Source organism: Aeromonas sp. s13, from assembly GCF_040907905.1.
GTDB classification, from domain to species: Bacteria; Pseudomonadota; Gammaproteobacteria; order Enterobacterales; family Aeromonadaceae; genus Aeromonas; species Aeromonas veronii.
In genome coordinates, this window is sequence record NZ_JBFOCS010000042.1 from 1 (window position 1) to 57,671 (window position 57,671).

Sequence of the window (57,671 nt, forward strand, 5' to 3'; positions counted from 1 at the left end):
TCAGCCCGGAATCAACCAGACCGCTTTCCTCGTTCGCCACCGCCGTCAACACCAGGCCGTAACTGACCGCACTCACGGTCGCAGTGTCCGCTCCTCCCTGCGTGCTGTCGAAGCTGAACACGCCGCTGAAGTCAGCCACCGCACTGCCGCCTGCATCCGAGGTCAGCAGTGCGCCTTTCACGCCCTCTGTGTCTGGCTGATTGGCAACGATGCTCGGGACATCATCCAAAATAGTGATATCAAGGGTATCACTAGCCGTGTCGCCATCGCTATCAGTCAAAACGACACTAAAGCTCTCGCTCAAGGAGGTGTCATTGGCAGGTCTTGTGTGGTTTTCATTGTCGCCAAGGGTATAGCTGTAGCTGACTTGTCCTGCACCAGTCACAGGGTTGTAGGTCACCGCTGTAATTGTCAGGACATTTCCTAACGGGCTAATAATTGACAGGGGAAAAGAGGTAGCAGATTGACCATTGGTGATGAGCGTAACGTTACCCAGAGCAAGACTTTGGACACCATCCGGGGCATTGAAGGTAAACACCCCACTTTGAGTTAACGCGGCTGCGTTAGGTGCCGAACCGTCGGCCAAGTTGGCATCACTGACCAACACCTCCTCCCCTTCCTGAGTAAGCCCATCAAGACTTACCTCCTCATCTACCGGAGTAATGGAGATAACGAGTGTTGAAGTCACTGTATCCTGGCCATCAGTTACCTGATAGTTCACCGGGGGAACAGCGCCATCATAGTTAGGAGCAGGAGTAAAGGTATAGCTCCCATCCGGATTGATGATCAGCGTGCCCACTCGGGTAATGGTGGCAGCAACACCGGCAGGGACTCCGATATTGATACCCCAGTCATATGAAACGATAGAGGCATCAGCAGGTCCATCTGGATTGGTACTATTGTCGAGCAAATTCCCACTGACCTGAGTGTCTTCCAGGGTCACGGCGGTTTCGCCCAAATCATCAAGCTGATTTTCAAGAATCAAATCTTCGGCCTGATTTTCATTGATGACAGCGGCCGTATCGTAGGTGGTATCAAACCCTGCAGCCGCTATCGTGGCATCGCCTGTTCGATCAATTGTTACGAAACCACCATTACCACTGGCCCCCGCAACCCCACCAATACCACCACCGGCCGCTGGTGCCCCACCAGCAGCAGAAGCCTCAAAGTTTTGCGTCGGGTCAACACCCTGCAGAATCGATTCTTGCAATGCTGCAATATCTGAAGGAGCGCCTTCCTGGCTGGCCGCCAGTTGCGGTTGAGCAGGTTCAGCGGACTCGGAACCTGCCGGAACATCCGATGCAGGAGTATCGTCATAAGGGGAAAGAGCCAGCTTGGCGTCATCAGCTATGGTCAATTTGGCTCCGGGTCGGAGAATTTCCCCTTTTTGCAGAGGGCGGCTGCTTCCATCAGCCAGCACAATCTCCACATTGCCTTCTATAGCTGAGACAACCACGGACTTGTCGATGATTTGGGTACGCATATCCATTGCTCCAAGGTGACAGATCTTGATGTCTACACCGTAGAAGGAGATAGCGCGCTGTTCCGTTGCAAAAAAGCGTACGTTCGAGAGGAATTCAACAAATGGACGGAAAAAAATCGAAGAGTTGGAATTTCTTAATACAAATCAGAACCCTAGATACAGCCCCATTCAAGACTGACCTTGAGTTGGTTATAGAAAAATGGCGAAAAGATAAGTGACTGGTATAAAAAAGGCCCCTATCGGGGCCATTTTCAGCATTTAATTCAAGACAATGGGAAGGCAGGATGAACGAATCCCTGGTAACCATCGATATGCAACTTGGAAAGCAGTTCCACTTGATGTTGATCCTCGACGCGGGTCGCAATGGTGGTCACACCGGCATTGTGTGCGGCGCGACACACAGCCGCCAGGAATGAGGTGTCTGCCCCCGGCTCCATGACCTGACTGGTATAACCGTGATCAACCTTGACATAAGCCGGCGACAGCTCCTCCAGATAGCCCAGAGACTGGAAGTGACGACCATAGTGGTCAACCCCCCACTGGAAACCATGAGCTTGCAAGGTGCCAACCAACGCAGCCACGTTGTCTTTATGTTTCATGATGGCAGCTTCAGGTATTTCAAATAACAACCGCTCTTTGAGCTCTGCATGCTCGGTCAGATAGCGCGTCAGCCAGGTTAAAAATTCATCCAAGCAGAGCGAACCAGCAGTGATGTTGATCGCCAGTACCAGATCAGACTGTTTTTGCAGTAATGGAACGCAAGCATCGAGCACCGCCTGGTCAAACTCGCCACCCAATTTGAACTGTTCAATCGCGGGCAAGAACTGACCGGCAAAATAATCTGTGCCATCGCGAGAGATAGAAGCAAACAGCTCGGCATGCAACCTTGCTCCATTATCAAACCGGCAAGCTGGTTGGGCTTTGAAGCGCCAAAGTTGTCGTGAAATGGCATCTTGTACCAGATCTCGCCAGGCCAAACGCCCCATCAAACCTTGCTCGGTACCCCCTTCCATCACCACAGCACCGCGGCGTTCATTGCGCGCCTTGCCAAGCGCATTATCGGCTTTGGTCAACAAGGCAGAGAGATCATCATTGCCATCACGACCGGCAATACCAATGACGGAGAGCGCATCCCCTTCGCCCATTGGATTCACCACCAGATCGGCAATGCGGCTATTAATCACTTCAGCCAGCTCTTTTAGCTGAGTCAGATCGTCAGTTGGACAGAGCAGCGCATATTCCGTCGCGGAGATCCGTGCCAAGGCTGCGCCATCCCACCCTTTTAATTGCTCTTTCAAAGCCTGAGCTATCGATTTGACCATGTTGTCACGGGCAGCAAAGCCTTCATCGCGATAGATATCATCCAGCATGTCGACCGCAACCAGCATGACGCCACCTTGGCCAGCTTCCGCTATCCATGCGTTTACCTGACCCACAAAATAGGCTCGGTTGCCAAGCCCCGACACGGCATCGACATAAACCCGCTCACGCAATTTCTCGGCCTCATCGGCTTGCTCTTTGAACTGCAACGCCAACTTGCTTGAGAGGGTGTTGATCGCCTGAACGACCTGCTTTAATTCATGGGTTTTAGGCTCCGGGATCGTATGACCGAAATGGTGCAGCTCGATCTCGACGGCTTGATCACAGATCTGTTTGAGTGGCTTGAGCAAGTAGTTGAGTGCTCTCATCAACAAAATTGTGGTGATCAAAAAGCCGACCAGAAACCAGCTCGCCAGCTCGCTCATCCCCCGCCACAACTCGTAATAAGCCTGGCCAGGGTGACCCACTACTTTTAATTTTCCAAGCTGCAACCAGCCAGACGTCAGAATTGACTCGTTGGATACCTCAGGAAACAGACCCAAATTCACAAACCACTGCGGCACCCCCTGAATATTGTTGGTATTTTCCTGCTCGATGACATCCTTTGATGCAAGCAGGTCAAGGCGAACCAGTCGATAATAGCCGCCATCAAAAATAGCCTGGATCACCGACTCGGCACCGACCTTGTCACCGTTTTCCAGATAGGGGGTGAGCGCAAGCCCCAGTGAGGTTGCCGTATTGATGACCGTTGTTTCCTGTTGCTGCGCCAGATAAGTGCGGGTTGAATTGAATTGCACCCAGTATGTGGCCGCAAATAACAATCCAAACAGCAGCAGCATGGTGGCTAATAACTGTCGATAGAGCGTCATAGGTTAATCATCCAAATTCACCACTGGCCGAGCCAATCGCCCCGAGGTCATGCGATTGCGTAAATCATTCCATAATCCCAAGCGGGATGATTGACCAGCCAGTTCCCCTTGGCCTCGTGCCTTCATCAACCACAAGTGACTACCGTTAAAACTGTAAATAGGCACCAGATCTCGCCGCTGTGTGGCAGGGCGAATCGAGCCTATCAAATTATCCAAAATAACCGGAACGGAAGAGGGTGTCTCATAATATGCCACCACCATGTGAAACTGGTTGTAATCAAGTGCCTTGACGTACACCATCCGCATTTTATCATCAGGGATCCCAAGCTCGAGCAGCGTAGAGTATTTGGCGATACTGAAATCTTCACAGTCTCCCCCGGCGGCTCCCAAAAATTCCAGCGGGGTTGCCCAATAATCTTTTTTGCGCCACAACTTGATATCGTCAATAAAACGCATCCGATTGAAAAAATTATTAACCCGCTCAAGCTTTTTTTCTTCGCTCAGGGCCCTGCCCTTCGTCTCCATGACCAACATACGCCAACTGGTTACACGCTTGCCGGCTCTGGCGCCATAGGTCTGCTCCGCCCGCTTGATCAAGTTGAGATCTTCCTGTGGCAGAGGCTGGCTGGCACAGAGCAGAAGTGAGAAGGGTAACAGCAGGATCCATAAGGAGTGGCGCAGAGCGCGTAGCGATCGGTATCTCCATTCATTGAGAAGATAACACCATCTGCTACCGGTACCACGCTGGAGTGTCACGTCATATTCCTGCTGCATTATTACTGCTGCACTCCTCAAAGCCCGTACAACAACCTGCGTTAGCCAAACATGGTGACTGCCAGCAGCAGTCACCATGTTGGCGTTCATGATCCCTACGGGATCATGAACAAACGGTTATTGCCTGGCCTGCCATTCAGCGGGTTGTTTGACGCTAAATGCATTGAGCAGGCTGCCTGTCGCGTTGAGAATGCGATAGTCCGCCAGCAGTGCATCATACTCGGCAGTGATATAGCTGCGACGCGCCTCAAACAGTTCGTTCTCGGTGTTCAATACGTCCAGCAATGTCCGTTGACCCAACCCAAACTGCTTCTTGTACGCCTGTACGGTGTCATAGCTGGCGTCAACATGCTCTTTCAGGAAGGTCTTTTGCTTGGCCAACGACTCTTTCGCGTTCCAGGCCAGACGAGTGCCTTCCTCCACTTGGCGGAACGCATTCAAATGAATGTCTTTCGCCTGAGAGTAGAGCGCCGATGTTGCATTGCTCTCTGCCACATCAGAACCGCCACGGAACAGGTTGTAACGCATCCGCACCATTGCGGTCAGATCATCGTTGCGCCCTTTTACCGCATCGATATCCTCATTCCAGTTCTGATCGACCTCGAATGTTACATTCGGGTAGAAACCGGATTTGGCGCCTTCATGTTGATACTTGGCCGCTTCGATATCCTGCAGGGAAGAGAGCAGGGTCGGGTGGACTTCGGTCGCCGTTTTCAGCGCACTATCGAGGCTGGTCGGGATAAGCTCGGTATTGGGAACCGGCTGTACCAGATCTTTGGGAACCTCGTTCACGACACGAATAAATTCACTCTCTGCGTCGCGATAGTTGTTTTCAGCAGCAGCCTGATTTGAATAGGCTCGGGCAACACGCCCCTCAATCTGGGTCTGATCCGCAGTAGAGCCAAGCCCTGAATCAGTCCGCTTGCTGATGTCGCTACGGATCTGTTCGTGGGTTTCCAGGTTCTGTTTGGAGAGTTCCAGGATCTCCTGCTGACGCAGCATATTGAGGTAGACCTCAGCCACCCGCAGCGCGGTATTTTCAGCTTCGGAGATCATCGCCAGACGCTGGGCATTGGCTTCAGCTTCAGTTCGGGAGACGTTGTTGCTGACATCAAAGCCATCAAACAACATTTGCCGCAGGCTGAGTCCAGCCTCTTTGCGAGTCATGGAATCATCAATATTGCTGTTGGCGCTGGCAGCGCGGGTAGAAGGGCTGTCAGTTTTTTCATAACCTACGCCGCCACGCAGATCGATCGTAGGATAATAGCCACCCTTGGCTCCATCATGCTGATAGAGTCGTGCCTGATACAGATCAAACGCTTCCTTTATCTTGGGATGCGTAGCAAGTGTCTGTGCCACCGACTCTTCCAGAGTCTGGGCCTGACCCAAACTCGGGATCAGGATGCAGCCACTGACCAGCATGGCAACAATCGTTTTTTTCATGTTATCTCCAGTCATGTTTTGTTTTTAGATTGTTGGCTTATCGTTCTCTCAGTGCCGACTGCTTTGCCCGTAAAATCGGCTTAAGCAAATAGTCTAGGACACTTTTTTTACCAGTAATGATATCAGCACTGGCTAACATACCGGGGATGATGGGAAGTGCGTTAAGCTCATCGCCCAAGTAACTCTTCTCTGTTCTAACCCGAACCAGATAAAAGGAGTTCCCCTCCTCATCCTGGATCGAATCCGCACTTATCTGTTCAACCTTGCCATGCAATCCTCCATAGATTGTAAAATCGTAGGCAGTAATTTTGACGATGGCATCCAGCCCCGGTCGCAGGAAGGCGATATCTTTCGGCGACACCTTGGCTTCTACCAGCAAGGTATCCTCCAACGGCACAATCTCCATCAAATCCATGCCGGGCTGAACCACGCCGCCAAGGGTGTTGATCTTGAGTTTCTTGATGGTGCCCTTGAGCGGAGCAATCACGCTGGTCCGGTCGACCCTGTCTCGCAAGCCAACCTGCCCTTCTGACAACTGGCCAAGCCGCCCCTGTTTCTCATTCAGTTCAGTCTGGGAGTCTGCTCTGAACTTCAGCGCAATATCATTACGCTTGGAGATGGTCTCACGCAGTACCGAATTGAGTTTTGGGATCAGCAGACGGTTGCTCTCCAACTCCCCCTGCATCTCGTTGACCTGCCGCTCCAGCTTGATTAGCTCCACTTGAGGCACTATACCCTCTTTCGCCAACGGACGGCTAATATTCAGTTCCTGTCTGGCCAAATCCACACTGCGATTCACGGTGCGAATTTTGGCATTAAGTTCAATCAGCTCCTGCTCTTTCTGTTCGATTTGCTGACCAAGAATATAGAGCTGGTTCTTCAGGTTATTGAGGCGATCCCGCTGTACAGACCGCTCACGGTGTGCGTATTCGGCAAAAACGGTTTCATAACCATCGGGAAACTGGATTGGCGCTTCACCTACCACGACCTGTTCACGCCACCCCAGTGCCGGGTCGTTTTTCACCTCGACGCTGGCCATCTCGGCGCGCAGACGAGCCACATCCCCCTTTAGAGTGACTACCTCTTGCTCCCGTTCTCTAAAGTCGGAGCGGAAACGGGTGTCATCAATGCGCAGCAGAGGCTGTCCCTTTTCGACGATATCCCCCTCTTTAACGAAGATCTCTTTGACGATCCCCCCTTCCAGGTTCTGGATCACCTGCAGCTGACGGGACGGAATAACCTTGCCCTGACCCACGGTGACTTCATCCAGTTCGGCCCAGGCCGCCCAGACGATGGCACTCATGAAAAAGAGGAAACAGCACCATAGCAGGATACGAGCTCCGGTCGGCGTGGTCAGCAGTACAGCTGCCGCGCCGTCATCGACAAACTCCAGATGCTCGGGTGCTGGCAATACCTCGCCGGAAGGCGTCTTTTTGCTGCGCTTGAACCAGTCCATGAGCCCCTTAACCATGGGACACCTCCTGCACGCGCACCTTGCCTTCCTTCAACTGCTGTAACACCACCTCTTTGGGACCATCAGCAACGATCTGCCCCTGCTCGATGACGATCACTCGCGATGCCACATCCAGCATCGAGGTTTTGTGAGTGATGAGGATCAATGTGGTTTCCGGGCCCAGTCTGGCGAGCTCCTGTTTGACCTGCATCTCGGACTGATTGTCCATGTTGGAGGTCGGCTCATCCATCACCAGAATGGGGGGATCATTGAGCAGGGCGCGTGCCAGCAGGATCGACTGACGCTGGCCACCGGATAGCTGACGGCCCCCCTCGCCTATCTGCCGATCCAGCCCGTTAGGATCCCGGTTGGTAAAGTTGGTGACACCCGCCCGCTTGGCTGCGCGCAAGACTCTCACATCATCCACCAGCGGATTACCCAGCATGATGTTGTCCCGCACCGAGCCAAAGAAAAGAATGACATCTTGCGGAACACAGCCGATATTGCGACGGATCACCGCAGGTGGCAGTTGATCAAGTTCAAAACCGTCGATACGTACCGAGCCATCGGTCGGTCGATACAGCCCCATCAACAACTTCTCGAGGGTCGTTTTACCCGCCCCAATCCGGCCGATAATCGCCACCTTTTCGCCCGGCTGAATGCGCATATTGATATTGTGCAGGGTGCTGGTTTCCATGCCGGGATATTTGAAGGAGACATTCTCGAATTCAATGCGACCGGCAATCACCGGATGATGGATATATTGCTTGCCTTCCTCCTGCTCTCCCGGGGTTTGCATGATTTTTTCCAGAATATCCAGTGCTGACTTGGCCTGGTTATAACGGGTCGACAACACGGAGAGTTGTACCATGGGCGCAATGGCGCGGCTGGAGAGCATCACGGCGGCAATCATGCCCCCCATGGTGACCAAGCCTTCCGAGATCTGGTAAACACCGACGATCACTAGACCAACCGTCACCACCTGCTGGATATAACTGGCCAGCGAGGACATGGAGTTGGTAATGCGGCGGGTCTGTACGCCCCAGGTGGAAATATGGGAGACGGCCTGTTCCCAGCGATGCTGGAACATGCTCTCGGCGCCGAAAATCTTGACGGTTTCCAGCCCGGAAATACTTTCAATCAGGTTGGCGTTCTTCTGGGACGCAAGGCGTGACCCCTCTTCGATGGACTGCTTGAGAGGCTCCTGAATATAGAAGCTGTAGGCGATGAGGATCAGCATGGCGACGATGGGAACCACCACCATTACGCCTGCAAACATCCAGATAATAAAAAGGAAGAAGACGGCAAAGGGGAGATCGATAAGAGTAGAAACCGTTGCGGAGGTGAAAAACTCCCGCACCGACTCAAATTCCTGCAGATGTTTGGCGAAAGCACCGGTGGAAGCGGGACGAGATTCCATCCGCATACCCATCACCTTGGCGAAAATTTTGGCGGATAGCAGCACATCAGACTTTTTACCGGCAATGTCGATAAAGTAACTGCGCAACTGCCGCATCACAAAATCGAAGGTAAAGACCACCATGGCCCCGACAGCCAGCACCCAGAGCGAATCAAACGCCAGATTGGGCACAATCTTGTCATAGACGTTCATGGTGAAAAGAGGGCTGGCGATGGCAAACAGGTTGATCAGAATGGAGGCGATCAGCACATCGCGATAGATGCCGCGGGATTCGAACAAGGTGCTCCAGAACCAGTGTCCATCACGGGTTTCAAGCACCTTGGGCGAGCGTTCGTCAAACTTGAACTGCTTCTTTACATAGAAGAGGCGCCCCAGATACTCATCACCCAACTGGGCTGCGGTCAGCCATTGCGCGGCATCACCGGCCTGCGGGAAAATCACTTTCCCCTGGCTGCGATCTTCGTTCCACTCCAGCAATATACAGGCGCCACCACTGCGCATCTGCAATACACAAGGCAGCAGCAAGGGAGAGATATCAGCCAGTGGCTGGATCACTTCACGGGCGGATAACCCGCCCCGCTCGGCAGCACGGCAAAAGAGTGCGGTAGTCAGGCGTCCGGAGACCAGTGGCAACCCGGTCGTCAGGGCATCCTGACTGTTGGGCACACCATAAAAACGGGTCAAGAAGACCAGACACTCCAATAACTCATCAATACGACTTGTTTCTGCTTGCATAGCATCCTGTCACTGCATAAATGAGGTAGATAAGAGCGTTCATCGCTCATATTTCCCTGCTATAGCCACGCTAAAACCGAGTGGCCTTCCCGCTGATGAGACTGATCAGGGGATAAACCTGTCCAGATAGATCGCGACACTCATCGCCAATTTCCCGGCACAGCAGCAATGGCGGCATGATTCGTTATTGGTAAAAATAATCGGCTCATCAACACCATGCTAACACTGCAATCAGGGTGAATGTCGGAGTTAATTGATAATGACATTTATTATGGCGCACCACTATATCAACCGGCACGTACCAAAACTATAGTTTAGGGTATGAAGTTTTTTATATAACCCTATGTTTTACGTGAAAATAATAATCTGGTGCTCAATTATAGGTCAGGAAGTATGAAGGGTCTGCCCAACGCGTGACCTTGCGGGCCGCTCAATGAGAGTGCTTTGGCAATATCCGCCATGGCCGTCCAGCGATTTTCACACCAGGCTGGCGCCAACAGAGTTGGACGGCGCGCGGAGGCCGAAATCCGGTGATACACCACCTCGGGCGGCGTGTGCTGGATCATCGCAACTGCCGCCTCCACATACTGCTCCAGCGTCAATACCTCCAGTCGTCCAGCCTGCCACGCCTTGCCAAGGATACTGCCCTCAACCACATGGAGCGGATGCAGCTTAATCCCCTCAACGCCCGTCTCGACGATGCGATGCAGGGTATCGAGGCTGTCCATCGGCAGCTCACCCGGCAGGCCGACGATCAGGTGGGCACATACCTTGATGCCACGTTGATGAGCACGCGTCACCGCATCCACATAGGCGGCATAACCGTGCCCACGATTGATGCGCTGCAGGGTCTTGTCATTGGCACTCTGTAGCCCCAACTCCAGCCACACCTCGTAGCCTCGGGCCTGATAACCGGCCAACAAGTCCAGCACTGCATCTGGCACGCAATCGGGACGAGTCCCCACGCAGAGCCCCACCATATCGCTGACCGACAAGGCCTCCTCATACATCCGCTGCAGATATTCCACCTCGGCATAGGTGCTGGTATAGGCCTGAAAGTAGGCGAGATAACGCTTGGCGCGGGTCACTTCGTCCCGCCGGGCCAGCAGTTGTTGCACCACGGAAAGCTGTTGCGCCGATTCGTCGGCAAACGAAGAGACATTGCAGAAGGTGCAGCCACCACGACCCAGGGTGCCGTCCCGGTTTGGACAGGTGAAGGCGCCATGAATGGAAAGCTTGTGGATCTTCTGGCCATGGCGCTGCTTGAGATCCTGACCGAATGTATTGACGAGTTCGTGTAACTGCATGACACCTCCGCTAAAGGAGCGCCATTGTACGAGCTTGCGCAAAACAGGGGCTGAGCTGGATCAAGCTAGCAGAGAGGGGAAAACATATAAATACCCGACCAATTTTGAATAAATATAGAGAAAAAGCGCAAAAAAAGGATTTTTACAGTTCTTTGACGATTTAAACAGTAAACATCCATATGAAAATGAGACCTGATAACCCACTGTTGAACAATGAAAAATTCAAAGAGACCCGACAGCACACAATTGCAAGCATGGGATATTGAAAATGTGATCACTTCCGCTCTCGGTAGCATAGGGTTGGTAAAATTACTACATTCGCCCATCGTCGCCGAGCACACCATTGAGCCCGTCAATGGCGATATATTTAACCAACAAAATAAAACCACACAGAATAAACACTCCATAACTGCGAGCCAATCCCCCTAACCCGACATTTTGTTATGCGAATGTAACCATGAAGACAAACCTGACCTGCGATTGACCTCGCCAGAAAATCCCATTAGTTTGGAGATTCGCCACGTCAGGCAGACGGAACCACAAGAGCCAATCGCAATTTATGCAGTCAGGTGATGACTGTGCGATACAAGGCCGAGCAAGGGAGAAATGCAATGTCACTATATGATCCAAAGCTGGAGAGGGATAACTGTGGCTTCGGCCTGTTGGCCCACATGGAAGGGGAAGCCAGCCACAAGCTTGTCCGTCTCGCGATGTCAGCATTGGCTCGCATGCAGCACCGCGGCGGGATCTCCGCCGATGGCAAGACCGGCGATGGTTGCGGTCTGCTGCTGCAAAAACCGGACAGCTTCTTCAGAGCTGTCGCCGAGGAGAAGGGATGGCACCTTGGCCGCAACTATGCGGTCGGCATGCTGTTTCTCAACCCTGACCCCGTATTGGCCCAGCAGACCCGCGACATCATCGACGAAGAGCTGGAAAAAGAGACCCTGAGTCTGGTCGGCTGGCGCAAGGTGCCCGTCGATACCAACGTACTGGGTACCATCGCCAAAGCCTCCCTGCCCAGCATTGAACAGGTCTTTGTCAACGCCCCGCCCGGCTGGGTCGACAAGGATCTCGAGCGCCGTCTCTATATCGTGCGTCGCCGCATCGAAAAGCGCGTCAACGATGACTACTTCTACGTGGTCAGCCTCTCCAACCTGGTCACCGTCTATAAAGGGCTGTGCATGCCGGTGGACTTGCCGCGCTTCTATCTGGATCTCGCCGACATCCGTATGCAGGCGGCCATCTGCGTCTTCCACCAGCGTTTCTCCACCAACACCAGCCCGCGCTGGCCGCTGGCCCAGCCGTTCCGCTATCTGGCCCACAACGGCGAGATCAACACCATCGCCGGCAACCGCCAGTGGGCCAAGGCACGCAGTTACAAGTTTGCGACGCCGCTCATTCCCGATTTGCAGGAAGCGGCCCCGTTCGTCAACACCACCGGCTCTGACTCCTCCAGCCTCGACAATATGCTGGATCTCTTCCTCGCCGGTGGTATGGACCTGTTCCGCGCCATGCGCCTGTTGATCCCGCCTGCATGGCAAAAGCACCCGAACATGGATGATGACCTGCGCGCCTTCTACGACTTCAACTCCATGCACATGGAGCCGTGGGACGGCCCCGCCGGTATCGTCATGACCGATGGTCGCTACGCCACCTGCGCACTTGATCGCAACGGTCTGCGTCCGGCCCGCTACGTCATCACCAAGGACAAGTTCATCACCCTCGCCTCCGAGGTCGGCACCTGGGACTACACCCCGGACGAAGTGCTGGAGAAGGGCCGGGTCGGCCCGGGCGAGCTGTTCGTGGTGGATACCAGCAACGGCAAGGTGTGGACCAGCTTCGAGATCGATGACGACCTCAAGAACCGCCACACCTACAAGCAGTGGATGGATAAACATTGCCGCCGGCTAGTCCCCTTCGAGCAGATGGACGACAGCCAGACCGGTAGCCGCGAGTTCTCCGACGACCAGCTGAAAACCTATCAGAAGCTGTTTGGCTACTCCTTCGAGGAGCTGGATCAGATCATCCGGGTTCTCGGTGAAAATGGTCAGGAAGCGGTGGGCTCCATGGGGGATGATACCCCGATGGCGGTGCTCTCCTCCGGCCCGCGCACCCTTTATGACTACTTCCGCCAGATGTTTGCCCAGGTGACCAACCCGCCCATCGATCCGCTGCGTGAGAACCACGTGATGTCGCTGGCCACCTGTATCGGTCGCGAGCAGAACGTCTTCAACGAGACCTTCGGCCACGCCCACCGGGTGCTGTTCCAGTCACCGATCCTGCTCTACTCCGACTTCCACCAGCTGCTGGCACTGGAAGGCGAGTACTACCGTCATCAGGTGATCAGCCTCAACTTCAAGCCCGAAGAGGGGCTGGAAGCGGCCATCTTGCGCATCTGCGAGGAGGCCAAAACCGCTGCCAAGAGTGGCACCGTGCTGCTGGTGCTGTCGGATCGCGATATCAGCGCCGATACCCTGCCGATCCCGGCCGCCATGGCGGTGGGCGCGGTACAGCGCACCCTGGTGGACAACAACCTGCGCTGCGACGCCAACATTCTGGTGGAGACCGCAAGCTGCCGCGATCCGCACCACTTCTCGGTGCTGCTGGGCTTTGGCGCGACCGCCATCTACCCTTATCTGGCCTACGAAACCCTGGCCAAACAGGTTGAAGAGGGCGTGCTCACCATGTCCCTGCGCCAGGCCATGGTCAACTACCGCAACGGCATCAACAAGGGGCTCTACAAGGTGATGTCCAAGATGGGCATCAGCACGGTCGCCAGCTACCGCTGCTCCCAGCTGTTCGAAGCGGTGGGTCTGGCCAAGTCGGTGGTCGATACCTGCTTCCGCGGCGTATCGAGCCGTATTCAGGGTGCCGATTTTGCCGACATCCAGCAGGATCAGCACAATCTGGCCCGTCAGGCCTGGTTGATGCGCAAGCCCCTCCCCCACGGTGGCCTGCTCAAGTTCGTCCACGGCGGCGAGTACCACACCTATAACCCGGATGTGGTGCAGACCCTGCAAGCGGCGGTGCGCTCCGGCAACTATGCCGATTACAAAGAGTACGCCCGTCTGGTGAACGAGCGCCCGGTTGCCACCCTGCGCGATCTGCTTGCCCTGAAGAAAGTCGACAATCCGGTCGCGCTGGATCAGGTTGAGCCGGCCGACAAGCTGTTCCCCCGCTTCGACTCTGCCGCCATGTCCATCGGTGCCCTCGGCCCAGAGGCCCACGAGGCACTGGCTGTCGCCATGAACCGCCTCGGCGGTCAGAGCAACTCCGGCGAAGGTGGCGAAGATCCCAAGCGTTTCGGTACCGAGAAAAACTCCCGCATCAAGCAGGTGGCTTCCGGCCGATTCGGTGTCACCCCCCACTACCTGATGAACGCCGATGTAGTGCAGATCAAGGTGGCGCAGGGTGCCAAGCCCGGCGAAGGTGGCCAGCTGCCCGGTGACAAGGTCACCGCCCAGATCGCCCAGCTGCGCTATTCCGTGCCCGGCGTGACCCTGATCTCGCCGCCGCCGCACCACGATATCTACTCCATCGAGGATCTGGCCCAGCTCATCTTCGACATCAAGCAGATCAACCCGAGCTGTCTGGTGTCGGTGAAACTGGTCTCCGAGCCTGGCGTTGGCACCATCGCCTGCGGCGTGGCCAAGGCCTATGCCGACTTCATCACCATCTCCGGTTATGACGGTGGCACTGGCGCCAGCCCCCTCACCTCGGTCAAATATGCCGGCTCCCCGTGGGAGCTGGGCCTGGCCGAGACCCAGCAGGCGCTGGTGGCCAACGGTCTGCGCCACAAGGTGCGGCTGCAGGTGGATGGCGGTCTCAAGACCGGCCTCGACATCATCAAGGCGGCCATCCTCGGCGCCGAGAGCTTCGGTTTTGGCACCGGCCCCATGGTGGCACTCGGTTGCAAATACCTGCGGATCTGCCACCTGAACAACTGCGCCACCGGCGTTGCCACTCAGGATGAGAAGCTGCGTCGCGAGCACTTCACCGGCCTGCCGGAGATGGTGATGAACTACTTCAAGTTCATCGCCGAAGAGACCCGCGAACTGATGGCCCAGCTCGGCGTCACCCAGCTGACCGACCTGATTGGCCGCACCGATCTGCTGGAAGCCCTGCCCGGCCTCACCGCTCGTCAGGCCAAGCTGGATCTCTCCGGCATTCTGGCCCGTCCGGTTGCGCCGGCAGGCTCCAGCCTGTTCAGCCAGCAGCACAACCCCACCTTCGACAAGGGGCCGCTCAACCTCAAGATGGTGGAAGATCTGCTGGAAGCGGTGGAAACCTCAAGCGGTGGCGAGTTCCGCTACGACATTCGCAACACCGACCGCTCGGTGGGTGCGCGCCTCTCGGGCGAGATCGTCAAACGTCACGGCAATCAGGGGATGGCGGCGGATCCGGTCAAGGTGCACTTCAACGGCACCGCAGGCCAGAGCTTCGGCGTCTGGAACGCGGGTGGCCTTGAGATGATCCTCACCGGTGACGCCAACGACTATGTGGGCAAGGGGATGACTGGCGGCAAGCTGGTGATCAAGCCCCATGTCGGCGTGGCGTTCAAATCCCACGAAGCAGCCATCATCGGCAACACCTGCCTCTACGGCGCCACCGGCGGCAAACTCTACGCCGCAGGCACTGCCGGCGAGCGTTTCGCGGTGCGCAACTCCGGCGCTCTGGCGGTGGTCGAGGGAATTGGCGACAACGGCTGTGAATATATGACCGGCGGCATCGTCACCGTGCTCGGTCAGACCGGCGTCAACTTCGCGGCGGGCATGACCGGCGGCTTTGCCTACGTGCTCGACGAATGCGGCAACTTCGCCAAGCGCACCAACCCCGAACTGGTGGAACTGCTGGACGTGGCGGATCTCACCATCCATCAGGAGCACCTGCGCGGCATCATCACGGCGCACCTCAATGAGACCGGCAGCTCGCGCGCCGAGGAGATCCTGGCCAACTTCGACTCCTATGTGCCCAAGTTCAGGCTGATCAAACCCAAGTCCAGCGACGTGAAATCGCTGCTGGGTCACACCAGCCGTTCCAGTGCAGAACTCAGAATCCAGGCGCAATAAGGAGGGAACCCTATGAGCCAGAACGTATTTCAGTTTATCGATGTCCAGCGGGTTGACCCGCCCAAGAAGCCGCTCAAGATCCGCAAAATCCAGTTTGTGGAGATCTACGAGTCCTTCAATCAGCCGCAGGTACAGATGCAGGCGGATCGCTGCCTCGAGTGCGGCAACCCCTACTGCGAGTGGAAGTGTCCGGTCCACAACTACATCCCCAACTGGCTGAAGCTGGCCAAAGAGGGGCGCATTCTGGAGGCGGTTGAGCTCTCCCACCAGACCAACAGCCTGCCGGAAGTGTGCGGTCGGGTCTGCCCGCAGGATCGCCTCTGTGAGGGCTCCTGCACCCTCAACGATCGCTTCGGCGCGGTGACCATCGGCAACATCGAAAAATACATCACCGACAAGGCGTTCGAGATGGGCTGGAAGCCCGATCTCTCGAACGTGGTCAAGACCGGCAAGCGGGTCGCCGTCATTGGCGCCGGCCCTGCGGGTCTCGCCTGTGCCGACGTGCTGGCACGCAACGGCGTCACCCCGGTGGTGTTTGACAAGTATCCGGAGATCGGCGGCCTGCTCACCTTCGGCATCCCATCCTTCAAGCTGGAAAAAGAGGTGATGCAGCGTCGCCGCGAGATCTTCCAGGGAATGGGCGTGGAGTTTCGACTCGAGACCGAAGTGGGCAAGGACATCACCTTCGCCGACCTGCTCGGCGAGTTCGATGCGGTCTTCCTCGGGGTCGGCACCTACAAATACATGAAGGGCGGCTTTGCCAACGAAGAGGCGCCGGGAGTCTATGACGCTCTGCCCTACCTCATCGCCAACGCCAACCGGTTGCTGGGGTTCGAGAAGGCGCAAGCCGACTATATCGACTTCGCTGGCAAGCAGGTGGTGGTGCTGGGCGGTGGCGATACCGCCATGGACTGCGTGCGGACCGCCATCCGTCAGGGGGCTGACAAGGTGATCTGCGCCTATCGCCGCGACGAGGAGAACATGCCGGGCTCCAAGCGGGAGGTCAAAAACGCCCGCGAGGAGGGGGTTGAGTTCATGTTCAACCTGCAACCGGTAGCGGTCGAGCTGGATGCCAACGGTCGCACCGTCGGCATCAAGGTGGTGAGCACCGAGCTGGGTGAACCCGATGCCAATGGCCGCCGCAATCCGGTGGTCATCGAGGGCTCCGAGCAGGTGTTGGCCGCCGATGCGGTAGTGATGGCGTTTGGCTTCCAGCCCAACCCCCAACCCTGGATGGCGGAGTTCGGCATCGAGCTCGATAACCGGGATCGCATCAAGGCGCGCGAGCAGGCGGAATATGCCTTCCAGACCAGCAACCCCAAGGTGTTTGCCGGTGGCGACGCGGTACGCGGCTCCGATCTGGTGGTGACCGCCATCTACGAAGGGCGCAAAGCGGCCGAAGGGATCATGGACTATCTGGCGGTCTGATCCGACCGACCAAGACCCTGATGCGCTTTCACAATCAGCCTCGCCAATGCGGGGCTGATTTTTTGTAGCTACCCACCCCCTACAAACGCACCACCAGCCACTCCCCCTTGCCGACCGGCACCAGCGAGGTGGCAAAGGCCGGATCCTGCCCGACCTCGTTCATCCACTCCACCATCTCGCTGCGATGGGAGATGGCGTTATCGACCACCAGCAGGCCACGGGGTGCCAGCAGGCGGCAGATCTGTGGCCACCATGCCCGGTAGTGCTGACGATCCGAATCGAGGAAGATGAGCTGATAGCCGGCTTGCGGCAAGGTCGGTAACAGCTCGCCTGCATCCCCTGCCAGCAATGTTACCCAGGGGGCCAGCCCTGCCTGCTGAAAGTTGTCATGGGCCAGCACGCGCTTATCCTCATCCAGCTCAATGGTGGTCACGTGCCCCTCCAGCCGACGCACAGCTTCTGCCAGCCAGAGTGTGGAGTAACCATTTGAGGTGCCGATCTCCTGCACCGCCTGCGCCCCACGGGTCTGCACCAGCACTGACAGCAACTCCCCTGTGTCACGAGTGATATTGAGCAACTTGCGCTGGCGAGCCTGCTGCATGCTGTCATTGCGCTCGCCCAGCTGCTCCAGCTGGCGTTTTAACTGTTCCAGATCCAACGATATCCCTTTCGTCCTTGCCCAAAACCGTTATCCCACTGCTCTTGGCTTGGTCTTTGGGAGTCAAATGATTGCTTTCAACCGCCATTCACACCACAAAGGATGAGAAAAGGACAACCATTTGAGGCAGAATTTGTGACGTCTATCTGTTACACTTCGCGCCCGCCATTTTCCGGCTCACTCTCTGACTTGATGTCAGGCGCAGCCGTCGGTGGTTACAACCTCCGTCTCGCTCATGCCGAGCTAACCAAGCCAAACACAGCCCAGCTGGAACACAGGAACCCATTATGAGATTTGAATCGTTCGATTTTGCCCCCGAGATTTTGCGTGCTGTCTCAGATTGCGGTTATCAGGAGATGACCCCTGTGCAGCAACAGGCGATCCCGGCCATTCGCCGTGGCCGCGATGTGCTGGCCAGCGCCCAGACCGGTACCGGCAAGACCGCCGCCTTCGCCCTGCCCATCTTGCAGCGTCTGGTAGACAATCCGGCTCCGGTCCAGCCTTCCAACGCCCGTGTGCTGATCCTGACCCCGACCCGCGAGCTGGCGGCTCAGGTAGCGAGCAACATCAATGACTTCGCCAAGTATCTCGATATCACCACCATCACCATCGTCGGCGGTGGCAAGCAGGACGTGCAGGCCAAGAAGCTCAAAGCGGGCGCTCACATCATTGTGGCCACCCCGGGCCGTCTGCTGGAGCACCTCACAGCCTGCAACCTCAGCCTCTCCGGCGTCGAGTGTCTGGTGATGGATGAAGCGGATCGCATCCTCGACATGGGCTTCAGCGCCGACGTGCAGAAGATCCTGCAAGCGGTCAACAAGACCCGTCAAAACCTGCTCTTCTCCGCCACCTTCTCCGATGCTGTGAAGAAGCTGGCCAACCTGATGCTGGATCGCCCGCAGATCGTCAGCGTCAACAAGCAGAACTCCACCGCCGACACCGTCAGCCACACCGTCTATCCGGTCGAACAGAAGCGCAAGCGCGAGCTGCTCTCAGAGCTGATTGGCAAGCAGAACTGGCAGCAGGTACTGGTGTTCGCCAGTACCCGCGAGAGCTGTGATGTGCTGGTCGAGGAGCTGAACCTCGACGGCATCAAGTCCGCCGTTGTCCATGGCGAGAAGGCCCAGGGCAACCGTCGCCGCGCCCTGCGCGAATTCATGGAAGGCAAGGTACGGGTACTGGTCGCCACCGAAGTGGCCGCCCGTGGTCTGGACATTCCGAGCCTGGAATACGTGGTCAACTATGATCTGCCGTTCCTGGCGGAAGATTACGTGCACCGCATCGGTCGTACCGGTCGTGCCGGCAAGCGCGGCATGGCCATCTCCTTCGTCAGCCGTGAAGAGGAGCGCACCCTGCTGGAGATCGAGGCCCTGATCGGCCAGAAGATCCGTCGCATCATGGTACCGGGCTATGAGGTGAGCAGCCGTGACGAGCTGATCAAACAGCTGCAGGAGCGTCGTCGCTTTGGCAAGCGCCCGCAGCGTGGAGATAACGCCGTAGCCCAGGTGATGGCCGAAGCCAAGCTGCAGGGTCAGCGCCTCAAGCGTCTGGCTGCAGCCAAGAAGCCCCGTCAGCCGAAATAAGGCGGGCAGTTGCTCTATTGAACCGCAAAGGCGCCACTGGCGCCTTTGCCATCTCTGTCATCGGTGTTGGCCCCTGGTGGTCAACTCAAGGATTGCTTATGACCTCTCCTACCTACAATCAGGCCCTGCTCGAGATGGCCACCCAGAGCCTGGCCGAACTGGCCCGCACCGCCGAACAAAAGGCGGGCAAGCGCACTCCGGCGCAAGAGAGCCACTTTCTCTGCTCCTGGATGGCCGACGCCCTCAAGGAGAAGCGCTTCTCCCGTCTGGTGATGGAAGATTTGAAAGCTTGGGTGCAGCTTGGCCGCACGCTGGGTGCGGGCGCCGATCTCAAGGGATTGCTGGAGCGCATCGCCTTCCAATACCAATGCGCCATGACCAACCCGCAACAACTGGGGGCCAAGCTGGCAGCCCTGCTGGATGAGCTGACGGCAGCAGGCTGGCTGGTGCTGACCGAAAGCGAGGTGAATGCCAAGCTGCGCCTACAATCTGGCGGTCAGGCCAGTCTGGTGGTAAGCCATAGCGAATATGCAGGCCATATCGAGGACGGTGAGCTTGTCAAACCCCTCACCCTCTATGTGCGCGGTGACGAGAAGGTGCTAGCCGAGGCGGCCTTCAAACACGGCCTGCTGCTGAGCCAGGGCAACAAGAAGACCACCCTGGTCAAACACCACAAGGCCTACCGGCTGATGCCGGACAACGCCCAACCGGCGCTGGCACTGCTGAGCGAGACTCGCCAGAGCGCCTGACCTCGCCTGTTTTCAGCAATAAAAACGGCAGACCCTTGCGCAGGGTCTGCCGTTTTTTATTGTTCGATGTTTGGTGATGAGGTTGGGTAGTCGTTTAGCGGATCTTGATGCCAATCTGGCCCGCGTCACACCACTCGAACATCACCTCCTCGCTCTTGCCGCAGCAACTGCCACCACAGACACGGCTTTCACGCTTGATGACCCGCCCCTTGCGCATCCAGACGCCGAGCATGGCCTCCACCGCATCTTCCGAGGTGTGGAAGTGGCGAGCCAGATCACGCCGACTCACCTTCTGCTGCGCGGCGAGGTAATCCCCCAGCTCGCGCAGGATCATAAGGTCACCACCTTGCGGGCAACGATGTCACCGTGACGGCGACCGGCCCACCAGAGCAGTACCAGAGAGAGGCCATAGCTGACGATCCAGAACAGGCTCTGCTCCGGGTGAGCGGCGAAGGTGGCCACCTGATAGAAGAGGGTGGCGCACATAAAGGCCATGTAGTTGCACCATACCGCCGTCATCAGCGCCCACTGGCGACCGGTTTCCCGCACCAGCGCGCCCATGGCGGCGGCGCAAGGCATGTAGAGCAGCACGAACAAGAGATAGGCGAAGGCACCGGCCGCCCCGTCGAAGTGGGTCTGCATATTGCCGTAGGTGGAGACATCTACCTCCTGCGCCTCGGCGGCAGCTTTCTGGTCGTCAAGGTTGCCAACATCAAGCCCCATGGGGTCACTCGGGTTGATCTCCGCCAGATTGGCCGCCACGGCATCGATCGCCTCGTGGAAGCTGGCCACCAGCGAGAACTCACTCTCCTCCTCTGCATCGCCACCACCGGCGTAGAGGCTGTTGAGGGTACCGACCACCGCCTCTTTGGCGAAGATACCGGTGACGATACCGACTGTGGCCTGCCAGTTGTCATCGCGTACACCGATGGGGTGCAGCACCGGGGTCACCGCCTGGCTGATCTTGCTCAGGACCGAGCTCTCCTGCTCCTGATGGCCAAAGCTGCCATCGGTACCCAGGGAATTGAGCACGCTCAGCACGGCAACCACCAGTACGATGGTTTTACCGGCGCCAAAGACGAAGGATTTAAGCTTCTGCCAGGTCTTGATGGCAACGTTGACCGGACGCGGCCACTCGTAATCCGGCATCTCCATCAGCATGGAGTCGCTCTTGCCCGGCAGCAGGGTGCTGCGCAGCAACAGGCCGGTGAGCACCGCCACCAGAATGCCGATGAGGTAGAGACCGAACACCAGGTTCTGACCTGACTCGGGGAAGAAGGCCACCGCAAACAGGGCGTAAACCGGCAGACGGGCACCGCACGACATGAAGGGGGCCATGGCGGAGGTCATCAGCCGCTCCCGCTCGGAGTTGAGGGTACGGGTCGCCATCACCGAGGGGACGGTACAACCAAAGCCCATCAGCATCGGCACGAACGCCTTGCCCGGCAGGCCGAGGCGGCGCATCAGGGCATCCACCACGAAGGCGGCACGGGCCAGATAGCCGGAGCTCTCCAGCACCGCGAGGAACAGATAGAGGCAGCCAATCACCGGAATAAAGGTGGCGACGGTCTGCAAGCCGACACCAAAGCCATCAGCCAGAATGGCGCCCAGCCACTCGGGGGCATTGACCAGCCCCAGCAGGTGGTGCACCCCATCGACAAACAGGGCGCCGCCCATGATGTCGAAGAAGTCGATAAAGGCGCTGCCGACGTTGATGGCAAACAGGAACATCAGGTACATGACAAACAGAAAGAAGGGGATGCCAATCCAGCGATTGAGCAGCACCCGATCCAGCCACTCGCTCTGGGCCTCGGTGAGCTTGCCCTTCTGCTGACGAGCCTGTTGTACCCACTGGTGGATATGGCCGTAGCGAATATCCGCCAGTTGCAGGTCGATATCCTGTCCCTGATGGGCGCGAGCCACTACATTGGCGGCGGCCGCCTGCTGACCGGGCAGCAGGGTCTCCTGCATCACCGCATCCTCTTCCAGCAGGCGCAGGGCGCGACCACGAGCAGTGAGGTGATGCGGGGCGAGCAGGGTCTCCAACTCCGCCAGATCGGTTTCAAGCGCGTGGCCGTAATCGAGCTGCAAGGCGGCTTGCGGCTGACCGATAAACTGCCGGATCTGCTGTTTGAAGGCGGCAACCTGCTTGCTGTTGTGGGCAGAGAGGGCCACTACAGGGCAACCGAGGGATTTGCCGAGCTTGCTCTCGTCGATGACGATGCGGCGCTTTTGCAGGATATCCAGCTTGTTGAGCACCACCACCATGGGCAGGCCCAGTTCGCGCAGTTGCAGCGTGAGGTAGAGGGAGCGCTCCAGATTGGCGGCGTCGATGACGTTGAGCAGCAGGTCGGGTTGTTGGCCCTGGGCAAAGCGGCTGGCGATCTGCTCGTCCAAGCTGCCATCCTGACTGGCCAGGCTATAGATGCCGGGCAGATCCATCAGCTTGAAGTGATGTTCACCCGCACTGAACTCACCCATCTTCTTGTCGACGGTGACGCCGCTCCAGTTGCCTACCTGCTGGCGGGCGCCGGTCAGGGCGTTGAACAGGGAGGTCTTGCCGCTATTGGGGTTACCTACCGTTACCAGGGAATAATTCATACCAGCTCTACCTCTATTTTCTTCTGAACCCGCCGCGTGTGTGGCAAGCCGCTTTGCAGGTTCGACTTCTTGTCTCTGAACCGATCCCGGTGACGTTTCTTGACCGGAGCGGTAGCCGAACAGGGGGTTATACCGGCTCGACTTCTATTTGCTGGGCCAGACTCTTTTGCATGGAGAGACAGATCCCCTGGCACTGGATCTGGAGCGGGTCCCCCAGGGGGGCGGAGCGCAGATAGATGACTTCAGTCTGGGGCAACAGGCCCATCACCATCAGTTTGCGGCGCAGCGGCCGGGCGAGCTGATTCATATTCTTGATGCGAGCACTCTGTCCCGGTGACAACTGCGTGAGTACCATGACTGACTCCTGAAGTTAAACAATAATAATTCGCTTTTACTTGGGGCATTATAAGCTGTGTCTTCAACTTTTATTTGAGTAAAATCAAACTCCGCTTAGCTAACCCATAAAGTAATGCCATGAGTCACGACAACAACAGCCGCCTCGTTTACAGCACAGATGGCGGCATGCTCAAGGAGCAGAGCGCTCCCCAATCCGCCTCCCCCTTCCCCACCGACGGCACCGTGCGCATTCGCCGCGAGACCAAGGGGCGCAAGGGTGCCGGGGTGATCACCATTCATGGCGTACCCGCCGATCAGCAAAAATCCCTGGCCACCCTGCTCAAGAAAAAGTGCGGCACCGGAGGCGGTATCAAGGAGGGAGTGATCGAGATCCAGGGGGATAAACGGGACCTGATCAAAACCGAGCTGGAGAAAGCCGGTTTCAGCGTCAAGCTGGTGGGTGGCTGATCCCCTTGTCACTCATGCGGTTTTTCCCTAGAATGCCCGCTCCCATCGAGGGGGAGTAGTCTCGCACGCCGGTGCCATCCATTGCATGAATACCGGTTTGCGACCCTGATCAACATACTTGGTGCCAAATCACCATGGTCAGGGTGATCCATGCCAGCCATGGATTTGACAAGACCTTTGACGGGCCAGTGCCAATACCGGGGACGGATGGCGCAGGCTTGTCTTTGGTTTATAACAATTCCGTCCCCCGGTCATTTTTATGGAAGCTTTGTTAACCTCAACCCTCAGCGTCGCTATTGCCGAAATCGGCGATAAAACCCAGCTGTTGGCGTTGCTGCTCATCTGCCGTTTTCGCAAGCCCTGGCCCATCATCGCCGGCATGCTGGCGGCTACCTTGCTCAACCATGCGGGCGCTGCCTGGATTGGCGAGTTCATCAGCCGCTGGCTCGATCCCAAGATAATGACCTGGCTGGTCGCCATCGCCTTTATCGCCATGGCTATCTGGATTTTGGTGCCGGACAAGATGGATGACGAGGAGAGCCCGCTCGATAAATACGGCCCCTTTATGGCCACCTTCGTGCTCTTCTTTATTGCCGAGATTGGCGACAAGACCCAGATTGCCACCGTGCTACTGGCCGCCAAGTATGACTCGCTGGTGCAGGTCATTACCGGTACCACCCTCGGCATGATGCTGGCCAACGTGCCTGTGGTGCTGATCGGCAAGCTGGGGGCAGACAAGCTGCCGCTCAAGGGGATCCGCATCGCCTGCGCCATCCTCTTCGTCGGCCTCGGGGTGAGCACCCTGATCTTTGCCTGATGGCCCGTACCCGATGACCAAGCCCTCCCCTGTGGAGGGCTTTTTTGTTTACTGCTGTGTCTATTGCGTAACCCGCTGTCGCAACCACCAGCCGTAGAGCCAAGGGGCAGTGCACGGTTGCGGGTGCCTCATGCCATAATGGGGCAAACCTCGCGGAGTCCCCCCATGCACAACGTATCAAGAGAAACGCTTCTCGAATGGGTCAAACAAGGACGGCTGGCGCCAGAGAAGCTGGTGGACGCCCTGACCCTCGCAGATCTTCCCCCCCATCCGGCGCGCTGGCAGTGGCTGTTTGACCGGCTGCTGCTCTGGCTCGGCACCCTCTGTATCGGGGCTGGCCTCATCTTCTTCGTCGCCTTCAACTGGCAGGAACTGGGCCGGGTCTCCCGCCTTGCGCTGCTGGAGGCACCGCTGCTCGCCATGCTGCTTCTGCTGTGGCGCAAACCGCTGGGGGATACCCCCCGTAAGGCGCTGCTGCTCGCTATCGCCCTCAATATCGGCGCCCTGCTGGCGCTGGTGGGTCAAACCTACCAGACCGGCGCCGATCCCTGGCAGCTGTTCGCCACCTGGGCGCTGATGCTGGTGCCACTGGCGGTATTTGGCCAAAACCCCCTGCTCTGGACCTTGAGCTGGCTGCTCGGTCAGCTGGCGCTGGTGCTCTACTGGCGGCTCGGTTTGTTCACGTTCTTCTTTACCTTCGATGAAGAGGGATTGGGCTGGTGCCTGACCCTGCTCAATGCCGCCCTCTGGGGTCTGCTTCTGCTGGCGCCAAACCGCTGGCGCCTGATGCCAAGCTGGCTGGCGGGTCTGGCTGCCGGTCTGGGGGCCACCCTGCTCACCCTGCTGGCGCTGTTTGATGCCGCCTCTGCGCTGGTGTGGCCGCTCTGGCTTGGCTGGCTCGCTGCGGCCTATGCCCTTTGGCATCACAGATTTATCGCCGGACTCGCCATGGGGTGCCTCAGCCTGATTGCCGTCATCCTCGCGGCGCTGGGCAAGTGGATGGAGCCCGACATCAACGGCTTTTTGCTGCTGAGCCTGATCGCCATCGGCCTTTCGGTCACCGCCGCCCGCTGGCTGCAACAACAACGGAGATCTCATGAGTGATCTGACCCTTTGGCAAGCACTGCAACAGGCCAATCTGGTGGAAGGGGAGATGCCCCGTGATACCCAACCCCACTGGTCGAGCCGCTTTCTGCTCGGGCTTGTGGGCTGGATTGCCGCCCTGTTCCTGCTCTTTTTCCTGTTTCTCACCTTCGAGCAGCTGACCCGCGAGGCCAACAGTGCCCTGCTGCTCGGGACCGTGCTGCTGGCGGGGGCCTACGCCCTCAATCGCAGCCAAAGCGGCGATCTCTGGGATCAGTTCGTACTGGCCCTCACCCTGGCGGCCGATGCCTGGCTGCTCTATGGCCTGCTCGATCAGCTGGATCTCCATCACGCCCTGCTCTGGTTCGGTCTGTGCCTGCTCTCCCTTGCCATCGCCGTGCTGTTCGATCACTGGCTGGTGCGGCTGTTTCACAGCGTGGCGGCGGCCCTGCTGCTCACCCTTGGCCTCGCTTGCCTCGGGCTGCAACTGCTGGCCCTGCCGCTGTTGATGGCGGCCATCACCTTCTGCTGGCTGCGGGCAGATAGGGATCCAGAGCGTCACCAGCTCTACCACTCCATCACGCTGGGGCTGGCCCTCTCCCTGCTGGTGCTGGGCCGTCTGCACCACCCGCTGTGGGATGGTGGCAGCAGCGTGCTGGACGAGCTGGGGCTGTCCCGCCTGCCACTCTGGCTCAATCCGCTGATCTGCGCCGCCCTGCTGCTGGCGGTGATGGTGAAGCTGAGGCTCCCGCTGCTGTTTGGCCTGCCGCTGGTGCTGATCAGCGCCATCATCCCCGGCATGGGGGCAGGCGCACTGGTGCTGATCCTCGGGTTTTATGCCGGCAGTCTGGGGCTGATCACCCTCTCGGCCTTGCTGCTGCTCGGCTATGGCTCGCTCTATTACTACGATCTGGGGCTCACCCTGATGACCAAATCCTGGCTGCTGCTGGGCTCCGGCATCCTGCTGCTGGGGGCTCGCCAGCTGCTCACCACCTTCGCGGCAAGGAGCGACTCATGAAACCCGTCACCCGACAGCTCGCCCTGTTGCTGAGCGGTCTCGCCATCCTGGCAGGCATCAATGCCACCGTCTGGCGCTATGAGCACGCCATGAGCAGCGGCGAAGTGGTGCTGCTGCGGCTCGCTCCGGTCGATCCCCGCTCCCTGATGCAGGGGGATTACATGCGGCTCAACTACGAAATTGCCCGCGAGCTGACCAGCCGCGACGCCCGTGCGACTCAAAACAAGGGCAGCGACACCCTGGTGATCCGCCTCGATGCCCATCAGGTGGCCACTCTGGTGGCCGATGGCAAACCGGATCGGCTCGCCAGCGATGAGCGGCTATTGCAGGTGCACCAGAGCGAGCGGCAGTGGCAGATTGGCCCCGATGCCTACTTCTTTGAAGAAGGCACGGGGGAGCAGTACGAAATGGCCCGCTACGGCGAGTTCCGGCTGCAGGCGGATGGCAAGACCCTGCTGGTGGGGCTGCGGGATGAGGCCTACCAGCCCATCGGGCAGATCCGCGCCCGCTGGTAATGGCAGTGAGTGGCTATTTACTCTGTTCATGGTCACACTCAAGGGAAGGTTGATCGCTAAGGATGTTCCCAATGAGGATATGGCTGATCTGTCATCTGTTGCTGCTCTGCTGGGCCTCGACGGCACGGGCTGATCTGGGCAAGCTCGAGTACCTCACCGAAGAGTACCCCCCCTACAACTTCAGCGATCCGCAAGGCCAGCCCACCGGCCTTGCGGTCGATCTGCTGCAGATGATCTGGCAACACAGCGGCGTGACACCCCAGCCGGTGCGCATCCTGCCCTGGGCACGAGGTTATTACTTGCTAACCCAGAAGCCCAACGTGGTGCTCTTCTCCACCGCCCGCACCCAGGCGCGGGAGGATCTCTTCAAGTGGGTCTGCCCCATCGGCTACTCGGAGTACATACTGCTGGGCCGCAAAGCGCAGAACATCACCCTGACCGCCTTCGAACAGATGAGCCAATACAAGATCAGCGCGGTGCGCTCGGATGCCGCCGAGCAGTTGCTGCTCAACAACGGCATGGATGACAACAACATCATCCCGGCCAACCGCCTGTCGCAGGGGTTGAAGATGCTGCTCTCCGGCCGCGCCGACCTGCTCGCCACCAGCAAGCTGGCAGGATATGACGCCATCCGCGAACTGAAGCTGAGCAGCGACGACTTCAATGTGGCCATGGTGCTGAGCGCCGAGCAGCTCTGCTACGCCTTCAGCCGTCAGGTGCCCGACAGCGAGATCACCCTCTTTCAGCAGGGCCTGACCCGCGCCCTCGCCTCGGAGGAGTTTCGCAAATTGCAGGCCAAATACCTGCCGGTGCGCTGAGCACTCACTCACCCGATGGGCAGCGGTTCGCTGCCCATTTTATTGATGAAAGATGCAATAGAGGTGGCTAGCTATTCCCGCCACAAGCAGTCAAACTGGGCTACATAGTTGATTGTGAAGGATCTTTCCCGTGCGGACATGGCACTTACCTCATCTGCTACTGCTCTTGTGGGCCACCTTCGCGCAGGCCGATCCGGGCAAGCTCGAGTATCTGAGCGAAATCTCTCCCCCGTTTAATTTCAGCGACCAACAAGGGATGCCAACCGGATTGTCGGTAGAGCTGATGCAGCTTATCTGGAAAGCGCGCGGCGTGTCGCCCCAGCCAATCCGCATTCTGCCCTGGGCCCGAGGCTACAACCTGCTGCAACAAAAACCCAATGTGGTGCTGTTTGCCACCGCCCGCACCCCGCAGCGGGAAGCACTCTTCAAGTGGGCCTGCCCCATCGATCACTCGGAGTTTGTGCTGCTGGGGCGCAAGGCGGACAACATCACCCTCGCCTCGGAGGCCGAGATCAGCCGCTACAAGGTCGGCGTAGTGCGCTCCACCGTCTCCAAACAGCTGCTGCTCGAGCGCGGTATCGATGAGCGCCAGCTGATGCTGGCCAACCGCCTCACCCAGGCGGCCAAGATGCTCACCTCAGGTCGCGCCGATCTGTTTGCGACCAACAAGCTGGCGGGCTATCAAACTCTGCAGCAGCTCGGCTTCAAGCCGGATGACTTTCATGTCGCCTTCGTGCTGGATGCCAGACCGCTCTGCTACGCCTTCAGCCGTCAGGTGCCCGACAGCGAGGTCGCCCTCTTTCAGCAGGCGCTGACCCACGTCGTCGCCTCGGCGGATTTCTCGGCCCTGCAAGCCAAATACCTGCCGCTGCGCTAACGCCCTGATCGCCGCCGACATAGGGCGCAAGATGGCGGCATGCGCCCGCGCTTTTTTGCCAAACATGCTCCGTCGCCTTGGCGAAATCAGCCAGCTTGGTCACACTTGAGCAGATATTCCCTTGCTCAGGATGGCAAAAATGAAACCATGGATTGGATTGGCCGGGGCGCTGCTGGCCACCCTCGCACAGGCGAGTCCTGAGCTTGGCAAACTGCACTACATCACCGAAGAGTACAAACCCTACAACTACGCCGATGCCAGCGGCGCCCCCACCGGCCTCGCAGTCGAGTTGCTGCAACTGGTGTGGAAAAAGACCAATACCCCGGCGCAACCCATCACCATCATGCCGTGGGCGCGCGGCTACTACCTGCTGACCCAAAAGCCCAATGCGGTGCTCTTCTCCACCGCCCGCACCCAGGCGCGGGATCCCCTGTTCAAGTGGGCCTGCCCCATCGGGTATGCCGAGATCGTGCTGGTGGGGCTGGCCGATCGCAATATCACCATCACCAAGCTCGACGATGCCAAGGCGTTCAATATCGGGGCGGTGCGAGCCGATGTGGGGGAGCAACTGCTGCTCAACAACGGCTTTGACGAGACCAAGCTGATGGCCGCCAACCGGCTGGCACAGGCGCTGAAGATGCTCACCTCAGGCCGGGTCGATCTGGTCTCCACCAACAAGACCACCATGGAGCAGCTGATCGTCGAACAAAAACTCGATCCCGCCCGCTTCAAGGAGCAGTGGGTACTGAGCTCGGAGCAGTTCTGCTTCGCCTTCAGCCATCCGGTGAGCGACGAGCTGGTCAAGGAGTTCCAGACCGGCTTGACCCAGGTGCTGGCGAGCAGCGAATACCCGCTGCTGCACAGCAAATACTTCCCAACCCCCGCCGCCAAATAGCGGCATCGAGCGCCAACAACAAGGGGCCCACAGCGGGCCCCTTCACTTTTTACTGTTTGCGCTCCCCTCTTTTTACCGTTTGCACGCCTCTCGCGGCGTCACCCCACCGCCCCGCCACGACCAAACCCCGGCAACCAACAACTAATCGCTAATTAATAAAAGTTTGTGCCAGCGCAAAAAATCACTCTTTTCTGATAGTTAGCCAATCAAAACCATAGATAAGACCATTCTGGCTCCGTAATATGGCGACGGGCGTCTGTTGACCCCTTTCCGAGATCAATGGTCAACGGCGCAATCTGGTAGCGACAGTCAGGGGCGGTAGCGACTTTAGCGTAGGGTCGATTAGCGAAGCGTAATCGTCCGCGGTAACCGTCCCCTCTCCCCTTGCGGGAGAGGGCTAGGGTGAGGGGTCGGTAACGTCATTGCATAGCGGAATATCGCCCCCCTAATTGGCATGGCTTCGCCATGCAGGACACGAGGACTCCGTCCTCGACGGGGTTTCGCCGCCGCTGCGCGGCTTGGCGAGTGACTTTGGAAAGACCTGCTCTCTTTGGCAAATAACACCAAAAGTCTTATCCCCCCCATTTATCAGGGGATCAACTTATATTGAAGACCAGCGAGTAAGAATTTATTCGTGATACAAACACATTTATAGAATACCTCACAAATCCAATTAACCACACAATTCAACCTAAATATATACTATTATATTTTGATAGGGGCTAATATGTATCTGAAAGAACTGAAAATAATAAACTTTAGAAAATTTGATAAAGTTGGCAGCAGTATATATTTTGTAAAAAACAATCCTATCACCAACAATGAAAATAGCGAAGAAAGCCCGAGCATTGCCCACTCAACAACTTTAATAATAGGTAAAAACAATTCAGGGAAGACAACAATATCATCATGTCTCAATAAAATATTAAGTGAATCAAGATTATCAGGAAATGACTTTAATTACTCGCACATCAGTGATGTTCTTTTATCTTATAAGGAAAACCAAGATTTATCTCCGCCCTTAACCCCCTATATGAAATTTACCCTTTTAATAAGTTTAAGTGAAGAGTCAGAATCAGAGTGCCTATATAATTTCAAAAATATATTAGATATAAAATCAATAGAGTCAGGAACGTTAGACTTTGAGGTATCGATTAACTATAAAATTAAAGATGAACAGTTTTTTAGTGATCAGATCAGACTGCTTATATCTAAATACAAAGATGAAGACACTTTATTTAGAGAAACCCTGGCTTTATTATCAAATACAGATTTCAAGAAAGAAATCCGTAATTCATCAGGAATGATATTATCTAACAGTGAATTCTCAATACGAAATGCATTGGAACTAAAACTGATAAATTCAAATTTCAGGGATGAAAAAACAGATCTATCCAACATTTTCAATAAAATCATTAAATATAAAATAAAAAAGCAAAGTGAACTCAACTCACGTTCTGATGAACCTAACCAAGATAATAATATTGACAGAAGCATAATAGATATAAACAACCTTGTTAAAGAAAATATAAGCACTCCACATAGTACATTTGTTAACAAGGTCTTACATGGAATTATAGACAATGGAAACTTAGCTGTAAATTTACAACCGGAGCTGACTTTAGACTCTATCCTAAAAAACATAATCACGTATGAATATAAAGATAGAAACCATTACATTCCAGAAAGTCAATTTGGCTTAGGATATTCAAACCTGATAAAAATCATTGGCGAAGTGATAGACTTCATAGAGAAATACGAAGAAGATCAACACAGTGGAAAAGTTAACCTTATTTTTATTGAAGAACCTGAATGTTTTATGCACCCCCAAATGCAAGAACTATTCATAAAAAACATTGATGATGCTATTAGTGCTATTTTAGAGAGCCAAGAAAAATCAATTAATTTACAATTAATAATAACTACACACTCACCACATATTTTGAACAGTAAGATACAGCACAGCGGTTCATTTAATAATATCAACTACATAAAAAACACATCCAGTAATAGTTGTATTATAAAGCCTTTAAGAGATAGTGTCATAACATTAAAAAACACCAGTACCATAGAATCGCCTGAAAATATTTTCCTGAATGAAGATGAGTTTCATTTTCTAAAAAAACATTTAAAGTCAAAATGTGCTGATTTATTTTACGCTGATGCAATAATAATGACAGAGGGTATAACAGAGGAAACTTTGCTTCATCACTACATTGATAATGACCCTATCCTTTCTAAAAAATGCATTTCTATTTTTAATATCAACGGTGCTTTCGCTCATATATATAAACCATTGATTAATTTTTTAGAAATCCCCTGTCTAACGATCACAGACATAGACATACAAAGAGATGATGGAGATAAGGATCAAGTAGTAAGCCTAGAAAAAAGAAAGACAACAAATGCTGTGTTGATCAAATATCTTCCCAAGGACGGCATAATTGAAGAGTTATTTTTAAATAATATGCTAACTCCAATTAAAGAAGATATGTTTTATCTCGCATATCAAAATGAAGCTATTAATGGATTTTATCCCACTAGCTTCGAAGAGGCGATCATCTTAACCAACTATCAAAATTCTATAGTACAAGAAACTCTATCAAAGATATTTCCTCAAGTGTCAAAGCAGTTTTCTGTAGACAAAGAAGAACTCAAAAACAAATCATATGAATGGCAATATCGACTTTCAAAAAATAAAAGTGAGTTTGCAAACACTTTACTATTTAAAATGACAAACCAAAAAGATTTAAAGTTACTACCTATCCTACCTAATTATGTGACCAGTGGTTTATCATGGTTAACATCTCAACTAACTGCATGAAGGTCATGAAAAATGAACAACCTAAAAGAGAATAGTGATCTTCTTACCACAGAAAAAGAAATATTTTATAAATTAAGATCTACGTTAGATAGCAAGGCTAGTTTCATCTTTAAAGCTGGAGCTGGTTCAGGGAAAACCTATTCTTTAATTCAGTGTCTACAACATCTTATTGCTTACCATAGTCATATGGCTATAGTAAATAATCAGAAGTTTGTATGTATAACTTATACAAACGCTGCTGCAAATGAAATCAAAGAACGACTTGGTAACTATTCTGAACTCTGCCACATATCGACAATACATGATTTCCTTTGGGAAACCATAAAATCACAACAAAATGCATTAATAGACATACATAAAGAAAAAATAGAATCAGAGATATCAACTCTCAACTCAAAACTCAAAGAAAACAATTTATTGGATTGGATTTTATCTGGGAGTAATCACGGCGATGATTTACGGTCATTTTCACTCAATGATAAAAATAGTAACCGGTTAAAGAAACTCTCAAGGGCCAATGAAATAATAGCTGAGTTTTCAGATGAACTTAAATCTATCGGATATACATTAAATAAAAATACAGGAAGATTCAAAGAATCCTTTAAGATATTAAGATTGATAGAGAAACTAAAACAGGCAAAGCATAAAATTGAACAAGGAGAGATAAATAAAATACAATACACACCGGATATTAATATAGATATCTTGTACAAAATGTATTTTAGCCATGATACTCTTTTAGAATATACACATAAATTATTTAGCAAATATGTTGTACTAAAAGAGATATTTATAGCGAGCCACCCTTTCGTTCTTATAGATGAGTTTCAAGACACTCATGAACTTGTGATAAAAACATTTAATCTACTTCAAGATCATTCAAAATCTAAAGGCTATAATTTTACTGTAGGGTATTTTGGTGACGAGGCTCAAACAATATATGCTGATGGCGTCGGTGATAAGATATATTCTGTTCATAAAGATCTTATTGAAATTAATAAAAACATAAATAGACGCTCCCTCAATGAAATAATCAAGGTTATAAATTTAATTAGACGTTCTGAGCCTCAGCAATCTATTTATAACAGTGCCGATGGTGGGCACGTGTCCGCTTACAAAATTACCAACAATCTAAGTTTATCAATAGAGAATATAATTCTGCGATTTTGCAGTGAAGTAATTAAAGATCGCCCTGTAGATTTTTTAGTTTTAAAAAATGACTCTTTAGCAGAGCTCTCAGGATTTAAAGATCTCTACGACTCTTTCAAGAATTTTTTCCGCCATGATGAAGTAGCTCAAAAAACTATAAGCACAGATCCAAGAAGACTTCACTGGTGTATACGTGACATCGCCAATTTAATTTCTCCATCGAGAATATTAGAACAGAGTGATGAATCATGCCCTATCAATTCGATTCTTCCCTCTAGCAGAGAAAATGTTACGATAAAGGAATCTCGAGAGTATATATCGCGATTGAGAGAACTAGCCTTAGTTAGACACAGAAATCTTGGCGAATACATACAGCATTTAAACAAAATAATAACTGAACACCCTAACGATATAATAAGTGACCTTATTATTCAATCCAAACCACGTAATCTACAAGAACTAACTATAAGTTCACTACATGACTACATATATAATAGCCTCCCTGAAAATTTAAGTTGGGATGAAGAAACAAGAATAGAATTTATAGAAAGAATCATCAACACTGATTTTCAGCAGTTTTCAAAATGGCATGAGTATATTACAGCATCAATTAAATCATCAGTAAGATATCATACATGTCATGGTTCAAAAGGTCTTGAATATGACAACGTCGTTGTCGTCATTGAAAACTCATTTAATAGAGATCCTCAATATTTTGAACGATACTTTTTAACTCCTGAAGAGTATATCGGTCAGAGAAACTTATTATACGTATCATGTTCCAGAGCGATTAAAAATCTTTATGTACTGTTTGCAGATGATATATCTACATATCAGGATGAATCGGAGAAAATATTCGGAAAAACTATCGACTTCATCATTCAATGAAAAAAACCGCAGCCCAAGGGCTGCGGTTTTTTATTGGCTCAACCTGTTGGCACCAGACGCCAACAAGGCCAACCGTCCTTACGCACGGCGCCAGCTGGTTTTGCCGGCGCTGTCTTCCAGCACGATCCCCATCTCGGTGAGACGGTTGCGGGCGGCATCGGCAGCAGCCCAGTTCTTGTCGGCACGGGCCTGATTGCGCTCGGCGATCAGGCGCTCGATTTCGGCAACCTCTTCATCCGCTTCGTCACCCTTCAAGAAAGCCTCGGGGTCTTGCTGCAGGATGCCGAGCACGGCGCCCAGCTCGCGCAGACGGGCGCCCAGTGCGGCGGCAACGGCCATGTCTTCACCCTTCTGGCGGTTGATCTCGCGCACCAGATCGAACAGGGCGGAGTAGGCTTCCGGGGTGTTGAAGTCGTCGTCCATCGCTTCCTTGAAGCGCGCCACCTGCTCGTCGCCACCGGCAGCAGCAGCTACCGGCAGATCGCGCAGGGCGGTGTACATGCGCTCCAGCGCGGCACGGGCTTGCTTGAGGTTATCTTCCGAGTAGTTGAGCTGGCTGCGGTAGTGGCCAGACATCAGGAAGTAACGGACGGTTTCGGCGTCGTAGTGGGCCAGCACGTCGCGGATGGTGAAGAAGTTGCCAAGGGATTTGGACATCTTCTCTTTATCCACCATCACCATGCCGCTGTGCATCCAGGTGTTGACGTAGTCGCCACCGTGGGCGCAGCAGGACTGGGCGATCTCGTTCTCGTGGTGCGGGAACTGCAGATCGGAGCCACCGCCGTGGATGTCGAAGTGGTTGCCAAGGTGCTTGGAGTTCATGGCGGAGCACTCGATGTGCCAGCCAGGACGGCCCGGGCCCCAGGGGCTTTCCCAGGTTGGCTCGCCGGGCTTGGACATCTTCCACAGCACGAAGTCGAGCGGGTTGCGCTTGGCATCGACCACGTCAACGCGGGCACCGGCTTGCAGCTGCTCCAGATCCTGGCCGGAGAGCTTGCCGTAGTCGGCGTAGGATTCGACGATAAACATCACATCGCCGTTATCCGCCACGTAGGCGTGCTCTTTTTCCAGCAGGGATTGCACCAGCTCGATGATCTCTTCGATGTGCTGGGTGGCGCGCGGTTCGATATCCGGGCGCACCATGCCGAGAGCGTCGAAGTCGGCGTGCATGTCGCCGATCAGACGTTCGGTCAGCTCGTCGCAGGTCACTTGGGTCTCGGCGGCACGTTTGATGATCTTGTCATCCACGTCGGTGATGTTGCGCACGTAGGTGAGGTCGTAACCTGCGTAACGCAGATAGCGAGCCACCACATCAAAGGCGACGAAGGTGCGGCCGTGGCCGATATGACAGTGATCGTAGATGGTGACACCACACACATACATGCCCACCTTGCCCGGGTGGATAGGTTTGAATTCTTCTTTTTGACGAGTGAGTGTGTTGTATATCTTCAGCATCTTCTAACCACTGCCTGTGAGTAAAATGGTTGGTCATAATACCCCGTTCAGGGGCAGAAAACGAGGCAGAAAACGTGGCCAATCCCGCCTGCCAGCACGGTTACGGCGCCAGAGAGACTATGCCGCCAGCCCCTGATGGGCTAGAATTGCCACCACTTTATGCCATACACCTGCGGGCACTTCGTCGTCCGCATCAAATGAAAGGACATATCATGGTCACTCTGCACACCAATCACGGCGACATCACCCTCACCCTGAACGCTGAAAAAGCCCCGGAAACCGTGGCCAACTTCCTGCAATACTGCCGTGACGGTCACTACGACAACACCATTTTCCACCGCGTCATCGACGGCTTCATGATCCAGGGCGGCGGCTATGCCCCGGGCTTTGAAGAGAAAGACACCCGCGCCCCCATCAAGAACGAAGCGGCCAACGGCCTGTCCAACAAGATCGGCACCATCGCCATGGCCCGCACCATGGAGCCGCACTCTGCCAGCGCCCAGTTCTTCATCAACGTGAACAACAACGACTTCCTCGACTTCAAATCCGCCACCACCCAGGGCTTCGGCTACTGCGTATTCGGTGAAGTGACCGCCGGCATGGACGTGGTCAACAAGATCAAGGGCGTCAAGACCGGCAACTACGGCCGTATCCACCAGGACGTGCCGGTAGAAGACGTAGTGATCACCAAGGTGACCCTTGCTGACTGATCTCTGCCGACTCGGCACTGACAAAACTGCGGCCCCGGCCGCAGTTTTTCCATCTGCCTCCCCCACTGCCAGCCCAAACTGGCGCCGCCTCGACTATCTGGCCCACGGCAACCCACGCCAGCGCTCGGCCCATGCCCTGCTCACCGCCGGTGTGTGGGATGAGCTGGCCGCGCAGTGCAGCGATATGGCGCTGGTGAGCACGCTCGCCATCGGCCTCGATCGGCCCGGCAGCGATCTCGATATCCTCTGCCAGCATCCAGATCCCGCCGAGTTTGCCGCTATTTTTGCAGAGCAAGGCTGGCAGGCGAGCGCCAAGGGCGACAATATCTGGTTGCTGGAGCGCATCTTTGCCTGCCTCGACCAGCACAGTGTCGATAGCAGTTGCGACAAGAGCGAGGCCAGCTGGCCAGTGGAGCTGTACGTCACCGCCGCCCCCATCGAGACGCTGAATGGCTGGCGCCACCTCACCCTGATGGCCGCGTTGCTCGAGCGGTTTGGTGATGCCTTCTACCGCGAAGTGCTGCGCCTGCGCCTTGAAGAGGGATTGAAAGGGGAAGCGGCCATGTGCCGGTTGCTGGGTCTGGCGGGCGATCCTTACGCCACGCTGCTGACGCTGGAGGGACGCAATCTGGCCGAGCTGTCATGGCAACCGCCATCCCGTGACGATATCCATACCGCAACTGGCGCGATGGCGCCCGCAGCGCACTATTCGTCCCCTGTTGTGTCTACTACCTCTGCCACCCCTGTTTGCCCTGTTTCGACCGAGAGCCCGACCCCCCACATCATGAGCACACTCTTTATCAGTGACATTCACCTCTCTGCCCAGCGGCCCGATATGACCGCGGCACTGGTGCGCTTTCTCGAGCACGACGCCCCCGGCGCCGATGCCCTCTATGTGCTGGGGGATCTCTTCGAATTCTGGATTGGCGATGATGACCCCAATCCGCTTCATCAACAGATGGCCGACGCCTTCTTGGCCCTGAGCCAGCAGAACGTGCCCATCTACTTTATCCACGGCAACCGTGACTTTCTGCTGGGGCAGCAGTTTGCCAAGCGCGCGGGGATGACATTGCTGGGTGACCCTTGCGTGATCGACCTCTATGGGGAGCGGGTGGTGCTGAGCCACGGCGATCTGCTCTGCACCCTGGATGAGGGGTATCAGAAGTTTCGCCGCATCACCCAGCTCAAATGGCTGCGCTGGCTCTTTTTGCGACTGCCGCTCGCCCGCCGTCAGGCCATCGCCTGCAAGATGCGCGGCCAAAGCCAGATGGAAAATGCCCACAAGAGCCAGATCATCATGGATGTGACGCCCGCGGCGGTTGACGACACCCTGCGCGCCCACGACTGCCGAATGATGATCCACGGCCACACCCACAGACCCGCCATCCACAACTTCACCCTCGATGGCCACCCCGCCCGCCGCATCGTGCTGGGAGACTGGTTCGAGCAAGGCTCGGTGCTGGTCTGCCGCCCTGGCGAACAGCGGCTGGAAATGCGGGCGCTGGCAACGATCGGCCCCGCCGCTCACCCATCCGTCTGACATCCCCCCTGTGCGGGTTGCAGGCAAAACCTGCGGCCCAGCATCCCCTGTTAACCCGGTGAAGCGACTCATTACGGTGAGCTCAGGCTGGTATGGCCTGTGCTGATGGGGTGCTCGCCCCATCCCTATCGGTTCTGCTGCGCCAGCAACACCAAATACGGCAAAAGCCGGCCAAAAAAACATCCAAGATGCTGAAAATAAAGCAAAATGACCATTCAATCATCGTTGAAATAAGCAAGACAGCTCATTAGACTACCGACTCCCCTACCCGTCGTAACACAAGGAACGTATCAAACAATGAAAAAGACGGTTCTCGCCCCTTTACTGGCGCTGTTGATTACAGGCTGTGGCGGCGGTGATGGCGAACAGGAAGAGACCCCTATCCGCCCCCCTGTCACCCCCAACTATTTCGAGGCATCCAGCCAGAGCAGCGTGGGCGGACAGTTGAACCCCACTAGCCTGCGGTTGGCGGCGGGAGAACAGGGGCGCTTCTCGGTACAGGCTGACAGCGGTTACCTCCTGACCGAGATAAGCGGATGTGATGGCACCCTGGACGGCCTCACCTATACCACTGGCCCCATGAGCAGCGATTGCCAGATCTCGGCCAGCTTCACGCAGGAGAGTGCCGCCGTCTATTTCAACGCCACCACCCACGCTTCTCAGGGGGGCGCACTCAGCCCCGACGCCCTGCGTCTGAACGCCGGTGAACAGGGCCGTTTCACCGTGCAGCCCGAGAGTGGCTTCGTGCTGGCGCAGATCGCAGGATGTGAGGGCACACTGACGGGTAATACCTACACCACAGCCCCCATGCGCGCCGATTGTCAGATCTCGGCCCGCTTTATCAGCGATGCCGCCAATGCGATTGCCCGGGAAGATCATACCCTTGCCAGCGAGCAATCTCTGATCGCCCATGCCCGTGCGGCGATTGCCGACAGTGAGGCGCACCGCACCGAGCTGGTTCGCAGCCTCTATCAGGGAATGGCACAGATCAGCTGGAACCCGAGCCACGACTCCATCACCTTTTCCAGCTTCCAGCCGGAGAGCACGGTGACCCTGCTCCCCTCCAACATCAATGGCAAGGGGGAGAGCGAGATCCGGGGTCTGGTGATGGTCTCCGAGCAAGCCGATTACCGTCAGGCCGCCATGGGGGCGAACCTGTTTTCCGTTGACCGCACAGCGCAGAGCGAGGTGCTGCTCAAGGGGCTGATTGGCTGGCTGACCCGGGGCAAGGATAGCGATGGCCTGCGCATCCTCACCGCCCAGATGCCCAGCCGCGCCGATAGCGTCTATTTTCCCCATAACGAAGGCGTGCGGGACTGGCTCAAGGCGATCTATCCCGACAAGCACAGCATCAACCCGGCCAATACCTGCGATTATCAGGCGCTGAGCGACTGTATCGACACCATGGCGCCGGAGCTTATCGTGATCAGCGATATCGACCGCCAGGGGCTGGGGTATAAGGGGATCGCAGAGGCGATCGCCAAGGCCAAAGCGGCCGGGATCCCGCTGCTGCTCTCCAACTATCGGCGCGATGCCAGCCCGCTGCTAAGCCCCCTCTATCTCGATATGGGGCTGGTCACCTGGGGTAACTACTGGTCAAAACTCAGAGCCAGCGATCTGGCAGTGAACACCATCATGGCACCCGACGCCCAGCTGATGGCGGTCGATACCCTGCTTGGCAACCTTCTGGATCGCAACTTCACTACCCAGTGGCTCGATAGCTGCGGCGGCAACTTTATCAATTGCGGTGGCTCGGAGAGCTTCAACCAGCAGTTCAAGCTGGGTGCCGACTGGCTGAGAAATGCGGCCATCACCCTCGACAAGGCCGGGATCAGTCCCTTTGCCCGTGACGGCGTGACACTGTTGCCCGCCACCCTGCTGCTGGCCGACAAATACCGTGCCGCCATCGACTACCCCATCGCCTGGGATGAGCATCAATCCTGGCAGCAGGCGATGTTTGCCGACTGGCTGGTGAGCTATGCCCGCACTCGTACCCCGGCCCAACCCGATCTGGGGGAGTACGTCACCGATCGCAGCAAGGTAGTGAAGGGACAAGCGACTCACTATGCCTATCCCGCAACGCTCACCGACAGTCGGCGCATTGCGGTTCCCTACAGCGGGCAGTGGACCACCACCGGCTGGTATGCCCTGCCGGGACAAACCATCACCCTGAGACGCACCGATAACGCCGATGTGTCCGCTACCGTCCGACTCAACTACCACAGGCCCAACACCAATCGCGCCTATGAGCAGAAGATCTATCGAGCCCCGCTGGAGCTGACCACCGGACGACTGATCTTGGCCAAGGGGGGCAGCATCACCTTCACCTCTCCTTATGGCGGCCCTATCTATCTCTATCTGGAAGGGGGGACAGCATCGCTGGCCGTCCAGGTGAGCGCCACGGGCGTCACCCGTCATCCGGCCATCATGGATTTCAGTGATGAGCAGCAGATACGCGAGTTCAACGAGCGGCTGGAACAAACCGAGCTGCCCCATATCGATCTGCGGGCCGATGGCGCCGAACAGCATCTGCGCCGGGATCGCTTCACCAAGGCGGTGGGTGGCGTCATCCCCGACACCAATGCCCTGCTCGACAGCATCGCCCGGGATCACATCAATGGCGTCTACACCCTGGCGGGCCTGAAAATTCAGGGCAAGGGGCTCGATGAGTCGCTGCCGGCAGATGTGAAAAACGCCTGCGTGGCACTGCTGGGGGAGGGTTGTCTCGATAAGTCGATTCATACCCGCACCATCATCCAGCATGCCAACTATGACCAGAATGCCCATTGCGGCAGCGGTTGCAGTGGCAACCCGTGGGACTCTTCCGGCAGCATCAGCCCGACCGGCTGGCTCGACAATCACGAACTGGGCCACAACCTGCAGACCAACCGGTTGAACGTGCAGTACGCTGCGGCAGGCGATGCCGACAACTGGAGTGGCTATGGCAGCCGGGCGGGGGAAAACTCCAACAACATCTTCCCTTATGTGGTGAAGTGGCGCGCACATTATCTGAGGGATGGCAACACGGCTCCCATCAAGGATGGGCACATGAATCACAAGGATCTCTTCTATGTGTTCATGTCTGATGCGGCGCAGGTACGGGACAGGAGTGGCAACCGCGTCGTGCTCGGGGCCAACTGCCAGGTGCTCGATACCGGCGAGAGTCGCTACGAAGCCCCCTGGAAGAGCAATGCCTACGCCGTCCACAACGGCTATCGCATGGCGTTTTATATCCAGATGGCATTACGCGCTCACGGTATGATCCTGACTGATGGCACCCGTCTGAACGATGGCTTCACTATCTTCACCCTGCTCTATCAGCATTCACGGATCTTCGGCGCGGCAGCCGACAGTGAAGCGCAGTGGAATGCCAACAAGGATAGGCTCGGCTTTAGCCTGTTCCCCTACTCGGGGCATGCGGTCTATGGCGGCAAACGGGTGCGCGACATACCGGGCAATGACTTTATGCTGGTTGCACTCAGTCGGCTCACCGGTTGGGACTGGCGCAATCACTTCGATCTGCTTGGCCTGCGTTACTCCAGCCTCGCGGTCGCTCAGGTGCAGGCCAACCAGCGTTATGGCAGCCTGCCGATGGGGATGTATGTGCTGGAGGATGACCTGCCCCCTGCCAACATGAGCGAAGGCGTCACATTCCTGCCGCTCTCTGAAAGCGATGGAACCACCCTCTGGCCCCGCAACAGCGGCTCGCCAAGCGCCTGCCCAACACCCTGAATCCGGTCATCACGATAACCACAACAAGCGCCCGGTAGGGCGCTTGTTGTTTATCCGGCCTCTGGCCCCGTTGTTGATGATGTGAAGAGGGTGGAATAAGTGGTGATCGCTCACAGATCAGCAAAGCAAACCTGCACTCCTCCTTCCGTCCCCGGGTTGTGTGAACCCCGTCACCTTGCCCCTTGCCAATTGAGAGGATGATGGCGCTCAGGCAGAAATGTCTTTCTCGCCAGCTATTTCAACAAGTTGAGGTTTATATGCCTGACAGCAATGCGGTCGCTCACCCGTTCGATGCCAAGAAGATCAATGTCAACGATCCCTATGAGATGAAGCAGTGGGTCAAAATGTTCGAGTGCACCGAAGTCCAGCTCAAACGGGCGGTCAAAGCAGTCGGCACCTCAGGCAAGGCGATCCGAAAACACCTCAAAAAGTGAGGGCACAACCCCGTCACAGACCAAGCCCAGCTCGCGGGGCTTTTCTCATCTTGACCTTTACGTGAGCCATCCCCGCCCCTGGTTGGCGGCGCACATACCGCCATTCAACCGCTCATAACCGGACTGTGCAGCCCGACCTAGCGCCGGCCGCCGTCCGACAGCTTGTGACCAGCCAGCACCGTCTGGCCCTTCGCATCCCGGCATCCCTGCCTATAATGCGGGCTCAAACACACAGAGAGGATTAATCCATGGGCTTTATCACCTGGATCGTATTGGGACTGTTGGTGGGTATTCTGGCGAAGTGGATCATGCCGGGTCGCGACGGTGGTGGCTTCTTTATGACTGCCCTGCTGGGGATTGTCGGTGCCATGGTTGGCGGCTATGTGGGTACCCTGCTGGGGCTGGGCTCGGTGACCGGTTTCAATATCCCGAGCATCGCGCTGGCGACCGTGGGCGCCCTTATCGTCCTGTTTGTCTTCAACAAGATCCGCAGCTGACCCCCAACGCCATCTATGTGTAGATAAACAGGGCACCGCGAGGTGCCCTCTCTTTTTTTATCGCCCTCACGATGTTGCCAGCGGCAAGATCAGCCTCACCAGCAAGCCCCCCAGCTGGGTGGCCGGCAGCAACAGCACTTCGCCGTGGTGGTAGTGGGCGATATCGCGCACCAGCGCCAGACCAAGCCCCGCTCCCGGCTGTTCGCTCCCCTGCTCGAGGCGCTGGAACGGCTGCCAGACTCGCTCCGCCAGCTCGGGGGCGATGCCGGGGCCGCTATCCTCTACCTCCAGCCAGACCTGCCCGTTGCTTCGCACCACCCGCGCCGTCACGGTGCCGTGGGGCGGGGTGTATTTGATGGCGTTGTCGAGCAGGTTGGCACAAAGCTCCCCGAGCAGCAGCGGCTCCCCCGCCACCATGATGGCGGACTCCTCCCCCTCGTACCCGAGATCGATCCCCTTGCTCCGCGCCTGCGCCAACCGTGACAGACAGGCCTGCTGCACCAGCGCCGTCAACTCGATGGGCTCCCGCTGGCGCAGCCCGGAGCACTCGTCCGATTTCAGTCGCGCCAGCAGCAGGAGCCGCTCGGTCAGGGCGATGGTGTGATCGAGCCGCACGGCCATGGCATCGAGACTTTCGCTCATCAGGGCCGGATCGCCACTGCCGCGCGCCACCTCAACTTGGGTTTTCAAAATGGTGAGCGGCGTGCGCAGCTGATGGGCGGCATCGGCGCTAAAGCGCTCCTGCCGGGCCACCAGCTGGCGCAATCGGGCCAGCTGGCGGTTGAACGCCTGCACCAGCGGCCGGGTCTCCTGCCAGGGGAGCAGGTCGGGCAAGGGGGCAAGATTAGCGGCATCGCGGCGCAGGATCTCCCGCGACAGGCGCCGCATCGGAGTGAGCAGCCGTTTGAGCAACAGATAAGCGAGCAGCAGGGTGAGCACCACCAGCGCCCCCTGGGTCAGCAGGGCCGACCAGAGCAACTGCTCCGCCAGCTGCTGGCGACCGAGCAGGGTTTCCGCCACCGTGATGCGGGCCATGCCGTTGACGCCCCCCTCGCCTACCGGTTGCAGCAGCATCACGGCGCGGATCGGCGCCTCCTGATAAAGCCCGTCATAGAAGTAGGCAAGCGCCGGATAGCGGTCGGTCAGGGGCGTACCGTCAGGCATGGGGGGCAAGTCGTCAAAGCCGGAGATGACCCTATCGTCGATACCGCGCACCTGATAGAAGAGGCGATCGCGCATGTTGCGCTCGAAGCTGTCGAGCACCACATAGGGCACATCCACCCTGAGGCTGCCTTCGGCTGCCGTCAGCCGCTCGGCAACAGTACGGGCCGAGGCGAGCAGAGTGCGATCATAGGCCGAGGTGGCCGCCGCCAACGCGCCGTAGTAGCTGTACCAGGCCGAGGCAGCCCAAAGGATCAGCAAGGGGCCCCCCAGAAACAGCAGCAGTTGATGGAGCAGGGAGCGGCTAATGGGAGGCCTCCGGCGCCGCTTCCAGCAGATAGCCGAGACCGCGCAGGGTGGTGATCACCACCCCGCTGCCCACCAGCTTTTTGCGCAGCCGGTGGATATAGAGATCGATGCTGTCGAGCCCTACCTCGTCATCGAGGTTGAACACCTGCTCGAACAGCTGCCCTTTGGCGACCGGCCGCCCATGGCGATACATCAGCGCTGTCAGCAGCGCCAGTTCGCGCGGAGTCAGGGCAAGGCGGGCATCGGCCAGCAGAAAATAGCCGTCGGGGTGCAGGGTCAGGCGCCCCAGCCGCAGCTCGGCACCACCGCTTTCGCTGCGCCGCAGCAGGGCTCGCAGCCGGGCATCCAGCTCCCCCAGATCGAACGGCTTGGCCAGATAGTCATCGGCTCCGGCATTGAGACCGCAGATCCGCTCCTCCACCGCGCCGCGGGCGGTGAGCAGCAGCACCGGCACCCCCTGCCCCCGACTTCGCAACCGGCCGAGTACCGCCAGCCCGTCGAGCTTGGGCATCTCGATATCGAGCACCGCCAGCGCGTACTGTTCGTGGCGCAGCAGGTGGTCAGCCTGAGCTCCGTCAGCCACCCAATCCACCGCGAAACCGGCGCTGGTGAGTGCCCGCGACAGCCAATGAGCCAGTTCGTGATTATCTTCTGCCAACAGCAAGCGCATCCCTCTCCCCTTGTTCCTAACCGCAGCATTCAGCCGCACTGCTTCAACTGCATCCCTTCATCACTGCTATTGCGGGAGAAGGTGCGATCAGGGTCACACTCCCGGCTCTTGGTCAGCGATTGAAAGGTGAATGAAAGGTTGTTGTTTTAACAATTTCGCATCACTTCGTCTATCGACGGAGTCACACCCAGGAAAAACAACGACAAGATGGAGCACACAACCATGAAGCAACGCACACGTCATGCCCTCGCCCTGCTGACCCTGCTCGGCGCCCTGCCACTGCAGGCGGCCGAAAGTGCCGCGACCCCGAGCCGTACCGAATGCATCGCACCGGCCAAACCGGGCGGTGGTTTCGATCTCACCTGCAAGCTGCTGCAGGTGAGCCTGCAGGAGACCGGCACCATCGACAAGCCGATGCGGGTCACCTATATGCCGGGCGGGGTCGGCGCCGTGGCCTACAACGCCATCGTGGCCCAGCGCCCCGCCGAGGCGGGGACTGTGGTCGCCTTCTCCGGTGGCTCCCTGCTCAACCTCTCACAGGGGAAATTTGGCCGTTACGGGGTGGACGATGTGCGCTGGCTGGCGGCGGTGGGCACCGATTACGGCATGATTGCGGTGCGCCACGATGCCCCCTATCAGAACCTCAAGGAGCTGGTGAGCGCCATGGAGCGCGATCCCAACAGCGTGGTGATCGGCGCGGGTGCCTCCATCGGCAGTCAGGACTGGATGAAGACGGCGCTGCTGGCCAAACAGGCCGGGGTTGACCCGCACAAGATGCGCTACGTCGCCTTTGAAGGGGGCGGCGAGCCGGTCACCGCGCTGCTGGGCAACCATGTGCAGGCGGTCTCCGGCGATCTGAGCGAGATGGTGCCCTATATCGGCGGCGACAAACTGCGGGTGCTGGCGGTGTTCTCTGCCGAACGGCTGCCCGGCAAGCTGTCCACCATCCCCACCGCCAAGGAGCAGGGTTATGACCTGGTGTGGCCGGTGATCCGCGGCTTCTATGTCGGCCCCAAGGTGAGCGACAGCGAATACCAGTGGTGGAAGCAGACCTTCGATCAGCTGGTGAAGACCGACACCTTCAAGGCGCAGCGGGATCTGCGCGGCCTGTTCGAGTTTGACCTCACCGGCGAGGCCCTCGACAGCTACGTCAAGGAGCAGGTAGCGCAATATCGCGAGCAGGCCAAAGCCTTCGGTCTGGCCAAATAGGAGCCGCAGCCATGAGCGATCGCATCTTCGCCGCTATCTGGCTGCTGCTCTGTCTGGCAGGCGCCGCTATCGCCTGGCAGATCCAGAGCGAATACAGCTATGAGCCGCTGGGGCCACGCCCCTTCCCGCTCGGAATCATCGGCCTGATGGCGCTCTGCGCCCTGTTGCTGCTGCGCCGCCAGCCGGACACCGTCAGCTGGCCGCCGCTGCGTACCCTGCGCCACCTCGCCATCATGGTGGTGGCGCTGGCCGGGTACGGTGCCAGCTTCGAGTGGCTGGGCTTTCCGCTGGCCACCACCCTGCTCACCTTTGTGCTGGGGCGCCTGTTTGGCGCCTCTGCCAAAGCCGCCCTGCTCTCCGGCGTCGTCGGCGGTCTGGTGCTCTATCTCGCCTTCGACCGGCTGCTGGATGTCACCCTGCCCCTCGGCGTCTGGTTCTCTTAAGGAGTCAATATGGATACCTGGATGTACCTCTCCCAGGGCTTTGCGGTGGCACTCACCCCGGAAAATCTGGTGATTGCCCTCATCGGCTGCTTTGTCGGCACCGTGGTCGGCCTGCTGCCGGGCCTTGGCCCCATCAACGGGGTCGCCATCCTGTTGCCGCTGGCTTTTGCCCTGAAACTGCCCCCCGAATCGGCGCTTATTCTGCTCGCCACCGTCTATATCGGTTGCGAGTATGGCGGGCGGATCTCCTCGATCCTGCTCAACGTGCCGGGGGATGCTGCCGCCATCATGACCGCGCTGGATGGCTACCCCATGGCCCAGCAGGGCAAGGCGGGAGTGGCCCTCTCCATCTCGGCGGTCAGCTCCTTTGTCGGCTCCATGCTCGCCATCGGGGGGATCATCCTGTTCGCCCCGGCGCTGGCGCGCTGGTCCCTCGCCTTCGGCCCGGCGGAGTATTTCGCCCTGATGGTGTTCGCCATCGCCTGCCTTGGCAGCATGATGAGCCAGAACCCGCTCAAGTCCTTTATGGCGGCGCTGATTGGGCTGGGGCTCGCCACCGTCGGGGTGGATGCCAACACTGGCGTCTATCGCTTTACCTTCGACAGCGTTCACCTCTCGGACGGGGTGCAGTTTATCGTGGTGGTGATCGGCCTCTTCTCGGTGAGCGAGATCCTGCTGATGCTGGAGCACACCAGTGGCGGCGGCAAGCTGGTGCGCACCACCGGGCGGATGCTGTTCAACTTCAAGGAGCTAGTCCATTGCACCGGCACCATGTTGCGCTCCTCCACCATCGGCTTCTTCGTCGGCATTCTGCCCGGCGCAGGCGCCACCATCGCCAGTGCCATCACCTACATGACCGAGAAGCGACTGGCGGGGCCCAATGCCAAATTCGGCGAAGGGGACATTCGCGGCGTGGCCGCACCGGAGGCGGCCAACAACGCATCAGCCTGTGGCTCCTTTATCCCCATGCTGACCTTGGGGGTGCCGGGGTCGGGCACCACGGCGGTGATGATGGGGGCACTGACCCTCTACAACATCACCCCCGGCCCCACCATGTTCACCGAACAGCCCGATGTGGTGTGGGGACTGATCGCCGCCCTCTTGCTGGCCAACGTCATGCTGCTGGTGATGAACATCCCCATGGTGGGGCTCTTTACCCGCATGCTCTCCATCCCGCTCTGGTTTTTGGTGCCCGCCATCGCCAGCGTCTCAGCGGTGGGAGTCTATGCGGTGCACAGCACCACCTTCGATCTGCTGCTGATGGTGGCCCTCGGGGTCTTTGGCTACCTGCTGCGCAAGATGCACTTCCCCATGTCACCGCTCATTCTGGGCTTCGTGCTGGGAGAAATGCTGGAGCAGAACCTGCGCCGCGCCCTCTCCATCAGCAATGGCGACACCGCCATCCTGTGGAGCAGCGGCATCAGCCAGACCCTGCTGGTACTGGCCATTGCAGTGATCACCCTGCCCCCGCTGGTACGCCTGCTGCGCCGCCGCAAAGCGGATCCGCTGATCCCGGACGCCCGCCCGGAGCAGGGAGCCTGATCCGATAAGACAGAGATGACGGGCCTATTGATAAACAAGGGCGAGATCTGAACGATCTCGCCCTTTTTAACAGACCGCATCCATCTGTCACTAACGGTATAAAAACACCCAATATATCAACGCTAATCGCCCCGCGTTCTCTGACACTTCAAGAGCCTCAAACTGACGTCATTCAGCAGGTCTTATGAGCAAGCCGCTACGTGACAAGGAAATATTCAGACTGGCCGCTGTATCCCTTGTTCTCGATCTGTATTCCCCACCGAGTCAGGGGGTGGCAAGCCTGATAGTGAGCTTGAGCTGGCAATTAAACGCCGGAGGCTCTACCGGACGACACCTGTTTGGATCAAATGTGGATTCGGAGGAAAAATAAAAAGGCCACTATTTCTAGTGGCCTTTCGTAACTCTTTGATTTTAATGGTGCCCGAGGCCGGAATCGAACCGGCACGACGCGAACGTCGAGGGATTTTAAATCCCTTGTGTCTACCGATTTCACCACTCGGGCACCGCAATCGGTATCAAGCTCGCGTGGCGGGCTTGTCAATATGGAGGCACGTTCCGGAATCGAACCGGACTAAACGGATTTGCAATCCGCTGCATAACCGCTTTGCTAACGCGCCATGCAAAAGAGAGTTGGCTCTCTATTGTCTGAATTTGGAGCGGGAAACGAGACTCGAACTCGCGACCCCGACCTTGGCAAGGTCGTGCTCTACCAACTGAGCTATTCCCGCATTGGTCTGGCTGACTGCCTGACCACGAGGACGCATTCTAGCGATGTTCCTCGTCCAGTCAACCAGAAATATTTAATTACCTGATCGTTCGGGCATTTTTTGCCCTTTTTGAACAGTTTTAGCGCCTTTGGCCGTTTCCTGCCTCAAATAAGAGTAAACCTCACCTTGCGGCACAGGTGACTCACAGGTTGGCGTGGTGAGTCAAATCGCCCCAGGCCGCCTTCATGTACTGGAACATCGACCAGAAGGTGAGCACGGTGGCGACATAGAGCATCACATAGGCGAGCCACACCATCCAGACGTTGTATTGCCAAATCAGACCAGTGAGCGACACCATCTGGATCATGGTCTTCCACTTGCCAATCCAGCTGACCGCCACCGAGGAGCGTTTGCCGAGCTCGGCCATCCATTCGCGCAGGGCGGAGATGATGATCTCGCGGCCAATCATGGTCATGGCGGGAATGGTGACCCAGATGGTGTTGTAGTGTTCGACGATAACCACCAGTGCTGCGGCAACCATGATCTTGTCGGCAACCGGGTCAAGGAAGGCGCCAAAGGCGGTGGACTGATTGAGCTTGCGAGCCAGATAGCCATCAAACCAGTCGGTAGCAGCGGCCAGAATAAAGATGATGGCGGCAGCCAGATAGGACCATTGATAAGGCAGATAGAACAGGATGACGAAGACGGGAATGAGCAAAATCCGGAAAAACGTCAACAGGTTAGGTATGTTTGTCATTATTTTCAGCCACTTCTTGTACGTCGCTACATAGTGCGCCAAAGCCGATTTGCGATGCAACCGCACTGGCGCCCGTCTTGGTCTTTTTAATCCATCAATCTTCTCAAAATGCGAGGGCCATTATGGCATTTACGGCCCCCCCGCGTCACGGCTCTTGTGCATCAAGGAGTTAGCGATTTTGCCATGCCGCTAACCCTGCTCAGGCGCTGTGCAAGCCATCGTGGATGGTCTGGGCCAGCTCCTGACTGATGCCGGGTACCTTGGCCAGTTCATCCACGCTCGCCTTTTTGACCTCCTGCAGGCCGCCCAGATATTTGAGCAGCGCCTGTCGCCGCTTTGGCCCCACCCCCGGAATATCCTCCAGACTGCTGCTGGTGCGGGCCTTGGCCCGTCTGGCACGGTGGCCGGTAATGGCAAAACGGTGGGATTCATCGCGAATATGCTGAATCAGGTGCAAAGCGGGCATATCTGCCGGCAAATGCAACTCTTCGTGACTCTCCCCCATGATGAGCGTTTCCAACCCTGCCTTGCGAGTCACCCCCTTGGCAATCCCCACCAGCAGCGGATATTTGCCGCCGAGGAACTCCAGCTGACGGGCCAGGATCTCTTCGGCGCGGCGCAACTGGCCGAGGCCACCGTCGATAAACAGCACGTCCGGCACCTTGTCCGGCTCCTGCTGCTTGCCAAAGCGGCGCTCCAGCGCCTGCTCCATCGCTGCGTAGTCATCACCGCCGGTGATACCGTCGATATTAAAACGACGATATTCCGATGAGAGCGGCCCCTCCCGGTTGAACACCACGCAAGAAGCCACCGTGCGCTCCCCCATGGTGTGGGAAATATCAAAACACTCCATGCGGGCGATGGGGCGCTCCAGCTCCAGCAGCTCTTCCAGCTGATCGTAGCGAGCAGTAATGGTGCTCTTGTGAGCCAGCCGCGATCGCAGCGCCGTCTCGGCGTTGATGGAGGCGAGCTTGATAAAACGGGCCCGTTCGGCGCGGGTACGACTCACCACTCGCACCTTGTAGCCTGCTGTCTGGCTCAGGGTCTCGGCGATGACGCTTTCATCTTCGAGAGCCACATCGAGCAGCACCTCGCTCGGGATCTGCCGCCCCCCCTGCCCCGACAGATAGAACTGCAGCAGGAAGGATTGCACCACCTCGTCGAGCTGGGTATCGGCCGGCACTTTCGGGAAGTAGCTGCGCGAGCCCAGCACCTTGCCCTGACGAATAAAGAGCACGTGGATGCAAGCAGCACCTTGCTGGAAGGCGACCCCCACCACATCCAGCTCGTCCAGCACGTTGCCACTCACCGACTGCTGTTCGGTGACCCGCCGCAGCGCCAGGATCTGATCCCGATAGCGGGCTGCCTCTTCAAAGCGCAGATCGCCGCTGGCAGACTCCATCTTGCCCACCAGCTCGCCAATCACCTGCTGGTTCTTGCCTGCCAGAAACAGCTTGGCCAGCTCCACCTGCTGGGCATATTCGGCCTCGCTCACCAACCCGGGTACGCAAGGGCCGGCGCAACGCTTGAGCTGATAGAGCAGACAGGGACGGGTGCGGTTGGCATAGACCGCATCCTCGCACTGACGCACCGGAAAAATTTTCTGCATCAGATGCAAACTCTCGCGCACCGCGCCGCCGGAAGGGTACGGGCCGAAGTACTCCCCCTTCACCTTGCGGGCACCGCGATGGACGCCGATGCGTGGATGCTGGTGCGCGGTGATGATGATCCAGGGGTAGGATTTGTCGTCCCTCAGCAGCACGTTATAACGGGGCTGGTACTGCTTGATCAGGTTGTGCTCGAGGATCAGCGCCTCGGTCTCGGTGTGGGTGACGGTGACCTGGATATCGGCGATCTGGCGCACCAGGGTGCGGGTCTTGATGCTGTCGACGTTGGTGCGAAAGTAGGAGGCGAGCCGCTTTTTCAGATCCTTGGCCTTGCCCACATAGATCACGGTGCCACCGCTGTCATACATGCGGTAAACGCCGCTCTGATGAGTGACGGCGCTCAGAAACGCCTTGCTGTCGAAGAGAGGTTCGGAAGAGAGGGTCATCAGCTACTCGGCTCACACAAAGGCAAAAATTGACGGGCAGAGCATACTGCCCTCGCCGCCTGAAAAGCAAAAGGGCAGAAAAGCAAAAAGGCGGCACGCGCCGCCTTTGTGACCACACGCCAGCCGATTAGAGGGTATCGGCATCCAGCATGCCATAGCGAATGGCCAGATGGGTCAGTTCCACGTCACCGTTGATCCCCAGCTTGCTGAACAGACGATAGCGGTAGCTGTTGACCGTCTTCGGGCTCAGGTTGAGCTGCTCGGAGATATCAGTCACCTTCTGCCCCTTGGTGATCATCATCATGATCTGCAGCTCGCGCTCGGAAAGGGACTTGAAGGGATTCTCGTCAGCGGAGGCAAATTGGCTGAGGGCCATCTGCTGGGCAATCTCCGGGGAGATGTAGCGCTGACCGGAGTGCACCAGCCGGATCGCCTGGATCATCTCGTCGGGAGCAGCCCCCTTGGTCAGGTAACCGGCGGCGCCAGCCTGCATCACCTTGGTGGGGAACGGATTTTCTGAATGAATGGTCAGCACTATGATGCGCACATCGGGGCGGATCCGCAGAATTTTGCGGGTCGCTTCCAGACCACCAATACCCGGCATGTTCATGTCCATCAGGATCACGTCCGGATGGTGTTGGCGACAGAACGTAACTGCGGTCTCGCCGCTCTGTGCCTCGCCCACCACCTTGATCCCGCGCACATCTTCAAGAATGCGTCTTATCCCTGTACGCACCAGCTCATGATCATCGACCAGGAATACATTTATCACCCAAACACCCCGTTTTATCTCGTTTTAGCCGCCCGGTTAGGGTTAACAGGGCGTCTTGCATCATAACCAAACTCGTCGCTTTGGCAAACCATGCACGCCAAAAGTTTGAGAAAACCCATGTTTAGCGTTTAAAATCAAATAATTATATAAATTTTCAAAACAAAAAACGGTGCCTTGCGACACCGTTTTCATGACGTTAGTGCTGTGGCCATCACTTGGCCAAAAAGGTGCGCACCTTCTCCAGATCGGCCTGGGTATCCACCCCGACCGGCGGCGCTTCAAGGGCCTGGGCGACGTGGATCTTCTCCCCGTACCAGAGCACCCGCAGCTGCTCCAGCGCCTCGACCTGCTCCAGCACGCTCGGTGCCCAGTCTACATAACGCTGGATAAAGCCAGCGCGATAGGCATAGATACCGATATGACGCTGGTAATGATCGCCAATCTGCTCGTGGCTGCTGGCAAAGCGATCCCGATCCCACGGGATGCTGGCGCGACTGAAGTAGAGAGCATAGCCATCCTTGTCAGTCACCACCTTGACCGCATTGGGATTGAACGCCTCTTCAGCATCCTTGATCGGCACCGACAAGGTCGCCATCGGCGCCGTGGCGGCGGCCAGATTGTCCGCCACCTGACGAATGATGGCGGGCGGAATAAGCGGCTCATCCCCCTGCACATTGACGATGATGGTATCGGCGGCGAAGCCGTAGTGACGGCACACCTCGGCCAAACGCTCGGTGCCGGACTGGTGATCCGGTGAGGTCATGCACACCTCGACGCCGGTGCTCAGCAGTGCCTGCTGCACCCGCTCGTCATCGGTGGCAACGATCACCCGATCGGCACCTGATTGCAGGGCTTTTTCCACCACATGCTGCACCATGGGCTTGCCATGGATATCCGCCAGCGGCTTGCCCGGCAGACGAGTTGACGCATAGCGGGCAGGAATGACGACGACGAAACTCATGACGGCAGCTCATCGCTGTTGAGTGGACGGGCACGGTTCTCCAGCAGCACCGGGATCCCCTCCTCCAGCGGATAGGCCAGCTTGTCAAAGCGGCAGACCAGCTCATGAACTGCTTTGTTGTAGTGCAGCTTACCCTTGCAGACCGGGCAGGCAATGATGTCGAGCAACTTGATGTCCAAAGCCAAAACGATACTCCTTCAACGATGTCGCGCTGGCAGCTTCATCACGCCAGCGATGGATGTCGAGCAACCAGATATTCCATGCGGGACCGCTATTGGTCCACTTCTCCCCCGCTCAGGCAAGAGAGATTAATCTTGCGCCCTGGTCGCGCCCTTTGCCTTCGCCCCCAGCTTGTGCAGCAGGGCATCCAGCAGGGAGGCGGGCAACTCGGCGCTGACCGGCAGATACCACCAGTTATCGAGGGCAAACGGGCGGCACTTGACCGCATCCTTCTCGGTCATCAGCAGCGGCTTGCTGGCAAAGCGGCCCACCAGCTCATCCCGATCAAAGGGATGATGATCGCCGTAGGCGGCCTGCTGCTCCAGCTGGTAACCGAGCCCTTCCAGGGTGACAAAGAAGCGGGGCGGATGACCGATCCCCGCCAGCGCATCAACCGGCCCCGACAAGGGGGCTACAAGCGGCGCATCGTCGCGCACCCGGCGCGGGGTGTCGGCGACCAGTTGCATGGGGTACTCCCCCTTGCCCGGCTCGCCGCCGTTGCAGATGATGGCGTCCACCCGTTTGAGACGAGTGATCGGCTCGCGCAGCGGCCCCATGGGCAGCAAGCAGGCGTTGCCGAAACGGCGCGCTCCGTCCACCACCACCAGCTCGATGTCGCGGGCCAGCGCGTAGTGCTGCAGACCGTCGTCGGTGATGATGATATCCACCTCACCGCTCTGCTCCAGCAGTCGTACCGCGTCGGCCCGTTTCGGGGCAACCACCACGGGGCAGCCGCAGCGCCGGGCAATCAGCACCGGCTCATCTCCGGCCTGCGCCGTGGTGCTGGTCTCATCCAGCCGATAGGGGTAATGGGGCGCCTTGCCGCCATAACCACGGCTCACCACCCCGGGGCGATAGCCGCGGGCTTGCAACTGCTCCACCAGCCAGACCACCACTGGCGTCTTGCCGTTGCCCCCCACCGAAATATTGCCCACCACAATGACCGGTAAGGAGGAGCGATATCCCTTGCGCCAGCCGTGACGATAGGCGTAGCGGCGGCTGCCGCTGATGATGGCGAACAGCAGGGCAAAGGGGGCCAGCAACCAGCGCCAGCCACTTTTGCGATACCAGAGCCGTTCCAGCATCAGGCCTTGCTTCCCGCGTTGCCAAACTGAATAGCGCGCAGCTGGGCATAGGTGCCGCGCTGCTCCATCAATGCTTCGTGGTTCCCGCGCTCGACGATATGACCTTCGTCGATTACCAGGATCTCGTCTGCCTTCTCGATGGTGGAGAGGCGGTGGGCGATCACCAGCGAGGTACGCGCCTTGCAAAGCTCATCGATAGCCGCCTGAATGTGGCGCTCGGATTCGGTATCGAGGGCCGAAGTGGCCTCATCCAGCAGCAGAACCGGCGCATCGCGCAGCAAAGCCCGCGCAATGGCAACACGCTGGCGCTGACCACCGGAGAGGGATGCACCGTTCTCGCCAACCACAGTGTCATACCCGTTGCTCATCTTGCTGACGAACTCGTCGGCGTGAGCGATACGGGCGGCCTGCACGATCTGGTCGCGGCTGTATTTGTCTTCTGCCGCGTAGGCGATGTTGTTGGCCACCGAGTCGTTGAACAGGTGGACATGCTGAGAGACCAGCGCGTACTGCTTGCGCAGCTCGCTCAACTTGTATTCGCGGATGTTGATGCCATCCAGCAGGATCTCGCCCTGATCGATGTCGTAGAAGCGGGTCAGCAGGCTGGCAATGGTACTCTTGCCAGAGCCGGAACGGCCCACCAGCGCCACCGACTTACCCGCCTCCACCTTGAAGCTGACGTTGTGCAGCGCCGGGGTGTCCTTGGTCGGGTAGGTGAAAGTGACGTTGCGAAACTCGATCTCGCCGCGAGCACGCTCCAGAGTACGGGTGCCGGTATCCTGCTCCGGCTCGCTGTCGAGCAGGCCAAACAGGCTGTGGCAGGCAGTGATGGCGCGCTGAAACTGGTTGTTGACGTCGGTCAGGCTTTTCAGCGGCTTGAGCAGCATCATCATGGAGGTGATCATGACGGTAAACGTACCGGCAGTCAGCTCGCTGCGCACACTGTCGATGGTGGCTACATAGAGGAAGGCAGCCAGCGCGATGGAGGCCACCATCTGCACCACAGGGCTGCCGATGGCATCAGCCGCGACCATCTTCATGGTCTGCTGGCGCATGTTATTGCTGACCTGGAAGAAGCGCTTCTCTTCCACTTTCTGGCCACCAAACATCAGCACCTCTTTGTGCCCTTTGAGCATCTGCTCGGTGGAGGTGGTGATATCCCCTACCGCCTGCTGGATGTGACGGCTGATCTGGCGGAAACGGCGACTGATAAGGCCAATGATGACCCCCACCAGCGGGCCAACCACCAGGAAAATCACCGACAGCTGCCAGGAGTGCCAGAACATCAGGCCGAGCAGACCGACCACGGTCGCCCCTTCCCGCACCAGGGTCACCAGCGTGGTGCTCGCCGCCGAGGAGACTTGACTGGCGTCATAGGTCACCTTGGAGAGCAGGTGGCCGGTATTCTGACGGTCGAAGAAGCTCATCGGCATCGCCACCATGTGATTGAACACCTGCTGTTGCAGGCGCATCACAACGTGGTTGCCGACCCAGGCCATGCAGTAGTTGGAGAGAAAGTTGGCGACACCGCGCAGGGCCACGATGCCGAGGACGAAGAAGGGCATCCATTTCAAAACGGTGCTGTCGTTGCCATTAATGCCCTGATCGATCAGCGGCTTGATGGAGTAGACAAAGGTGGTATCCACGGCGGCGTAGCCCAGCATCCCGATGATGCCACCGACCAGGCCCAGCTTGCGATCACGGACATAACCGAGCAGGCGTTTGAATACTGGCCAGCTCTCTTGTGAGGTTTCTTGTTGCATGAATAGCCGTTAGTAATGGAAATGACGGGCTATTCTAGCCAAAGCGCAGGCTTACACCAAGCGCCGCCACCTATATCGCATTCCTCCACGGCAGAAATGGCGGATTATTGCTCAAACCACACTCGCGGTCGCCACCAGTCGCCACTGCGCCGGTACCAGGGCCCCACATCTCGCTCGGCGGTGACGCTCAAGCCCGTTGCGGTGGGTTCGACCAGCATCGCCCCTTGCTGACCGGTGATCCACTGGCGGGCATCCCGATAGCGGGCCACTACATCGGGACGGGGAAAGCCCCACTGATTCATAAAGCCGGCGCTGTGGATCACCTCCTGCGCCGCTACCGCCGCAACAAACGGGGGCGTGGAGGAGGTGCGACTACCATGATGGGGGCTCACCAGCAAGGTGCTGGCCAACCCCTCCCCCTCCAGCGCCACCAGCCGCTGCTCGGCTTGCCGCTCGATATCTGCGCTCAGCAGCACGCTGCGCTGCCCATCGCTGATACGCACCACGCAGCCATCGTTATTGCGCCCGCCACCGGGGCGCTCGGGCCAGAGCACTGCAAACGAGAGCCCCTGCCAGCGCCACTGTTGCCCACGCTGGCAGAGCGTTGTTCCCTCACTGAAGGGGTAAGAGGAGAACTCGTGGCGCACCGGCATGGCGCTGAGCAGTCGCTTGCGATTGCCGGCATGGTCCCGATCCTTGTGGCTGATGATGAGGCGATCGATGACCCGGATCCCCAGATGGCTCAGCTGGGGCAGGATCACAGCGTCCGCCATGTTGTAGCCTCCGGGATAACGATCGCCGGTGTCATAGAGGATGGCTCGCTCCCCCTTGCTGATCAGCACCGCTAGCCCTTGCCCCACGTCCAGCACCCGCAGTTGCCAGCGGACTGGCGTTGGCCAGAGCGCCAACAACAGCGCACACAGACCCGGTAGCCAGAGCCAGCGTGCCGGGCGCCACTGTGCGGCGAACCAGAGCAGCAACAGCAAGGTGCAGAGTGGCAGCCACCAGGCGGGTAGTGGCCACCACAGTTGCAGTTGATCGGCCAGCCAGTTCAGGATCGTCAGCACCCACC

The 57,671-nt window shown here is 57.2% G+C and carries 44 protein-coding genes, 3 tRNA genes and 1 pseudogene (1 of these 48 running past the window's edge); 23 read left to right on the forward strand and 25 right to left on the reverse strand.

The genetic code is table 11. The annotated features are described in order from the left end of the window. From AB5Y82_RS07425 to AB5Y82_RS07455, 7 genes are all read right to left on the reverse strand, one after another. Positions 1 to 1,483 (reverse strand): retention module-containing protein (locus AB5Y82_RS07425; RefSeq protein WP_368173813.1); only part of this gene is annotated, 1,483 nt, incomplete at its 3' end. Positions 1,484 to 1,746: 263 nt separating this feature from the next. Beyond that, positions 1,747 to 3,672 (reverse strand): EAL domain-containing protein, encoded by a 1,926-nt coding sequence (locus AB5Y82_RS07430; protein ID WP_111899598.1) that lies wholly within the window; start codon positions 3,670 to 3,672, stop codon positions 1,747 to 1,749. 3 nt (positions 3,673 to 3,675) lie between these two features. Then, positions 3,676 to 4,428 carry a transglutaminase-like cysteine peptidase gene (locus tag AB5Y82_RS07435; protein WP_005350994.1) on the reverse strand — a complete coding sequence of 251 codons (753 nt, stop codon included), beginning with the start codon at positions 4,426 to 4,428 and terminating at the stop codon, positions 3,676 to 3,678. Positions 4,429 to 4,563: 135 nt separating this feature from the next. After that, positions 4,564 to 5,889, reverse strand: coding sequence for a TolC family outer membrane protein (locus AB5Y82_RS07440; protein ID WP_005359768.1), 1,326 nt, complete (start codon positions 5,887 to 5,889; stop codon positions 4,564 to 4,566). Positions 5,890 to 5,926: 37 nt separating this feature from the next. After that, positions 5,927 to 7,360 carry an HlyD family type I secretion periplasmic adaptor subunit gene (locus AB5Y82_RS07445; RefSeq protein ID WP_005350982.1) on the reverse strand — a complete coding sequence of 478 codons (1,434 nt, stop codon included), beginning with the start codon at positions 7,358 to 7,360 and terminating at the stop codon, positions 5,927 to 5,929. Next, positions 7,353 to 9,497 carry a type I secretion system permease/ATPase gene (locus AB5Y82_RS07450; RefSeq protein ID WP_368173814.1) on the reverse strand — a complete coding sequence of 715 codons (2,145 nt, stop codon included), beginning with the start codon at positions 9,495 to 9,497 and terminating at the stop codon, positions 7,353 to 7,355. The genes AB5Y82_RS07445 and AB5Y82_RS07450 overlap by 8 nt, the downstream gene beginning before the upstream one ends. Positions 9,498 to 9,874: 377 nt before the next feature. Then, positions 9,875 to 10,804, reverse strand: coding sequence for a TIGR01212 family radical SAM protein (locus tag AB5Y82_RS07455; RefSeq protein WP_368173815.1), 930 nt, complete (start codon positions 10,802 to 10,804; stop codon positions 9,875 to 9,877). A 611-nt stretch (positions 10,805 to 11,415) separates the two neighbouring features. On the opposite strand from AB5Y82_RS07455, the gene gltB reads away from it, so the two are divergent. Then, entirely contained in the window at positions 11,416 to 15,873 is a 4,458-nt protein-coding gene (gene gltB / locus AB5Y82_RS07460; protein WP_368173816.1) for a glutamate synthase large subunit, read from the forward strand. A 12-nt stretch (positions 15,874 to 15,885) separates the two neighbouring features. Further along, positions 15,886 to 17,301 carry an FAD-dependent oxidoreductase gene (locus AB5Y82_RS07465; protein ID WP_042056188.1) on the forward strand — a complete coding sequence of 472 codons (1,416 nt, stop codon included), beginning with the start codon at positions 15,886 to 15,888 and terminating at the stop codon, positions 17,299 to 17,301. Positions 17,302 to 17,380: 79 nt separating this feature from the next. On the opposite strand, the gene AB5Y82_RS07470 is transcribed toward AB5Y82_RS07465, so the two are convergent. Continuing rightward, a complete protein-coding gene (locus tag AB5Y82_RS07470; protein ID WP_368173817.1) occupies positions 17,381 to 17,959 on the reverse strand; it encodes an O-methyltransferase in 579 nt (192 codons plus the stop codon). Positions 17,960 to 18,246: 287 nt separating this feature from the next. On the opposite strand from AB5Y82_RS07470, the gene AB5Y82_RS07475 reads away from it, so the two are divergent. Both AB5Y82_RS07475 and AB5Y82_RS07480 read left to right on the forward strand, forming a co-directional pair. Next, positions 18,247 to 19,542, forward strand: coding sequence for a DEAD/DEAH box helicase (locus tag AB5Y82_RS07475; protein ID WP_323909921.1), 1,296 nt, complete (start codon positions 18,247 to 18,249; stop codon positions 19,540 to 19,542). A gap of 98 nt (positions 19,543 to 19,640) precedes the next feature. Next, positions 19,641 to 20,291, forward strand: coding sequence for a DUF2913 family protein (locus AB5Y82_RS07480; RefSeq protein WP_368173818.1), 651 nt, complete (start codon positions 19,641 to 19,643; stop codon positions 20,289 to 20,291). A 94-nt stretch (positions 20,292 to 20,385) separates the two neighbouring features. On the opposite strand, the gene AB5Y82_RS07485 is transcribed toward AB5Y82_RS07480, so the two are convergent. From AB5Y82_RS07485 to AB5Y82_RS07495, 3 genes are all read right to left on the reverse strand, one after another. Continuing rightward, positions 20,386 to 20,625: a FeoC-like transcriptional regulator gene (locus AB5Y82_RS07485; RefSeq protein ID WP_005350974.1), complete on the reverse strand. Its 240-nt coding sequence runs from the start codon at positions 20,623 to 20,625 to the stop codon at positions 20,386 to 20,388. Continuing rightward, entirely contained in the window at positions 20,622 to 22,892 is a 2,271-nt protein-coding gene (gene feoB / locus AB5Y82_RS07490) for a Fe(2+) transporter permease subunit FeoB (RefSeq protein ID WP_216953328.1), read from the reverse strand. Before feoB ends, AB5Y82_RS07485 begins: the two co-directional genes overlap by 4 nt. Positions 22,893 to 23,019: 127 nt before the next feature. After that, positions 23,020 to 23,247 carry a FeoA family protein gene (locus tag AB5Y82_RS07495; protein ID WP_005337384.1) on the reverse strand — a complete coding sequence of 76 codons (228 nt, stop codon included), beginning with the start codon at positions 23,245 to 23,247 and terminating at the stop codon, positions 23,020 to 23,022. Positions 23,248 to 23,366: 119 nt separating this feature from the next. Between AB5Y82_RS07495 and AB5Y82_RS07500 the strand changes: the two genes are divergently transcribed. From AB5Y82_RS07500 to AB5Y82_RS07545, 10 genes are all read left to right on the forward strand, one after another. Further along, a complete protein-coding gene (locus AB5Y82_RS07500; RefSeq protein ID WP_040067739.1) occupies positions 23,367 to 23,696 on the forward strand; it encodes a translation initiation factor in 330 nt (109 codons plus the stop codon). Between the two features lie 259 nt (positions 23,697 to 23,955). Continuing rightward, complete coding sequence (locus AB5Y82_RS07505) at positions 23,956 to 24,513, forward strand: TMEM165/GDT1 family protein (RefSeq protein WP_005346773.1); 558 nt, start codon at positions 23,956 to 23,958, stop codon at positions 24,511 to 24,513. Positions 24,514 to 24,678: 165 nt separating this feature from the next. Then, positions 24,679 to 25,617, forward strand: a complete 939-nt coding sequence (locus AB5Y82_RS07510) for a DUF2157 domain-containing protein (RefSeq protein WP_368173819.1) — start codon at positions 24,679 to 24,681, stop codon at positions 25,615 to 25,617. After that, on the forward strand, positions 25,610 to 26,614 hold the full coding sequence (locus tag AB5Y82_RS07515) for a DUF4401 domain-containing protein (protein ID WP_368173820.1): 1,005 nt from the start codon (positions 25,610 to 25,612) through the stop codon (positions 26,612 to 26,614). Before AB5Y82_RS07510 ends, AB5Y82_RS07515 begins: the two co-directional genes overlap by 8 nt. After that, positions 26,611 to 27,129 carry a GDYXXLXY domain-containing protein gene (locus AB5Y82_RS07520; RefSeq protein WP_368173821.1) on the forward strand — a complete coding sequence of 173 codons (519 nt, stop codon included), beginning with the start codon at positions 26,611 to 26,613 and terminating at the stop codon, positions 27,127 to 27,129. The genes AB5Y82_RS07515 and AB5Y82_RS07520 overlap by 4 nt, the downstream gene beginning before the upstream one ends. Positions 27,130 to 27,200: 71 nt before the next feature. Beyond that, positions 27,201 to 27,947: an ABC transporter substrate-binding protein gene (locus tag AB5Y82_RS07525; RefSeq protein WP_076494799.1), complete on the forward strand. Its 747-nt coding sequence runs from the start codon at positions 27,201 to 27,203 to the stop codon at positions 27,945 to 27,947. A gap of 130 nt (positions 27,948 to 28,077) precedes the next feature. After that, on the forward strand, positions 28,078 to 28,824 hold the full coding sequence (locus tag AB5Y82_RS07530) for an ABC transporter substrate-binding protein (protein ID WP_139476603.1): 747 nt from the start codon (positions 28,078 to 28,080) through the stop codon (positions 28,822 to 28,824). Positions 28,825 to 28,963: 139 nt separating this feature from the next. Further along, positions 28,964 to 29,719, forward strand: coding sequence for an ABC transporter substrate-binding protein (locus AB5Y82_RS07535; RefSeq protein WP_042056222.1), 756 nt, complete (start codon positions 28,964 to 28,966; stop codon positions 29,717 to 29,719). Between the two features lie 727 nt (positions 29,720 to 30,446). Next, positions 30,447 to 32,543, forward strand: a complete 2,097-nt coding sequence (locus AB5Y82_RS07540) for an AAA family ATPase (protein WP_368173822.1) — start codon at positions 30,447 to 30,449, stop codon at positions 32,541 to 32,543. A gap of 12 nt (positions 32,544 to 32,555) precedes the next feature. Further along, a complete protein-coding gene (locus AB5Y82_RS07545) occupies positions 32,556 to 34,580 on the forward strand; it encodes a UvrD-helicase domain-containing protein (protein ID WP_368173823.1) in 2,025 nt (674 codons plus the stop codon). Positions 34,581 to 34,658: 78 nt separating this feature from the next. Here the strand turns inward: AB5Y82_RS07545 and cysS are convergent, their stop codons facing one another. Continuing rightward, positions 34,659 to 36,035 (reverse strand): cysteine--tRNA ligase, encoded by a 1,377-nt coding sequence (gene cysS / locus AB5Y82_RS07550; RefSeq protein WP_041208491.1) that lies wholly within the window; start codon positions 36,033 to 36,035, stop codon positions 34,659 to 34,661. A gap of 212 nt (positions 36,036 to 36,247) precedes the next feature. Between cysS and AB5Y82_RS07555 the strand changes: the two genes are divergently transcribed. The 6 genes and pseudogenes from AB5Y82_RS07555 (at position 36,248) to AB5Y82_RS07580 (ending at position 42,948) form a co-directional block, all read left to right on the forward strand. Beyond that, positions 36,248 to 36,745, forward strand: coding sequence for a peptidylprolyl isomerase (locus tag AB5Y82_RS07555; protein WP_005337417.1), 498 nt, complete (start codon positions 36,248 to 36,250; stop codon positions 36,743 to 36,745). Continuing rightward, positions 36,735 to 37,433 (forward strand): annotated as a pseudogene (locus tag AB5Y82_RS07560) (DUF4269 domain-containing protein); the annotation flags it as partial. The gene AB5Y82_RS07555 and the pseudogene AB5Y82_RS07560, both read left to right, overlap by 11 nt. Before the next feature lie 96 nt (positions 37,434 to 37,529). Then, entirely contained in the window at positions 37,530 to 38,285 is a 756-nt protein-coding gene (gene lpxH, locus AB5Y82_RS07565; RefSeq protein ID WP_368173827.1) for a UDP-2,3-diacylglucosamine diphosphatase, read from the forward strand. A 297-nt stretch (positions 38,286 to 38,582) separates the two neighbouring features. After that, positions 38,583 to 42,017, forward strand: a complete 3,435-nt coding sequence (locus AB5Y82_RS07570; RefSeq protein ID WP_368173824.1) for an ImpA family metalloprotease — start codon at positions 38,583 to 38,585, stop codon at positions 42,015 to 42,017. 257 nt (positions 42,018 to 42,274) lie between these two features. Continuing rightward, positions 42,275 to 42,451 (forward strand): DUF3606 domain-containing protein, encoded by a 177-nt coding sequence (locus AB5Y82_RS07575; RefSeq protein ID WP_021229425.1) that lies wholly within the window; start codon positions 42,275 to 42,277, stop codon positions 42,449 to 42,451. Between the two features lie 248 nt (positions 42,452 to 42,699). After that, on the forward strand, positions 42,700 to 42,948 hold the full coding sequence (locus AB5Y82_RS07580; RefSeq protein WP_005359720.1) for a GlsB/YeaQ/YmgE family stress response membrane protein: 249 nt from the start codon (positions 42,700 to 42,702) through the stop codon (positions 42,946 to 42,948). A 66-nt stretch (positions 42,949 to 43,014) separates the two neighbouring features. Here the strand turns inward: AB5Y82_RS07580 and AB5Y82_RS07585 are convergent, their stop codons facing one another. Beyond that, positions 43,015 to 44,370 (reverse strand): sensor histidine kinase, encoded by a 1,356-nt coding sequence (locus AB5Y82_RS07585; protein WP_368173825.1) that lies wholly within the window; start codon positions 44,368 to 44,370, stop codon positions 43,015 to 43,017. A gap of 43 nt (positions 44,371 to 44,413) precedes the next feature. Beyond that, entirely contained in the window at positions 44,414 to 45,088 is a 675-nt protein-coding gene (gene tctD, locus AB5Y82_RS07590) for a transcriptional regulator TctD (protein ID WP_005350926.1), read from the reverse strand. 222 nt (positions 45,089 to 45,310) lie between these two features. Between tctD and AB5Y82_RS07595 the strand changes: the two genes are divergently transcribed. From AB5Y82_RS07595 to AB5Y82_RS07605, 3 genes are read left to right on the forward strand one after another with little or no spacing between them, the layout of a single operon-like run. Then, a complete protein-coding gene (locus AB5Y82_RS07595) occupies positions 45,311 to 46,297 on the forward strand; it encodes a Bug family tripartite tricarboxylate transporter substrate binding protein (protein WP_368173826.1) in 987 nt (328 codons plus the stop codon). An 11-nt stretch (positions 46,298 to 46,308) separates the two neighbouring features. After that, a complete protein-coding gene (locus AB5Y82_RS07600; protein ID WP_005350923.1) occupies positions 46,309 to 46,740 on the forward strand; it encodes a tripartite tricarboxylate transporter TctB family protein in 432 nt (143 codons plus the stop codon). A 9-nt stretch (positions 46,741 to 46,749) separates the two neighbouring features. Next, on the forward strand, positions 46,750 to 48,282 hold the full coding sequence (locus AB5Y82_RS07605) for a tripartite tricarboxylate transporter permease (RefSeq protein ID WP_019445074.1): 1,533 nt from the start codon (positions 46,750 to 46,752) through the stop codon (positions 48,280 to 48,282). Positions 48,283 to 48,697: 415 nt separating this feature from the next. Here AB5Y82_RS07605 and AB5Y82_RS07610 read toward each other — a convergent pair. From AB5Y82_RS07610 to AB5Y82_RS07660, 11 genes are all read right to left on the reverse strand, one after another. Next, positions 48,698 to 48,784 (reverse strand) — tRNA-Leu (locus AB5Y82_RS07610). Positions 48,785 to 48,825: 41 nt separating this feature from the next. Then, positions 48,826 to 48,899: transfer RNA gene (locus AB5Y82_RS07615), tRNA-Cys, on the reverse strand. 35 nt (positions 48,900 to 48,934) lie between these two features. Continuing rightward, positions 48,935 to 49,010 (reverse strand) — tRNA-Gly (locus tag AB5Y82_RS07620). A 181-nt stretch (positions 49,011 to 49,191) separates the two neighbouring features. After that, the gene (gene pgsA, locus AB5Y82_RS07625; protein WP_031227442.1) at positions 49,192 to 49,746 is read right to left on the reverse strand and encodes a CDP-diacylglycerol--glycerol-3-phosphate 3-phosphatidyltransferase; all 555 of its coding nucleotides are present in this window, start codon (positions 49,744 to 49,746) and stop codon (positions 49,192 to 49,194) included. Positions 49,747 to 49,945: 199 nt separating this feature from the next. Then, a complete protein-coding gene (gene uvrC, locus AB5Y82_RS07630; protein ID WP_159143931.1) occupies positions 49,946 to 51,799 on the reverse strand; it encodes an excinuclease ABC subunit UvrC in 1,854 nt (617 codons plus the stop codon). A 127-nt stretch (positions 51,800 to 51,926) separates the two neighbouring features. After that, positions 51,927 to 52,571, reverse strand: coding sequence for a UvrY/SirA/GacA family response regulator transcription factor (gene uvrY / locus AB5Y82_RS07635; protein ID WP_005337448.1), 645 nt, complete (start codon positions 52,569 to 52,571; stop codon positions 51,927 to 51,929). A 211-nt stretch (positions 52,572 to 52,782) separates the two neighbouring features. Further along, positions 52,783 to 53,532: a 3-deoxy-manno-octulosonate cytidylyltransferase gene (gene kdsB, locus AB5Y82_RS07640; protein WP_159143932.1), complete on the reverse strand. Its 750-nt coding sequence runs from the start codon at positions 53,530 to 53,532 to the stop codon at positions 52,783 to 52,785. Next, the gene (locus AB5Y82_RS07645; RefSeq protein WP_005347033.1) at positions 53,529 to 53,717 is read right to left on the reverse strand and encodes a Trm112 family protein; all 189 of its coding nucleotides are present in this window, start codon (positions 53,715 to 53,717) and stop codon (positions 53,529 to 53,531) included. The genes kdsB and AB5Y82_RS07645 overlap by 4 nt, the downstream gene beginning before the upstream one ends. A gap of 123 nt (positions 53,718 to 53,840) precedes the next feature. After that, entirely contained in the window at positions 53,841 to 54,836 is a 996-nt protein-coding gene (gene lpxK, locus AB5Y82_RS07650) for a tetraacyldisaccharide 4'-kinase (RefSeq protein WP_159143933.1), read from the reverse strand. Continuing rightward, positions 54,836 to 56,599 (reverse strand): lipid A ABC transporter ATP-binding protein/permease MsbA, encoded by a 1,764-nt coding sequence (msbA, locus tag AB5Y82_RS07655; RefSeq protein ID WP_157160501.1) that lies wholly within the window; start codon positions 56,597 to 56,599, stop codon positions 54,836 to 54,838. Before msbA ends, lpxK begins: the two co-directional genes overlap by 1 nt. Positions 56,600 to 56,703: 104 nt before the next feature. Then, positions 56,704 to 57,671: the final stretch of a DNA internalization-related competence protein ComEC/Rec2 gene (locus tag AB5Y82_RS07660; protein ID WP_201296069.1), read on the reverse strand. It continues 1,234 nt past the right edge of the window; 968 of the gene's 2,202 nt are visible here — the last part of the coding sequence; its start codon lies beyond the right edge, outside the window; its stop codon occupies positions 56,704 to 56,706.

Bases quoted from the DNA above. Each gene is read 5' to 3' on its own strand.
- tctD (WP_005350926.1), bottom strand. From the start codon at position 45,088: ATGCGCTTGCTGTTGGCAGAAGATAATCACGAACTGGCTCATTGGCTG.
- AB5Y82_RS07575 (WP_021229425.1), top strand. From the start codon at position 42,275: ATGCCTGACAGCAATGCGGTCGCTCACCCGTTCGATGCCAAGAAGATC.
- AB5Y82_RS07545 (WP_368173823.1), top strand. From the start codon at position 32,556: ATGAACAACCTAAAAGAGAATAGTGATCTTCTTACCACAGAAAAAGAA.
- msbA (WP_157160501.1), bottom strand. From the start codon at position 56,599: ATGCAACAAGAAACCTCACAAGAGAGCTGGCCAGTATTCAAACGCCTG.
- AB5Y82_RS07515 (WP_368173820.1), top strand. From the start codon at position 25,610: ATGAGTGATCTGACCCTTTGGCAAGCACTGCAACAGGCCAATCTGGTG.
- AB5Y82_RS07495 (WP_005337384.1), bottom strand. From the start codon at position 23,247: ATGGTACTCACGCAGTTGTCACCGGGACAGAGTGCTCGCATCAAGAAT.
- AB5Y82_RS07475 (WP_323909921.1), top strand. From the start codon at position 18,247: ATGAGATTTGAATCGTTCGATTTTGCCCCCGAGATTTTGCGTGCTGTC.
- feoB (WP_216953328.1), bottom strand. From the start codon at position 22,892: ATGAATTATTCCCTGGTAACGGTAGGTAACCCCAATAGCGGCAAGACC.
- AB5Y82_RS07555 (WP_005337417.1), top strand. From the start codon at position 36,248: ATGGTCACTCTGCACACCAATCACGGCGACATCACCCTCACCCTGAAC.
- AB5Y82_RS07430 (WP_111899598.1), bottom strand. From the start codon at position 3,672: ATGACGCTCTATCGACAGTTATTAGCCACCATGCTGCTGCTGTTTGGA.
- AB5Y82_RS07520 (WP_368173821.1), top strand. From the start codon at position 26,611: ATGAAACCCGTCACCCGACAGCTCGCCCTGTTGCTGAGCGGTCTCGCC.
- pgsA (WP_031227442.1), bottom strand. From the start codon at position 49,746: ATGACAAACATACCTAACCTGTTGACGTTTTTCCGGATTTTGCTCATT.
- AB5Y82_RS07445 (WP_005350982.1), bottom strand. From the start codon at position 7,360: ATGGTTAAGGGGCTCATGGACTGGTTCAAGCGCAGCAAAAAGACGCCT.
- uvrC (WP_159143931.1), bottom strand. From the start codon at position 51,799: ATGACCCTCTCTTCCGAACCTCTCTTCGACAGCAAGGCGTTTCTGAGC.
- AB5Y82_RS07510 (WP_368173819.1), top strand. From the start codon at position 24,679: ATGCACAACGTATCAAGAGAAACGCTTCTCGAATGGGTCAAACAAGGA.
- AB5Y82_RS07540 (WP_368173822.1), top strand. From the start codon at position 30,447: ATGTATCTGAAAGAACTGAAAATAATAAACTTTAGAAAATTTGATAAA.
- AB5Y82_RS07570 (WP_368173824.1), top strand. From the start codon at position 38,583: ATGAAAAAGACGGTTCTCGCCCCTTTACTGGCGCTGTTGATTACAGGC.
- AB5Y82_RS07505 (WP_005346773.1), top strand. From the start codon at position 23,956: ATGGAAGCTTTGTTAACCTCAACCCTCAGCGTCGCTATTGCCGAAATC.
- AB5Y82_RS07525 (WP_076494799.1), top strand. From the start codon at position 27,201: ATGAGGATATGGCTGATCTGTCATCTGTTGCTGCTCTGCTGGGCCTCG.
- kdsB (WP_159143932.1), bottom strand. From the start codon at position 53,532: ATGAGTTTCGTCGTCGTCATTCCTGCCCGCTATGCGTCAACTCGTCTG.
- cysS (WP_041208491.1), bottom strand. From the start codon at position 36,035: ATGCTGAAGATATACAACACACTCACTCGTCAAAAAGAAGAATTCAAA.
- AB5Y82_RS07455 (WP_368173815.1), bottom strand. From the start codon at position 10,804: ATGCAGTTACACGAACTCGTCAATACATTCGGTCAGGATCTCAAGCAG.
- AB5Y82_RS07450 (WP_368173814.1), bottom strand. From the start codon at position 9,497: ATGCAAGCAGAAACAAGTCGTATTGATGAGTTATTGGAGTGTCTGGTC.
- AB5Y82_RS07485 (WP_005350974.1), bottom strand. From the start codon at position 20,625: ATGATCCTGCGCGAGCTGGGGGATTACCTCGCCGCGCAGCAGAAGGTG.
- AB5Y82_RS07535 (WP_042056222.1), top strand. From the start codon at position 28,964: ATGAAACCATGGATTGGATTGGCCGGGGCGCTGCTGGCCACCCTCGCA.
- lpxK (WP_159143933.1), bottom strand. From the start codon at position 54,836: ATGCTGGAACGGCTCTGGTATCGCAAAAGTGGCTGGCGCTGGTTGCTG.
- AB5Y82_RS07480 (WP_368173818.1), top strand. From the start codon at position 19,641: ATGACCTCTCCTACCTACAATCAGGCCCTGCTCGAGATGGCCACCCAG.
- AB5Y82_RS07605 (WP_019445074.1), top strand. From the start codon at position 46,750: ATGGATACCTGGATGTACCTCTCCCAGGGCTTTGCGGTGGCACTCACC.
- gltB (WP_368173816.1), top strand. From the start codon at position 11,416: ATGTCACTATATGATCCAAAGCTGGAGAGGGATAACTGTGGCTTCGGC.
- AB5Y82_RS07500 (WP_040067739.1), top strand. From the start codon at position 23,367: ATGAGTCACGACAACAACAGCCGCCTCGTTTACAGCACAGATGGCGGC.
- AB5Y82_RS07440 (WP_005359768.1), bottom strand. From the start codon at position 5,889: ATGAAAAAAACGATTGTTGCCATGCTGGTCAGTGGCTGCATCCTGATC.
- AB5Y82_RS07600 (WP_005350923.1), top strand. From the start codon at position 46,309: ATGAGCGATCGCATCTTCGCCGCTATCTGGCTGCTGCTCTGTCTGGCA.
- lpxH (WP_368173827.1), top strand. From the start codon at position 37,530: ATGAGCACACTCTTTATCAGTGACATTCACCTCTCTGCCCAGCGGCCC.
- AB5Y82_RS07580 (WP_005359720.1), top strand. From the start codon at position 42,700: ATGGGCTTTATCACCTGGATCGTATTGGGACTGTTGGTGGGTATTCTG.
- AB5Y82_RS07465 (WP_042056188.1), top strand. From the start codon at position 15,886: ATGAGCCAGAACGTATTTCAGTTTATCGATGTCCAGCGGGTTGACCCG.
- AB5Y82_RS07595 (WP_368173826.1), top strand. From the start codon at position 45,311: ATGAAGCAACGCACACGTCATGCCCTCGCCCTGCTGACCCTGCTCGGC.